The organism is Polynucleobacter sp. 80A-SIGWE (assembly GCF_018882295.1).
Lineage (GTDB): Bacteria > Pseudomonadota > Gammaproteobacteria > Burkholderiales > Burkholderiaceae > Polynucleobacter.
On record NZ_JACVOR010000001.1, the window covers coordinates 798421 to 856091 of the forward strand.

At 46.2% G+C, this 57671-nt stretch carries 54 protein-coding genes (2 of these 54 only partly in view); 41 read left to right on the forward strand and 13 right to left on the reverse strand.

The genetic code is table 11. The features are described from left to right. The 3 genes in view from ICN25_RS04145 to ICN25_RS04155 are tightly spaced (each overlapping or abutting the next) and all read left to right on the forward strand, a layout consistent with a single transcriptional unit that may run on beyond the window. Positions 1-664, forward strand: partial view of a glycosyltransferase family 39 protein gene (locus ICN25_RS04145; protein ID WP_216179249.1) — the final stretch only. 1058 nt of this gene lie to the left of the window's left edge; 664 of the gene's 1722 nt are visible here — the last part of the coding sequence; the start codon falls outside the window, past its left edge; it ends in the stop codon at positions 662-664. Beyond that, positions 661-1908: an exo-alpha-sialidase gene (locus ICN25_RS04150; RefSeq protein WP_216179251.1), complete on the forward strand. Its 1248-nt coding sequence runs from the start codon at positions 661-663 to the stop codon at positions 1906-1908. Before ICN25_RS04145 ends, ICN25_RS04150 begins: the two co-directional genes overlap by 4 nt. Further along, positions 1905-2528, forward strand: coding sequence for a hypothetical protein (locus ICN25_RS04155; protein WP_216179253.1), 624 nt, complete (start codon positions 1905-1907; stop codon positions 2526-2528). The genes ICN25_RS04150 and ICN25_RS04155 overlap by 4 nt, the downstream gene beginning before the upstream one ends. A gap of 86 nt (positions 2529-2614) precedes the next feature. Here the strand turns inward: ICN25_RS04155 and ICN25_RS04160 are convergent, their stop codons facing one another. Genes ICN25_RS04160 through fabI form a run of 6 tightly spaced genes read right to left on the reverse strand, consistent with a single transcriptional unit; the run spans position 2615 to position 8973 of the window. Next, positions 2615-3607: a tripartite tricarboxylate transporter substrate binding protein gene (locus ICN25_RS04160; protein ID WP_216179255.1), complete on the reverse strand. Its 993-nt coding sequence runs from the start codon at positions 3605-3607 to the stop codon at positions 2615-2617. Positions 3608-3666: 59 nt separating this feature from the next. Beyond that, entirely contained in the window at positions 3667-4512 is an 846-nt protein-coding gene (locus tag ICN25_RS04165) for a CoA ester lyase (RefSeq protein ID WP_216179257.1), read from the reverse strand. A gap of 52 nt (positions 4513-4564) precedes the next feature. Further along, a complete protein-coding gene (locus ICN25_RS04170) occupies positions 4565-5935 on the reverse strand; it encodes an MmgE/PrpD family protein (protein WP_216179259.1) in 1371 nt (456 codons plus the stop codon). A 14-nt stretch (positions 5936-5949) separates the two neighbouring features. After that, complete coding sequence (locus ICN25_RS04175) at positions 5950-6834, reverse strand: MaoC family dehydratase N-terminal domain-containing protein (protein ID WP_216179260.1); 885 nt, start codon at positions 6832-6834, stop codon at positions 5950-5952. A gap of 31 nt (positions 6835-6865) precedes the next feature. Continuing rightward, on the reverse strand, positions 6866-8191 hold the full coding sequence (gene chrA, locus ICN25_RS04180) for a chromate efflux transporter (protein ID WP_216179262.1): 1326 nt from the start codon (positions 8189-8191) through the stop codon (positions 6866-6868). Continuing rightward, entirely contained in the window at positions 8188-8973 is a 786-nt protein-coding gene (gene fabI, locus ICN25_RS04185; RefSeq protein WP_215334701.1) for an enoyl-ACP reductase FabI, read from the reverse strand. Before fabI ends, chrA begins: the two co-directional genes overlap by 4 nt. 50 nt (positions 8974-9023) lie before the next feature. On the opposite strand from fabI, the gene ICN25_RS04190 reads away from it, so the two are divergent. The 5 genes from ICN25_RS04190 to ICN25_RS04210 all read left to right on the forward strand — a co-directional run bounded on the left by ICN25_RS04190 (position 9024) and on the right by ICN25_RS04210 (position 15488). Then, a complete protein-coding gene (locus tag ICN25_RS04190; protein WP_216179264.1) occupies positions 9024-10892 on the forward strand; it encodes an extracellular solute-binding protein in 1869 nt (622 codons plus the stop codon). An 11-nt stretch (positions 10893-10903) separates the two neighbouring features. After that, positions 10904-11968, forward strand: a complete 1065-nt coding sequence (locus ICN25_RS04195; protein ID WP_216179590.1) for a microcin C ABC transporter permease YejB — start codon at positions 10904-10906, stop codon at positions 11966-11968. Beyond that, the gene (locus tag ICN25_RS04200) at positions 11965-12990 is read left to right on the forward strand and encodes an ABC transporter permease (RefSeq protein ID WP_216179265.1); all 1026 of its coding nucleotides are present in this window, start codon (positions 11965-11967) and stop codon (positions 12988-12990) included. Before ICN25_RS04195 ends, ICN25_RS04200 begins: the two co-directional genes overlap by 4 nt. Next, the gene (locus tag ICN25_RS04205; protein ID WP_216179266.1) at positions 12987-14666 is read left to right on the forward strand and encodes an ABC transporter ATP-binding protein; all 1680 of its coding nucleotides are present in this window, start codon (positions 12987-12989) and stop codon (positions 14664-14666) included. Before ICN25_RS04200 ends, ICN25_RS04205 begins: the two co-directional genes overlap by 4 nt. A 135-nt stretch (positions 14667-14801) precedes the next feature. Continuing rightward, complete coding sequence (locus tag ICN25_RS04210) at positions 14802-15488, forward strand: C40 family peptidase (protein ID WP_255536669.1); 687 nt, start codon at positions 14802-14804, stop codon at positions 15486-15488. A 1-nt stretch (position 15489) separates the two neighbouring features. Here ICN25_RS04210 and ICN25_RS04215 read toward each other — a convergent pair whose 3' ends face one another. After that, entirely contained in the window at positions 15490-16452 is a 963-nt protein-coding gene (locus ICN25_RS04215; protein WP_370624691.1) for a hypothetical protein, read from the reverse strand. Positions 16453-16504: 52 nt separating this feature from the next. Further along, a complete protein-coding gene (locus ICN25_RS04220; RefSeq protein ID WP_216179267.1) occupies positions 16505-17419 on the reverse strand; it encodes a patatin-like phospholipase family protein in 915 nt (304 codons plus the stop codon). A gap of 202 nt (positions 17420-17621) precedes the next feature. Between ICN25_RS04220 and scpB the strand changes: the two genes are divergently transcribed. From scpB to ICN25_RS04290, 14 genes are all read left to right on the forward strand, one after another. Continuing rightward, entirely contained in the window at positions 17622-18371 is a 750-nt protein-coding gene (gene scpB, locus ICN25_RS04225) for an SMC-Scp complex subunit ScpB (RefSeq protein WP_216179268.1), read from the forward strand. Positions 18372-18377: 6 nt separating this feature from the next. Next, a complete protein-coding gene (rluB, locus tag ICN25_RS04230; protein ID WP_216179269.1) occupies positions 18378-20129 on the forward strand; it encodes a 23S rRNA pseudouridine(2605) synthase RluB in 1752 nt (583 codons plus the stop codon). 173 nt (positions 20130-20302) lie between these two features. Continuing rightward, positions 20303-20794: a ribosome maturation factor RimP gene (gene rimP, locus ICN25_RS04235; RefSeq protein WP_215303141.1), complete on the forward strand. Its 492-nt coding sequence runs from the start codon at positions 20303-20305 to the stop codon at positions 20792-20794. Then, positions 20791-22272: a transcription termination factor NusA gene (nusA, locus tag ICN25_RS04240; RefSeq protein WP_216135813.1), complete on the forward strand. Its 1482-nt coding sequence runs from the start codon at positions 20791-20793 to the stop codon at positions 22270-22272. Before rimP ends, nusA begins: the two co-directional genes overlap by 4 nt. 13 nt (positions 22273-22285) lie before the next feature. Then, a complete protein-coding gene (gene infB / locus ICN25_RS04245) occupies positions 22286-25078 on the forward strand; it encodes a translation initiation factor IF-2 (protein ID WP_216179270.1) in 2793 nt (930 codons plus the stop codon). 14 nt (positions 25079-25092) lie between these two features. Continuing rightward, entirely contained in the window at positions 25093-25461 is a 369-nt protein-coding gene (gene rbfA, locus ICN25_RS04250) for a 30S ribosome-binding factor RbfA (RefSeq protein WP_015420788.1), read from the forward strand. A 6-nt stretch (positions 25462-25467) separates the two neighbouring features. Beyond that, a complete protein-coding gene (gene truB / locus ICN25_RS04255; protein WP_216179271.1) occupies positions 25468-26379 on the forward strand; it encodes a tRNA pseudouridine(55) synthase TruB in 912 nt (303 codons plus the stop codon). Between the two features lie 53 nt (positions 26380-26432). Continuing rightward, positions 26433-28250, forward strand: a complete 1818-nt coding sequence (gene typA, locus ICN25_RS04260; protein WP_215377400.1) for a translational GTPase TypA — start codon at positions 26433-26435, stop codon at positions 28248-28250. A 94-nt stretch (positions 28251-28344) separates the two neighbouring features. Next, positions 28345-30708 (forward strand): Tex family protein, encoded by a 2364-nt coding sequence (locus ICN25_RS04265; RefSeq protein WP_216179273.1) that lies wholly within the window; start codon positions 28345-28347, stop codon positions 30706-30708. 102 nt (positions 30709-30810) lie between these two features. Beyond that, a complete protein-coding gene (locus tag ICN25_RS04270) occupies positions 30811-31140 on the forward strand; it encodes a helix-turn-helix transcriptional regulator (protein ID WP_216179274.1) in 330 nt (109 codons plus the stop codon). After that, positions 31137-31616 (forward strand): arsenate reductase ArsC, encoded by a 480-nt coding sequence (locus tag ICN25_RS04275; protein ID WP_216179276.1) that lies wholly within the window; start codon positions 31137-31139, stop codon positions 31614-31616. Before ICN25_RS04270 ends, ICN25_RS04275 begins: the two co-directional genes overlap by 4 nt. Further along, entirely contained in the window at positions 31613-32656 is a 1044-nt protein-coding gene (gene arsB, locus ICN25_RS04280; RefSeq protein WP_216179278.1) for an ACR3 family arsenite efflux transporter, read from the forward strand. The genes ICN25_RS04275 and arsB overlap by 4 nt, the downstream gene beginning before the upstream one ends. Before the next feature lie 71 nt (positions 32657-32727). Then, the gene (locus tag ICN25_RS04285; protein WP_216179280.1) at positions 32728-33051 is read left to right on the forward strand and encodes a type II toxin-antitoxin system RelE/ParE family toxin; all 324 of its coding nucleotides are present in this window, start codon (positions 32728-32730) and stop codon (positions 33049-33051) included. Between the two features lie 38 nt (positions 33052-33089). Beyond that, the gene (locus tag ICN25_RS04290) at positions 33090-33347 is read left to right on the forward strand and encodes a helix-turn-helix domain-containing protein (RefSeq protein ID WP_370623599.1); all 258 of its coding nucleotides are present in this window, start codon (positions 33090-33092) and stop codon (positions 33345-33347) included. Positions 33348-33375: 28 nt separating this feature from the next. Here ICN25_RS04290 and ICN25_RS04295 read toward each other — a convergent pair whose 3' ends face one another. The 3 genes from ICN25_RS04295 to ICN25_RS04305 all read right to left on the reverse strand — a co-directional run bounded on the left by ICN25_RS04295 (position 33376) and on the right by ICN25_RS04305 (position 34995). After that, entirely contained in the window at positions 33376-33612 is a 237-nt protein-coding gene (locus tag ICN25_RS04295) for a hypothetical protein (RefSeq protein ID WP_216179283.1), read from the reverse strand. Positions 33613-33683: 71 nt separating this feature from the next. Next, entirely contained in the window at positions 33684-34109 is a 426-nt protein-coding gene (locus ICN25_RS04300) for a universal stress protein (protein WP_216179285.1), read from the reverse strand. 112 nt (positions 34110-34221) lie between these two features. After that, entirely contained in the window at positions 34222-34995 is a 774-nt protein-coding gene (locus tag ICN25_RS04305; RefSeq protein WP_216179287.1) for a TSUP family transporter, read from the reverse strand. A 114-nt stretch (positions 34996-35109) separates the two neighbouring features. Between ICN25_RS04305 and ICN25_RS04310 the strand changes: the two genes are divergently transcribed. The 4 genes from ICN25_RS04310 (at position 35110) to ICN25_RS04325 (ending at position 37628) form a co-directional block, all read left to right on the forward strand. Next, positions 35110-36006 (forward strand): pseudouridine synthase, encoded by an 897-nt coding sequence (locus tag ICN25_RS04310; protein ID WP_216179289.1) that lies wholly within the window; start codon positions 35110-35112, stop codon positions 36004-36006. Positions 36007-36105: 99 nt separating this feature from the next. Continuing rightward, positions 36106-36423: a hypothetical protein gene (locus ICN25_RS04315; protein ID WP_216179291.1), complete on the forward strand. Its 318-nt coding sequence runs from the start codon at positions 36106-36108 to the stop codon at positions 36421-36423. After that, positions 36420-37274 carry a GGDEF domain-containing protein gene (locus ICN25_RS04320; RefSeq protein ID WP_216179293.1) on the forward strand — a complete coding sequence of 285 codons (855 nt, stop codon included), beginning with the start codon at positions 36420-36422 and terminating at the stop codon, positions 37272-37274. The genes ICN25_RS04315 and ICN25_RS04320 overlap by 4 nt, the downstream gene beginning before the upstream one ends. Positions 37275-37379: 105 nt before the next feature. Further along, complete coding sequence (locus tag ICN25_RS04325; protein ID WP_216179295.1) at positions 37380-37628, forward strand: hypothetical protein; 249 nt, start codon at positions 37380-37382, stop codon at positions 37626-37628. 47 nt (positions 37629-37675) lie between these two features. Here the strand turns inward: ICN25_RS04325 and ICN25_RS09945 are convergent, their stop codons facing one another. Beyond that, positions 37676-39145 carry a PAS domain-containing protein gene (locus ICN25_RS09945; RefSeq protein WP_255536670.1) on the reverse strand — a complete coding sequence of 490 codons (1470 nt, stop codon included), beginning with the start codon at positions 39143-39145 and terminating at the stop codon, positions 37676-37678. Next, positions 39138-41135 carry an ATP-binding protein gene (locus ICN25_RS04335; RefSeq protein WP_216179297.1) on the reverse strand — a complete coding sequence of 666 codons (1998 nt, stop codon included), beginning with the start codon at positions 41133-41135 and terminating at the stop codon, positions 39138-39140. The genes ICN25_RS09945 and ICN25_RS04335 overlap by 8 nt, the downstream gene beginning before the upstream one ends. 94 nt (positions 41136-41229) lie before the next feature. Here ICN25_RS04335 and ICN25_RS04340 point away from each other — a divergent pair, with 94 nt between their 5' ends. The 15 genes from ICN25_RS04340 to ICN25_RS04410 all read left to right on the forward strand — a co-directional run. Further along, positions 41230-41700, forward strand: coding sequence for a DUF4124 domain-containing protein (locus tag ICN25_RS04340; RefSeq protein ID WP_216179299.1), 471 nt, complete (start codon positions 41230-41232; stop codon positions 41698-41700). 167 nt (positions 41701-41867) lie between these two features. Next, positions 41868-42395: a prepilin-type N-terminal cleavage/methylation domain-containing protein gene (locus ICN25_RS10000; RefSeq protein WP_216179300.1), complete on the forward strand. Its 528-nt coding sequence runs from the start codon at positions 41868-41870 to the stop codon at positions 42393-42395. Between the two features lie 42 nt (positions 42396-42437). Then, positions 42438-42890, forward strand: a complete 453-nt coding sequence (locus ICN25_RS04350; protein WP_216179302.1) for a type II secretion system protein — start codon at positions 42438-42440, stop codon at positions 42888-42890. An 8-nt stretch (positions 42891-42898) separates the two neighbouring features. Beyond that, the gene (locus tag ICN25_RS04355; protein WP_216179304.1) at positions 42899-43675 is read left to right on the forward strand and encodes an A24 family peptidase; all 777 of its coding nucleotides are present in this window, start codon (positions 42899-42901) and stop codon (positions 43673-43675) included. Next, complete coding sequence (locus ICN25_RS04360) at positions 43676-44677, forward strand: type IV pilus twitching motility protein PilT (RefSeq protein ID WP_216179306.1); 1002 nt, start codon at positions 43676-43678, stop codon at positions 44675-44677. It abuts the gene before it with no gap. After that, a complete protein-coding gene (locus tag ICN25_RS04365) occupies positions 44674-45246 on the forward strand; it encodes a Tfp pilus assembly protein FimT/FimU (protein ID WP_216179308.1) in 573 nt (190 codons plus the stop codon). The genes ICN25_RS04360 and ICN25_RS04365 overlap by 4 nt, the downstream gene beginning before the upstream one ends. Then, positions 45246-45734 (forward strand): prepilin-type N-terminal cleavage/methylation domain-containing protein, encoded by a 489-nt coding sequence (locus ICN25_RS04370; RefSeq protein ID WP_216179310.1) that lies wholly within the window; start codon positions 45246-45248, stop codon positions 45732-45734. The genes ICN25_RS04365 and ICN25_RS04370 overlap by 1 nt, the downstream gene beginning before the upstream one ends. Beyond that, positions 45731-46399 (forward strand): PilW family protein, encoded by a 669-nt coding sequence (locus ICN25_RS04375; RefSeq protein WP_216179312.1) that lies wholly within the window; start codon positions 45731-45733, stop codon positions 46397-46399. The genes ICN25_RS04370 and ICN25_RS04375 overlap by 4 nt, the downstream gene beginning before the upstream one ends. Further along, on the forward strand, positions 46380-47009 hold the full coding sequence (locus ICN25_RS04380) for a hypothetical protein (protein ID WP_216179314.1): 630 nt from the start codon (positions 46380-46382) through the stop codon (positions 47007-47009). Before ICN25_RS04375 ends, ICN25_RS04380 begins: the two co-directional genes overlap by 20 nt. A 12-nt stretch (positions 47010-47021) precedes the next feature. Next, on the forward strand, positions 47022-50348 hold the full coding sequence (locus ICN25_RS04385; protein WP_216179316.1) for a pilus assembly protein: 3327 nt from the start codon (positions 47022-47024) through the stop codon (positions 50346-50348). Continuing rightward, positions 50338-52059 carry a pilus assembly protein PilM gene (gene pilM / locus ICN25_RS04390; protein ID WP_216179318.1) on the forward strand — a complete coding sequence of 574 codons (1722 nt, stop codon included), beginning with the start codon at positions 50338-50340 and terminating at the stop codon, positions 52057-52059. The genes ICN25_RS04385 and pilM overlap by 11 nt, the downstream gene beginning before the upstream one ends. A 10-nt stretch (positions 52060-52069) precedes the next feature. After that, positions 52070-53380, forward strand: coding sequence for a hypothetical protein (locus ICN25_RS04395; protein ID WP_216179320.1), 1311 nt, complete (start codon positions 52070-52072; stop codon positions 53378-53380). Next, positions 53380-54894 (forward strand): type IV pilus secretin PilQ, encoded by a 1515-nt coding sequence (gene pilQ / locus ICN25_RS04400; protein ID WP_216179322.1) that lies wholly within the window; start codon positions 53380-53382, stop codon positions 54892-54894. Before ICN25_RS04395 ends, pilQ begins: the two co-directional genes overlap by 1 nt. A gap of 14 nt (positions 54895-54908) precedes the next feature. Next, positions 54909-56687 (forward strand): GspE/PulE family protein, encoded by a 1779-nt coding sequence (locus ICN25_RS04405; protein WP_216179324.1) that lies wholly within the window; start codon positions 54909-54911, stop codon positions 56685-56687. Between the two features lie 7 nt (positions 56688-56694). Further along, positions 56695-57671, forward strand: the 5' portion of a protein-coding gene (locus tag ICN25_RS04410; RefSeq protein ID WP_216179326.1) for a type II secretion system F family protein. It continues 271 nt past the right edge of the window; 977 of the gene's 1248 nt are visible here — the first part of the coding sequence; the start codon lies at positions 56695-56697; its stop codon lies off the right edge, out of view.

Sequence of the window (57671 nt, forward strand, 5' to 3'; positions counted from 1 at the left end):
GCCTTTATGGGGATTCCGAATTGCATTGCTACTACAGTTGATATTGCTTTCTGCCCTTGCTTGGGTAGGCGGAAATTTGCAGCTATCAAATTTCTTAGGTCAGCCTGCCATCTGGAATTACTCACCGTGGCATTGGGCCTTTATGGGGCTTGCGATCGCTCTAGTGTTGCTAGGTATATTCAATCGAGAGCGCAGCAAGACAATTGCTTTGGCAGCCTGCTTTTTTTGCTACTGCGCCCTCACTAGTAGCCTGGCTCCGCTGGAAGGTGCATTGGGCCGATACTCACAATCCACTATCCAAGGAGTTGCTGGGCAAGATGTTTGGGTGCCTTGCGACTACCGCGCCAAGGATGAGGAGTATCGACTCTTATTGCCAGGCGCAACATTGCATGGCTATTTAGCGAAAGATGCCAACCAAATCGATTTATTGAGCAGCACTTATCCATTGGTAGCGCTACAGTCACCGATCGGCGTAGAGCCGGAGCTTTGTGACTCTTGCAAGATCGTGGGTAAGCGCATGGAGATGCGAGCCCGTCATTCTGATGCGGAGATTCAGGCGATACTCAAAGGTCATATTGGAGAGCACCTATTTGTGAATGAATATTTAGTTTCTACACCTGCAACAATTGCGTTGCCAGTGGTGGGTAAGGATGCTTGTCGATGAGCCGTGTAATTGCCCTCTGTTTTTTATTACTTGCCTCGGTACTGGGCTACCTCCACATTGATAGTCGTCCTGTATGGGCACCTTTTGCTAGCGCCTACCCAGTTGATGTTGCAAATCCAGTCGAGGATTCTCCTGAGTTACCTGAAAGCAATAAACCAGTAAAGACTTTGAAAAATGCTGCGCCAGTAAAACAGGCGCAACCCAGCTTGAGGACGGACTGGTTGCCCGATACGGGAGCTCCCTCGGTGCATGCGGCCTCTTTAATTGCACTAAAGGATGGCGGGGTGAGGGCGTTCTGGTTTGCAGGAAGTCGAGAGGGTGCGCCAGATGTGGCTATTTATACAGCCGTCTTTGATCCACAGGTATCTAGGTGGAGTGCTCCAACTGTTGTGATGGATAGAGTCAGCGCAGAAAAAGGTTTGTCCCGCTACATTGCCAAATTGGGTAACCCCGTTCCAGCCAGAATGGCTGATGGCCGCATGCAGTTATTTTTTGTCACTGTTTCTATTGGGGGTTGGGCTGGCAGCTCAATCTCTTCAGTGATTTCAGATGATGAGGGTTTAACTTGGGGTCGACCACAGCGACTCATTAGCTCGCCATTGATTAACCTCAGCACCTTGGTAAAGTCACCGGCCATGCTGTTTACGGATGGGCGACTAGGATTACCGGCATATCACGAGTGGATTGGTCGTTTTGGAGAGTTCCTCAGAATTGATGCGAGTCAGGTGATTGATAAGCGACGTATGAGTTCTGGCAGGGGCGCGATTCAGCCTGTTGTCTTTGGTGATGGACCGCAAGATGCGAGTGCTTTTTTCCGCCAAACTCGCTCAAGCTCTCAGCCAAAGCAAATCCCTGTTAGTGAAACCAAAGATGCTGGACAGTCTTGGGTGGTAACAAAAGATCTTGAGATCTCAAATCCGAACTCCGCTCTCGCTGCGCTAACTTTGGCTAATGGTACGAGATTGATGGTTCTCAATAATATTGAGGCAGGTCGCTATCGTTTGGTGATGGTAATGCGTGAATCCAATTCTGCTCAATGGCAAGTAATACAAGTGCTCGAAGATGATGAGTCTTTAGCTAATGATCAGCGTCGAGAGTTTTCTTACCCATACTTAATTTCTGCCAATGGTGAAGATGCGCATCTTGCCTATACCTGGGATAGAAAAAAGATTAGACATGTTTACTTTCCAGTCGCCTGGTTTAAGCATGCCGTAAGTAGCCTCAAAGAAAAGGAAGTGCAATGATCGCCTCATATTTACAGCCCATTGCCTTATTGGAGATGTCTCTTACTTGCGCGGTAGTGCTCATGGTGTTTTTGCAAAAGCTGAGCTCAAAAGAAATTCCATTTGCAGTGCGCATTTTCTTGGTTTTCTTATTGGTTAACTTATTTTTCTGGCCGCTAGGAATGTCATTGGAATTGCCTCTATCTGCTTATGTACGCGGCGTTACTGGTGATCTTAGTATTGTGACAATGCTCTTGTTGTGGAGCTCCATGCTTCCTACTGCTAAAAAGACGCCGCTTGGATTTAAGGTGCCACTGGCACTCATTGCAATTGCGTTTTATCCCTTGGCGCTTGGCTTTGGCATGATGGATCCTTATGTGTGGGGCTATGGTTCCATTGGCTTCTTGATTGCTGTCGTCGTATTCGCCATTTTTTGCGGTCTCGCTGGTTGGACTAAGGGTGTTTGGATTCTTTCGCTTGCGATCATTGCTTGGGCAGCGCATTGGCATGAATCAGCAAATCTTTGGGACTATCTCTTAGATCCTTTCTTGGCTTTATGGGCTGTGTTTGCCATCCCTAGTGCGATTTATCAGAAGCGTCGTGAGAAGTCGCAATCAGGCTACCTCTTTAGAGCGGGCTGATTATTGCAGCCTAATTTCCCTAGTAAATTTTAGGCAACAAAAAAGCCAGCAGATCGCTGGCTTTTTTGTTTGCTGCTATTCCGGAATTAATCTGGAATATTTGCTTTACGAATGACTGGACCCCAGACGTTGATTTCTTTTTCAAGGTGATCCTTGAGGCCTTTAGAAGAGATCTTCTCTGCTGGCACGATATCAATGTTGGCATCTTCCAAGCGCTTCTTCACATCAGGTGTATTCAATGCTTTCTTCAATGCTGCATTGATTTTGTCCTGAATTGGCTGTGGAACGCCTTTTGGAACATACACACCATGCCAAACTTTCACTTCAAAGCCTTTGAGGCCTTGTTCGTTCAAAGTTGGTACGTTAGGAATTGCTGGCAAACGCTTCATAGTTGTTGTGCCGAATGCTTTTACACGGCCATCCTTGATGTAAGGAATAGTTTGTGTAGTTTGGTCGCACAAGAGGTCAACTTGACCACCCAAGAGGTCGGTCAAAGCAGGGCCGGTACCTTTGTAAGGGATGTTCGTCAATTTCACGCCCATACGACTTTGAAATAACAAGCCGCATAACTGTGACACTGCGCCTGGACCGGCGTTAGCCATTGTTACTTTTGAACCATTAGCTTTGATATAGGCTTCGAGTTCTTTAAAGTTATTGGCAGGCAAATCTTTTTTACCCAGCAATACCATTGGTACATCAGCTACTTGGCCAATGTAATCAAAGCTAGTCATTGGGTCATACGGGAGTTTGTCGTACAGCGCGTTTGCTGTAGCCATACCCATATGGTGAATGTACATTGTGTAGCCATCTGGGGCTGCGCGAGCTACCTTGGTAGAGGCAATCGTGCCACCAGCACCAGGAACGTTCTCAACCACAACAGTTTGACCTAAAGCCTGACCCATAGGTACGGCGATCAAACGCGCGATTGTGTCAGTTGGACCACCAGCAGCAAATGGCACAACTAACTGAATGGATTTGGTGGGCCAGTCCTTTTGGGCGGATGCAATATTGCTACCCAAAAGAGTGCCAGCGCTAATGACTGCGGCAATGCCAGTGAATATGGTTTTTTGTAATTTCATTTAAGTCTCCGTTAATATTTAATGCTTATGAATTTTGCCACCTTTATTTGCTATCGACTCTAGGGTTTACCAGCAACCGCCAGTGTCCTTTGGGCTAACAAGACAACTGGTCGATCAATCATGCGGCCGTCTAATTTCACGGCACCACCTTTGGATGCCTTGTCAGCTTCAATCACGCGCTGTGCCCAGGAGACCTCCGCAGCCGTAGGCATAAAGGAATCCTTAACTAAAGCAACCTGCTTTGGATGAATACACAGCTTGCCTCCGAACCCCATTCTTTTGGCGCGCTCGGCATCATCAGTAATGCGCTCAATATTGTCTGTAGAAGGAGTAACCCCATCAATTGGAGGGGCAATCTGAGCTAAGCGTGAGGCCAACACGATCTGAAAACGCGCAGTTTGCAGTTCAGTTTCTTGTGCGTCACACACCATTCCTAAGTCGGCCTGTAGATCAATATTGCCTAATGCCAAGCGCAATACCTGATCCGAGTTTGCAATCTCATTGAGATGATTAAGACCGATGGCAGTTTCAATCATCGGAATGATTGCTGTGTTTGGTAGGATTTGTGCTGCACCATTCATTTGGTCGAGAGATTCACTTTTCGGAATGAGTAAGCAGGCAGCATCCAACTCTTGAACCAAGATAAGGTCAGCTGCATAAAACTTAGTGCCGGGAGAATTCGAACGAATAATTAGGCGCTTCTTTTGTTCCGCAGTAAATGTAGGCCAAGCAGTGCGTATAGCTGCGCGCGCAGATTCTTTATCTTCCTCGGCTACTGCATCTTCTAAATCGATGATGACGCCATCAGCACCACTATCCAATGCCTTTGCAAAACGTTCTGGGCGCGTGCCTGGAACAAATAAGAAGGTGCTACTAAAGCCGATAGGTGTATCAAGTGGGTTCATGTGTGTGGCTTTATTGAATATGAAGCAAAAAAGAAAATAAATATCTCAGAATTTATGAGATCAATAACCCAATCTTGGACTGCTTACGGATATTCCACAAGCGTTCAATGGCGACACTCATCTCACTTGGCGTTGCGCCACCACTAAATGCAGCAAGACGCATGGCCTTATCTGTAATTTCAGTGCGACTGAGGGTATTACCAGGATCACCCTTGGGTTCATCAACACGGCCTTCTAAAACTTCGCCATTATTTAAATAGACTTTGACTTTGCCAATCCAGCGTTGAGGGTAGGCACCATCTACTTCTGCATCCAGAGTCATGGTGACACGATCCCGGAATGCACAAATTGCTTGATCATGAAAGTGTTGATCAAATTCTTGCAAGCCAGCAAATTGATAATGGGCAATCAGAGCGAGCACCGTTCCCATTGAAAACTTGGATTGGTGAACCGTTGCGGGATCAGTTACTGGACCCAGTACATCAATTGCGCCTTGGTGAACCAGAGTTTCTACTTTGGCAATATCACTAGGTTTGAGTTGATGCGCGAGCATGACTTGTAATAAGGCGTCTGCAGCGGGGTGAGTGTGACGACATGAGGCGTGATATTTAAAGCTGGTCTCCGCAATAGTCCAGCGACTACCCAAACGATCAATCAACTTGCTAGGGTCTGCATCGCTCGACATGCCGGCAGCTAAACCTTGCTTGCCTTCCAAAATATGTTCTGCACCAGTAAAACCAGATTGCGCTAAGTAAGCAGACATCAAGCCAGTAGAGGCGGCATGCGCAGTATGTAGTTGCTTAGAGTCGGCGGCATCACGCAGAAATTCCCAAAGACCGGCCGATTGCGTTCCCGCAGAGCCAAAGGCATGCAACATTTGGGTGGGGTTCAATTTGAGTAAATGACCCACGGCGGCAGCTGCTGCTAGGGTGCCTGCAGTACCTGTCGTGTGAAATATCTTGTAATGCGAGCGACCTAAAAATTCACCAACCCGAATACCAACTTCATAGCCAGCAACAGCAGCAACCAATAGATCTTCACCTGAGGCGCCAATCGTCTGTGCTGTCGCTAGTGCCGCAGGAAACACTACGGTAGCTGGGTGAAATACAGAGCCATTGTGAACATCATCTTGTTCGGCAACGTGTGATGCTGCTGCATTAGCGAGTGCGGCTAAGAAGGGGCTTGAGTTGGTTCGGCTAATCAGAATTTCAGCGGAGCCGGGATTGGCAGCGTTAAAGCCACCCATGTTTTGCGCAAACTGCGTAATCGTTTCAACTGGACGCGATCCTTTGCCAGCGATTGCTGAGCCAAACCAATCAACCAATAAATCTTCGGTGCGCGCAATCACCTCGTCGGGAATATCGCCAATCTTTAATTCAGAAGCAAATGTTGCTAAAGCTTTAGATAAATGTGGAGTAGTCATGGGGTAATTTATTCTTAAGCTAAAACTGCAGTAGCCTGCATGGTGAGCCAGCCTTCGTGATCTTCAGCCCAAATGGAAATTGTTTTTCCAGATGGATCTTTCTCCAGATCAGGTTTGGCGCTAACCTTAAATATATTGATATCAAAAGTAGGGCGTATGGCTCGGAACTCAAAGCTTTTGAGTTTGCAGCCCGGAATGCTTTGACGGACAAGATCTACTAACAGGGTTGCAATTAAGGGGCCATGAACAATTAAGCCTGGATAACCTTCTACCTCAGTAACATATTTGCGATCGTAATGAATGCGATGACCGTTAAATGTCAGGGCTGAGTAGCGAAACAATAAAACATCATCTGGGGTAATTGTTTTAGACCAAGTAGCGCCAGTGGGTGCTGGAGTTGGCGCAACTGGTTTGTCGTCTGGGCCTGGTGCATCGCGATATACGATGTCATGCTCTTCAATTAAAGCCAAACCATTTTGATTGGAGATTTCATGTTTGACTAATACGAAGATGAGGTCGCCAGTGCGACCTGCTTTGTGCGTAACAGATTCAATTTTGGAGACGCGTTCGATTTCATCGCCTACGGAGAGAGGTGCTAGCCATTGAACTCGACTGCCTGCCCACATCCGACGTGGCAGTGGAACGGGCGGTAAAAATCCGCCACGCTTGGGGTGTCCATCAGGACCGATTTCAGATTGAAGGGCGCACGGCAAGAAATAAAGCCAATGCCACAACTCTGGAAGAAAGGTTCCGTCATTCGGAGCGGGATCGGGTCTATCGAGCGTTGCCGAGAGAGCTCGGACAGGTGCCGCAGTGACGATGTCTTGAAGAGTCTCGGTTTTGCCGAGCCATTCTTGGAGATGGGTGATGGTTTGAGGTTCGATTCGCATAAGTTCCATTATGCCAATTCCAGCCTCAAATGCGATGGAGCTAGATCAATAAACTCGCTAGTAAATAACTTAGTAATCCGGCCAGTGCTGAGCCAGTTAGTACGCTAATCACACCTTTTTGAAACTTAAAGAGCGCTAAACCTGCAAGCAGAGTGATTGCTATTGATATCCAAGAAATTGAGCCACCAAGGCCATGCGGAAAAAAGACGTGATACGCAAAGAACAGGCCGAGGTTGGCGATGACGCCGACTACAGCGGCAGAGATTGCGGTGAGGGGCGCAGTGAAGCTGAGCCTGCCATGAGTAGATTCAATGAGTGGGCCGCCGGCTAGTACTAGGAAAAAAGAAGGTAAGAAAGTAAACCAGGTGGCAACACAGGCCCCAAGCACGCCAAACCAAAATGGATTGCTATTACCAATCATATGTTGGATGTGGCCGGCCAGATAACCAACAAAAGCCACCACCATGATGAGTGGTCCTGGAGTGGTTTCTCCAAGTGCCAAGCCATCCATCATTTGACCGGCACTGAGCCAATGAAATTGATCCACCGCACCTTGATAGACGTAAGGTAGTACTGCGTAAGCGCCACCAAAGGTTAGGAAGGCGGCCTTAGTAAAGAACCAGGATATTTGCGGATACAGTGTTTTCCAACCAAACGCTAGTGTTAGAGCAAAAAACGGAATCAACCAAAGCGCTAGAACGGTTGAGCTCTGTAATACCAATTTCTTTTTGGAAAACTTGGCATGCTCTGGAGTTGGGGTGTGATCATCAATTAGAGCTGCAGCGTGCGTTCCACTCGCTTTGTCGTGAGATGCGGTTTGCTGGAAATACTCTGGGTAGCGTTTGCCACCCCAAATACCAATTAAGGCCGCAAAGATAACAATGATTGGGAAAGCCAAGTTAAAGATAAAGATCGCCAGAAAGGATCCGAGCGCAATCCAACGTAGCGCTTGATTGTGAATCGTCCGCTTACCAATACGAACTGCAGCGTGGAGGACGATGGCAGTGACTGCGGGTTTGATGCCAAAGAAAATCGCGGCAATCCAAGGCACTTGGCCAAAGGTGAGATAGACCCAAGATAGGCCAATCAAAATAAAGAGAGAGGGGAGAACAAAGAGGGTGCCTGCTAAGACGCCACCCCAGGTGCGGTGCATGAGCCAGCCAATGTAAGTCACTAACTGTTGGGCTTCAGGACCGGGCAAGAGCATGCAATAGTTCAGCGCATGTAAAAAGCGCCGCTCAGAAATCCAGCGACGCTTTTCAACTAGCTCTTGGTGGAGGACTGCGATTTGTCCTGCAGGTCCACCAAAGCTAATAAAGCCTAGCTTGGCCCAAAACTTCAGGGCCTCGCGCAGTGGAACGCTCAAACTTCTTCCATTCCACCAACAACTTGGCTAAAGCCATTATCTACATAAATAATTTCAGCAGTGATGCCATTTGCCAAATCAGATAACAAGAATGCGGCGGTATTGCCAACATCATCAATAGTCACATTGCGACGCATTGGTGCAGTTTGTTCAACAGCTTCCAAAATCTTGCCGAAGCCTTTAATACCGGCAGCAGCCAAAGTTTTGATTGGGCCAGCAGAGATACCGTTAGCACGAATGCCCTTAGGTCCGACTGAGCCAGCGATATAGCGTACCGAGGCTTCTAGTGAGGCTTTAGCAAGACCCATGGTGTTGTAGTTGGGAACATTGCGTAGGCTGCCGAGGTAGGTCAGGGTAAGCAAAGAAGATTTGTCGCGCAACATTGGCAAAGCTTCTTTTGCCATCGCTGGGAAGCTATACGCAGAGATGTCGTGAGCGATTTTGAAGCCTTCACGAGAAAGACCTTCTAAAAAGTCGCCAGCAATCGCTTCGCGCGGTGCAAAGCCAATTGCGTGAACAAAGCCATCAAACTGAGGCCAAGTTTTTGCCAAATCCTTAAACAGGGCAGAAATCTGCTCATCACTGCCAACATCGCAGTCAAAAATCAAGTCGGTATTGAATTCTTTGGCGAAATCGACAATACGGTCTTTAAAGCGCTCACCAACGTAGGTAAAGGCCAGTTCAGCCCCTTCGCGGTGACATGCCTTGGCGATGCCATAGGCAATAGAGCGGTTAGAAAGAAGTCCGGTAATCAGGATTTTTTTGCCAGCGAGAAAGCCCATGTTGTTTCCTTTACTTCAAATATGATTAGCTATCTACAATTGTTGCATATATGCCCACCCTAAACCCCATTCGCCAAATAGCCCATTTCTTGCTACTAGCCATGCTAGTAGGGCTTGGGGCCAATGTAGCGCAGGCAGCTCAAGGGATTTCCCAGTATGGCAAGCCTAAATATGCCGATGGATTTGCCCATTTTGATTATGTGAATCCCCATGCTCCCAGGGGAGGCACCCTCATTTTACCCAACCCAGGGCAAAGAACGAGCTTTGATAAGTTCAATCCATTTACCCTCAGGGGAATCACTGCCCCAGGTATTGATTTGATGTTTGAGTCACTGGCTGAGGGAAGTGCTGATGAGGTTTCCAGCATTTATGGATTATTAGCCGACGATATTCAGGTTGCTAAAGATCGAAGGTCTGTAACTTTCCACATTCGTAATGAAGCGAAATTTTCGGATGGTAGTCCCGTGCTTGCCGCGGATGTGAAGCATAGCTTTGATACCTTGATGAGTGGTAAGGCGCACCCTCGCTATAAAACAACTTTTGCAGACATCAAGGAAGCGGTTGTATTGTCAGATCGATCTATTCGCTTTGATTTTAAAAATGACAATGCTGAGCTTCCCATCTTGGCAGCAACCTTTCCAGTCTTTTCACGTAATTGGGGTAAGCAGCCAGATGGATCAATTATTCCATTTGAGAAACTGGCATTTGATGCGCCATTAAGTAGTGGCCCTTATTTGATCGAATCTTTTAAGGCTGGAAAATCCATTGTCTATAAAAAGAATCCGAACTATTGGGCGGATCATTTAAGTAAACCACTGAATGTTCGCGTTGGTTTTTATAACTTTGATCGTGTCCTATACAAGCTTTACAGTGATGATGCCGTCAGGCTGGAAGCCTTTAAAGCAGGGGAGTTTGATGCTCTCGTGGAATATCGCGCCAAGATCTGGGCCAAGGGATATGTGGGGTCTAAATTTGATAAAGGCATCCTGCTCAAAAAAGCATTTCTGAATCACAATGGCGCTGGCATGCAAGGCTTTGCGATGAATGTACGTCGGCCGATCTTTAAAGATGTGCGCGTGCGCGAAGCTTTGGGATATGCGCTTGATTTTGAATGGCTCAATCGTCAAATCTTTTTTGATCAGTATGGTCGTATTAATAGTTATTTCACTAATAGTGACTTAAGCGCCAACTTTGATGGTCCTCGTAAGCCAACAGAGGCTGAGTTGAAATTACTCAGACCCTTGAAAGCCAAGTATCCTCAGTGGGTACCAGATGGTGTCTTTGGGCCAATGCCACCTGCACCATCTACCAAACCTCCTGGTAGTCTGCGTCAGAATTTGAAGAAAGCGCGTGAGCTTCTCATGCATGCCGGTTGGCAATATCGTGACGGCGCTTTGCGGAATGAAAAGGGTGAGCCATTTCGCTTTGAGATTGTTGAAGATGGGGGATTCTTCTTAAGAGTTATTTCCGCATATGTACGTAACCTCGAGAAATTGGGTGTACAGGTAGATATTCGAACAAGCGACTTTGCCTTGCATCAAAAGCGTATGAATGAATACGACTTCGACATGACAACAGTGCGCTTTCAGGACTCACAAAATCCGGGTAATGAGCTGTGGGATCGTTTTGGCAGTCAAGCTGCCAAAGAAAAGGGCTCAGATAATGTGATCGGTGTTCAGTCCCCAGTTGTCGATGCCTTAATCGAAGAAATTACCAAAGCCCAAAATCGCGAGCAGCTAACAACTGCCACGAGGGCGCTAGATCGAGTCTTGTGGAATAGTTATTACGTAGTGCCACAGTGGTACAACCCAACACATCGCGTTGCATTCCGACATGAGATGCGCTACCCAGAGCCTCCTTTGTATTACTCAGCTGAACTTTGGATCATGCAAAATTGGTGGAAAGAGGAGGCTAAATAATGCAAGGTCAAATGCGCGCCTATATCTTTAAACGTCTACTGTTGATGATCCCTACCTTATTGGGTGTATTGACCTTGACCTTTGCAGTCGTGCAATTTGTGCCTGGCGGCCCAGTAGAGCAGATGGTCTTGGAATTGAAGGGCAAAGGTGCTGGAGCAACAGGTGGATCGGAATCATCGGGTGCTGGAGCAACCTATCGCGGGCGCCAAGGTGTCGATGCACAACGCTTGGAAGAGGTTAAGGCGCTCTACGGATTTGATAAGCCGCCAGTAGAACGTTATTTCATGATGTTGGGACGTTTTGCTAGATTCGATTTGGGTCAAAGCTATTACCAGCATGAAAGTGTCTGGGGCTTAGTAGTTTCTAAACTGCCCGTATCGATCAGCATTGGTTTGTGGACTTTCTTCATCACGTATTTGGTTTCGATTCCACTAGGTATTGCGAAAGCAGTGCGCGATGGCTCTCGCTTTGATGCAGTGACTAGCAGCATCATCTTGGTCGGTTACGCCATTCCAGGATTTGTATTGGGAGTGCTCCTCCTTGTCCTCTTTGGTGGTGGTAGTTTCTTGCAAATCTTTCCACTACGCGGACTGACTTCAGATGACTGGAGTGAGCTCAGCATGATGGGCAAGGTGATGGATTATTTGTGGCATTTGGTTTTGCCGATCACCGCTTCAGTCTTGGGGAGTTTTGCAGTCATCACCATGTTGACGAAGAATTCTTTTTTAGAAGAGATTCGTAAACAGTATGTATTGACTGCGAGAGCTAAGGGCCTTACCGAGAAACAAGTGCTTTGGAAGCATGTGTTCCGCAATGCGCTCTTGCCTTTGGTAACTGGCTTCCCCGCAGCATTCATCGGCGCATTCTTTACTGGTTCACTGCTGATTGAAACCCTGTTCTCATTGGATGGCTTGGGTTTGCTGTCTTATGAGTCAGTGATGCGGCGTGACTACCCAGTAGTTTTCGGAACACTCTATCTTTTCACGCTGATTGGCTTGTTTACTAAACTGATCTCTGATCTTTGCTATGTCTATATTGATCCACGTATTCAGTTTGGTGCGGGGGGTGGCTCATGAGTCGCTGGCATCGCTTTAAAAATAGCCGCATGGGTTATGCCAGCCTCTGGATTTTTATGATCCTATTTGGTCTATCTATGTGTGCCGAGCTCATTGCGAATGACAAACCCTTGATCGTGCGCTATCAAGGCAAGTTCTATTTCCCGATTGTGAAATCTCAACCTGAAACAGTATTCGGTGGTGACTTTGCGACACCAACGGACTTTTTAGATCCTGACATTCGTCATAACATTACGAGTGATGGCAATTGGGCGATTTACCCCCCAATTCCCTATAGCTATGAGACGCTGAACTACTTTTCAAAAGTACCCAATCCTTCGCCACCATCATTTGATAACTGGCTGGGCACAGATGATCGTGGGCGCGATGTCTTATCACGTTTGATTTATGGATTTCGACTGTCGATTTTGTTTGGCTTGGCGCTCACTATTGTGGGAGTTAGCGTAGGCATCATCACCGGCTCTTTGATGGGTTTCTTTGGCGGAAAGTTTGATCTGGTTTCTCAGCGCTTAATTGAGATTTGGTCGGCAATGCCGGAGTTATATCTACTCATCATCTTTGCATCCATTTTTAACCCAAGCATTTGGCTCCTTATTATTTTGCTGGCTGCTTTTGGGTGGATGGGTTTATCCGACTATGTGCGTGCAGAGTTTTTCCGCAATCGCGCTTTAGAGTACGTTCGCGCTGCTAGGGCATTGGGCTTAACGAATTTGCAAATCATGCGCCGTCATATCTTGCCCAATAGCTTGACTCCAGTGATTACCTTCCTCCCTTTCAGAATGAGTGCGGCGATTTTGTCGCTCACGAGTTTAGATTTTTTGGGTTTGGGTGTACCTCCGGGAACGCCAAGCCTTGGGGAGTTGCTCTCTCAAGGTAAGAGTAATTTAGACGCGTGGTGGATTTCACTATCCACCTTTGTTGTATTGGTTGCTACCTTACTCCTACTGACCTTTATGGGTGAGGCCTTGCGCGATGCATTTGATTCTCGTAAGTCAGGCGCTATGAGTGGAGGTCGCTCATGAGTGAAGTTAATAACTCTAGTAAGCCGGTAGTCCCTTTACTTCGTTATGAAGATTTCTCAATCTCTTTTGGTTCTGGTCGACGTGAGAAATTTGCCGTTAGTCACCTTGATCTCGAGATTGGAGTGGGGGAGCGGGTTGCTTTGGTCGGGGAGTCTGGCTCAGGTAAGACTCTCACTGCCTTAGCGCCATTGCGCCTTGAGCCTGAGGGTGCAAAGACATCTGGTCGAATTCTGTGGAGTGGCAAGAATGCGCACGCCGGCAATTCACCAGTCAATTTGCTAGATTTACCAATACAAGATATTCGTGAGATTCGGGGACGTGAGATTGCGATGGTTTTCCAGGAGCCGATGACTGCGCTCAATCCCTTGTTTACTATTGGCAATCAAATTGTTGAGGCAGTGCAGATATATCAGCCCCTAATCTCCAAGGCTGATTGCACGTCTGCTGCAATTGATCTACTCAAGAAGACGGGCATCCCGGAGCCAGAGAAACGTTTTCATTCTTATCCCCATCAGTTATCAGGTGGACAGCGTCAACGCGCCATGATTGCAATGGCATTGGCGTGTAAACCCAGGTTATTAATTGCGGACGAGCCAACTACTGCTTTAGACGTTAGTCTGCGTTTGCAAATTCTGGATTTACTCAAAGAGCTGCAAGAAGAATCTAAGGATCATGGCGGCATGGCGATTCTGTTAATCACCCATGACCTCAATTTAGTAAAACACTTCGCACAAAGAGTTGCCGTATTAAATCAGGGCAATCTGATGGAAGTTGGGCCAACTAAGCAAGTGTTCGAGCATCCTGATAATCCTTATACAAAAGCCTTGGTAAATAGTGAGCCTGTGCGCGATCTAGCCCCGGTAATGCCTTTGGCGCCGGTGTTATTAAAGACGGATAACCTATCTGTCTCTTATCCGGGTACTGAAACTACATCTTGGTTTAAAAAATCTCCACGTCATCAGGTCTTGCGTAAGGTTGGTTTTGAGCTCAAGCAGGGTCAGACTATTGGCGTTATTGGTGAGTCTGGCTCTGGCAAGACCACTTTAGGTATGGCGGTCTTAGGTTTATTGGGTGACTCTGCTGCAGAAATTACTGGTGATGTAGATGTACTTGGAAATGATTGGCAAAAGTTAAAACCGGCAGAGCGCCGAGCTATGCGATCTAGTTTGCAGGTCATTTTTCAAGATCCGTTTGGCTCACTCTCTCCACGTATGAATGTGATGCAAATTGTTTCGGAAGGTTTGGATGTGCACTTTCCAAACTTATCTGCGGCGGAGCGTGAGTCTCGAGTATTGGATATTTTGCGAGAAGTCGGAATTGATCGTTCTGCACTCACACGTTATCCCCATGAATTTTCTGGTGGGCAAAGGCAGCGTATTGCAATTGCGCGTGCTTTGATTCTGAAGCCGCAGATTTTGGTCTTAGATGAACCTACTTCAGCTTTGGATGTATCGATTCAGAAACAAGTACTTGCCTTACTGACTGAGCTGCAGAAAAAATATAACTTGGCGTACTTGATGATTAGTCATGATTTGGCAGTGATTCGGGCAATGTCCCATGAAGTCATGGTGCTTAAAGCAGGCAGGGTGGTGGAGTTTGGTGATACCGAGACTCTGATCAAGCATCCTCGCCAGATCTATACAAAAGAGCTTTTTGCAGCCGCTGAGCTGACCTAAAGCCCTCTTGAAGTGGCTTCAGCAAGGCGCTAAGTTGGTGCATTCATGCACCGCAATACGAAATATTCCATTCAAAACAATGAGTTAGCCCTTGGGCTAGCACTTGGTGAAATAGGCCTTCTTTGTTAGAATGAAATGATGTCCTTTCAAAAAGACCTCCTGCCACGCTTAGCAAAGCAAATGCCTTTGGCTATGCTAACTGCATTCATGCTTGCCGTGAATCCAGTAATGGCGGTGGACGCTACTTCCGAATCTGCAAAAGACGCCTCTGTTGAGTTGGCCAAAGAGACGCCTAAAGAAAGCATGTTCCAAGCTGGTAAGTCTTACTTTGCTCGCGTATCAGATCGCTTAGCAGATTCAGTTACTGGCAAATCGGATGAATTGATTAACCGCGCGATGGAAGTGATTGGTGTCCGTTATCGCTGGGATGCAGAGTTGCCACAATCTGGTTTGGACGGCAGTAGTTTTGTTGGCTACGTCTTCAAAGACAAATTGGGTTTTTTATTGCCACGCAAATCCACTCAAATGAGTCGTGTTGGCAAAGCTATTACTCGCGAAGAATTGCAGCCTGGTGATTTGGTGTTCTTCAACACCATGCGCTTAACGTTTTCTCATGTCGGCATTTATGTTGGCGACAATAAATTTATTCACTCGCCATCTAAAGGTACTAGCGTACGCGTTGATGATCTTGGAAGTCTCTACTGGGATAAACGTTTCGATGGCGCTCGTCGATTAGATGGCAGCGACAACTTGGGTGATGCAGAGCGTCAAGAGTTGTTAAATGAAGTGAATAAACTCAAGCGCAAATCTCGTAGCCTCTAAATTAGAAGCTTGCCGCTAGACCAATAGAAGTGCCTCGGACGTTCTGTCCAAACTGATACCGAAATACCAAGCGCACCCTACTAAATATCGGGTCTGAGGCGCTGCGATCAATTTCTACTCCTGTGCCCACAGAGGAGAGTGAATCAAATCCAAGAGCGCCGCGGAGCTGACCTAAAAACTCAGTATGTGCAAGCTCAAAGACGGCTCGCAAAGGTCTCTCTAATACTGTTAGTGGAGTAGGGTATCTGGCGCGGGCCCACAGACCTAAGCTTTGAGAATCTGCAGAGCCTTGAACTGCAGCAGAGCTATCGAAGGTATTGAGAGCGATATTGGTATAGCGTAACTCGACATCGTATTCACGTTCAGGTTTGTAGTCCTCATAGTCCAACATTAATGAGCCACCAGCACCATAGGCATTCATGCGTCCTTTGTTTAGGAACTGCAAATCTGCCCCATTGTTATTTTGAATATAGCGACCCGCAATGGAGAGATCGCTCTCGACGTGACCAAGCATGATGTTGGCAATTGGACGAATCCGTAAGTTGTCCGTTAATGGGAAGTCCCAGCCAATACCGCCTGTGCCTGTAATGCCATTCCAATGAACGGGTACTGTAACGCTGGTGTTGCCAATGCCATCAGTAAAGGTTGGGTTATAGCGATTAACAGCAATCGTGCCTTCAAGATAGAGCGGGAAGTTGGCGCTGATACGATCACCTCCCCCAAGAGAAATCATTTGTAGGTTGGTGTTATCTCCACCCTTATCAGTGATGGAGAGTGATCCAGTGGTGACATCTGGCGTGAGCGAGTAACCCGTGATGGTCATGAAGGCATCAGTGCGTTTCTTGAGGTAGTTGTTTGCCCCCGCAGAGAATTGGCCACTCTGCGCATAAATGTGATGCGCTTGCATTGCTATTACCAATGCAATTAGGGTTTTGAGAAGAGTGGGAATAGTTTTGATAAACACCTTGCACCGAATCCTAAATCAATCACTTCCGCTTGGGAAGTTAGCTTTAGAGCTAGCCTCGAAGTTTTTCTTTCAAGGTGGCCATCTGCTCTTGGGCTGCCACTTCGCCAGCGAGGATTGCGGCATTTCTGGATTTGAAGTCACCGCTACTCATTTGCTTGAGATGCGGGGTAATCACAATATCGGCACTTTTGAGTTCGTACTGATTAATGCTTCGTTGCATGATGGATATTGTTTGTTGCATAACGCCAAATGTGCCGCTCGCATCTTGATAGGCCGGCTCTGAGGAGATGTTGACGGCAATCACGAGTGTCGCACCCATTTGCCTTGCATAACTGACGGGAACTGGCGCTACTAGCCCGCCATCAATATATTCTTTGCCGCTAATGACAGCTGGCTGAAATACTCCTGGAACACTGCAGGAAGCGCGAACTGCCAAGCCAGTATTGCCTGAGCGGAATAAAACACCTTTGCCGGATTGCAATTCGGTCGCCACAATTCCCAAGGGAATGCGCATTTGCTCAATCGATTTATTTTGCACTTCACGATTGACCATGTTTTGCAGGGCATCTCCTTTAATGAGGCCACCAAATCTTCCTGCAAAAGGAAGTCCCCAGTCGGCAATGGTTGCTTCATCGAGATTTAAGGCAAGTCGGTTCAAATCATTTCCAGTGGCACCAGATGCAAGTAATGCGGCAATAACGCTACCAGCACTACTGCCCACCACGATATCGGGTCGAATGCCCTGAGCTTCTAATGCCTTGATGACGCCTACGTGGGCAAAACCTCTGGCTGCTCCCGCCCCCAAGGCCAAGCCAATGATAGGCTTGCGACTACCCATCAGGCTGCAACCGCTTAGGTTTGAGCCTCCAATAAGCGCTCCCAAACCAAGACCTAAGCCCAGAAAGCGGCGCCTTGAGTCGGTCTCAGGGGGTAAATCTAGGGTTAGGGCTGTATTTTCGTGCATGTGGCTATTGTATTGAGCCTCCCTTATAATGGCCAAACGGTGAGCGAAAAAGACTTCGTTTCAGCATGGGCAGCTCTCCCAAGTGGATTTTCGGAGATGAATTGCCCGTAGTAGCTAAATAGCGCCACCAAAACACCACCAACCCATTACTGAAATACATTTTTTATAGCGCATCAGGTCATAGCCTGATAGCCAGAATTTTATGGATGATCACAATAAACGCGTAATTGAAACAGCCCTCTTGTGCGCGCAAGAACCACTAACCATTGCTGATCTGACGCGCTTATTTGCCGAAGACATTGCTGCCGGCGAAATTGATGACGCTTTATTAGAGCTCCAAAAAGCCTGGGAGGACAAGGGTATGGAGTTGGTGCACATTGCAACTGGCTGGCGTTTCCAAAGTCGTTTAGCGATGCGCGAGTACCTTGATCGTTTGACTCCAGAAAAGCCGCCAAAGTATTCTCGTGCAGTAATGGAAACCTTAGCAATTATTGCTTACCGTCAACCAGTGACTCGCGGTGAAATCGAAGAGATTCGTGGCGTTGCAGTAAGTAGTAATGTGATGAAGCAGTTAGAGGATCGTGGTTGGGTTGAGGTCATTGGTCATAAAGAGACTATTGGTCGCCCAGGCCTATACGCCACTACCAAACAATTTTTGGACGACTTGAGCCTCACGAATTTACAAAGCTTGCCGATGTTGGAAGATGCTGCGCCGATGGCTGCGGCAGAACAATTAGGCCAAGCGGTAATGGAGTTTGATCCAAGCGCAACCGTTGAAACAGTCATTGAGTTGGATGAAAACGGCCAGCCGATTATTCAACCGACAAGCGAAGAATCCATTAGTGAAGAAGTTGTTGCTGAGATTGCTGATGATGTCATCAGCGAAGAGATAAGTGAAGAAGTAGAAGAAGTTTCTCCAGAGTCTGAAGATAAATCAGACGAACAAAAATAATTATTAATGACAAGTCATAACGAAAACGATTCATCTCCGATTAAACCTAAATCGGATAATTCCCCTAGCTCTGAGTCTGCATCTAGTCCTGCAGAGGGTAATAGGGGTGAAGGGCGTGAAGGCGGCCAGCGTCGTCCACGCCGCCAGGGCGCGGGTGCTAGCAAGCATCCTTTCAATAAGAAACGCCCATTCAATAAAGACCGGCCTCGTCGCGAGGGCGGTGAGTCCGGAGGTCAACGCGAGGGTAGCAATAATGCATCCGCTAAGCTCGCACCAAACCCAGCTGAGAGCGAAGCTTTATTTGCGTCAGTAGTTTCTGGGGAATTCGATGCAGCATTAGATGCGCCTGAAGTCCTAGAGGTTAAAAATCCTGACGGTTTAAATGAGAATGAGATTTCTCATCAGACTGGTGCTGAGCGTCGTGCACAACGTGTGCGTCATGACGAAGATGCAGATGCACCTACTGACGATGAGATGAGTAGTTTGCAATTTGCAAACATCGATGATTTACCGCTCAGCTTGCGTGATGAAGTTTGGTCAGACTTAGATGGTTTAGACGACGACGCTGACGACGAAGATACTGTGAAGTTACACAAGGTATTGGCTGATGTTGGTATGGGTTCACGTCGCGATATGGAAGACTTGATTATTCAAGGGCGCGTATCCGTAAACGGCTTACCGGCTCACATTGGCCAACGTATTGGGCCGACTGATCAGGTGCGCATTAATGGCAAACCAGTTCATCGCAAGATTCAGACTAAGCCACCGCGCGTGATCATGTATCACAAGCCTGCGGGAGAGATCGTGAGTCAATCCGATCCTGAAGGTCGTCCAACTGTATTTGATCGTTTGCCAAAGCCACGTCAAGGACGCTGGATTGCAGTAGGGCGTTTGGACTTTAATACTGAAGGTCTTTTGTTATTCACCACTTCTGGTGAGTTGGCTAATCGCTTGATGCATCCTCGTTACGGTGTTGAGCGTGAGTACGCTGTCCGTATTCTGGGCGATTTGAGTCAAGAAAATATGACTCAATTAAAGAGCGGTATTACTTTAGATGACGGCCAAGCCAAATTCTTGCGTCTTTCTATGGGTGGTGGTGAAGGTGCAAACCGTTGGTACCACGTTGCTTTGACTGAAGGTCGTAATCGTGAGGTGCGCCGCATGTTTGAAGCAGTCGGGCATGTCGTCTCTCGCTTGATTCGTACGCGTTACGGCATTTTCTTATTGCCTCCACGTTTAAGAAGAGGCAAATGGGAGGAAATTGAAGCCGGCGGCATCTACAACCTGATGAAGTTTGCTGGTTTAAAAATGCCTCAGCCACAAGATAAGGGTCGCAATCCGAATGCACAAGGTCGCGATAGCCGTTCTACTGTCGGTGGGGACTTTCAGCCTGATCCAATGCAAACCTCGGTTTCTTACTGGGGTTCACGAGATGCTTTAACCCAGGCTAGTGGCCATGGTGCACTAACCCATCAAAATAGGGGTGGTAAACCTGGTAGCGGTGGTTCGGGTGAAGGTCGAGGTCCTTTCCGGGGTCGTACCCAGGGTGGTCGTCCAGGTGCAGGTGGTCAGGGTGGCGGTCAGGGTGGCCAAGGCCAAAATCGCAACAAAGGCAAGAAAGTCCATCATGGACAGTCTGCTTTTGTAACGGCAAGCCCCCAAAGCCCAGGAAATGGCCCTAAACGGGGAGCACCAAAAGGGCGCAAACCTTTCAATAAAGGGCCTAGAAAGCCAAGAAATCCAAGCGAAAGCTTCTGATTTCTATCGGTTTTCCTCTAAATCGGCTATAATTTTGGTCTTACAGCAGTTCGCTGCTGTTTTGAGTTGTTACCGACTGATGTTGCGATCAACGTAAGTCGGCCTGTTCTGAATTTCGAGAATATGGGCTTTGAAGCCCATTTTTTTTTGCCGTTTTGGATTGAAGGGTGTTCGTGAAAGATCAGCGGATTATTTCTGCAGAGGTAGAAAACCTAGGGTACACGCTAGTCGATATCGAGCGTGAAGCCGGAGGTTTGCTGCGCGTCACGATTGAAAACCCGGATTACGAGCGCTTGATTAATGTCCAGGATTGCGAAAAGGTAAGTCACCAGCTGAGCTACACCCTGCCGGTGGAAAACATTCCTTTTGAGCGTCTAGAGATCTCTTCTCCTGGCCTGGATCGCCCTGTGAAGTCAGCGGCTGATTACGAGCGCTTCTCTGGAATGGAAGTGGATTTGAAGTTGCGTGTTGCCGTTGGCGATCGCAAGAAGTTTCGTGGTGTGTTGCAAGGTTTGCTGAGTGGTGAGTTGGATTCGCCCGATGCGAAATTTGGTTTGTTGTTTGAAGGTGCTGATGGCACTGAATCTCAATTGGAGTTTTCTTTAGCCGAGGTCGATAAGACTCGGTTGGTCCCTGTTATTGATTTCAAAGGAAGAAAGTCATGAGCCGAGAAGTTCTCATGTTGGCAGACGCCTTAGCGCGTGAAAAGAACGTAGATCAAGCCATTGTGTTTGAGGCGCTAGAGATGGCGTTGGCATCAGCCACTAAGAAACGTTATCCGACAGAAGATGTGGATATTCGTGTATCGATTGATCGCGAGTCTGGTGAATACGAAACCTTCCGTCGCTGGTTGGTTGTTCCTGATGAAGCGGGCCTCCAAGAGCCGGATAAAGAAATCCTCCATTTTGAAGCGCTCGAGCAATTTCCTGACATGGAAGTTGGCGAATTCATCGAAGAGCAAATTGAATCTTTAGCCTTTGGCCGTATCGGTGCACAAGCCGCCAAGCAAGTGATCTTGCAGCGTATTCGTGATGCTGAGCGTGAACAGATTTTGAACGACTACCTTGAGCGTGGCGAAAAAGTCATGACCGGTACCGTAAAGCGTGCTGACAAGAATGGTTTGATTATTGAATCAGGCCGTGTCGAAGCATTGTTGCGCCGCGATCAAATGATTCCAAAAGAGAACCTCCGTTCTGGTGACCGTGTTCGCGCTTACATTCTGAAGGTAGATCGTGAAGCCCGTGGCCCACAGATCGAACTCTCACGTACTTGCCCTGATTTCTTGATCAAGTTGTTTGAGAACGAAGTTCCAGAGATGGAGCAAGGCTTATTAGAGATTAAGGGTGCAGCTCGTGACCCTGGTATACGCGCAAAAATTGCCGTGATTACTTATGACAAGCGTATCGATCCAATCGGTACTTGCGTTGGCGTTCGTGGCACACGCGTTACTGCAGTTCGTAACGAAGTAGCTGGCGAAGCGGTAGACATCGTGTTGTGGTCTGAAGATCCAGCGCAGTTTGTGATTGGCGCTTTGGCTCCAGCTCAAGTGTCTTCTATCGTGGTTGACGAAGAGCGTCATGCCATGGATGTGGTTGTTGACGAAGAGAACTTGGCAATCGCAATTGGCCGTAGCGGACAGAACGTCCGTTTAGCTAGCGAGTTGACTGGTTGGCAGATCAACATCATGACTCCTGAAGAATCTGCTGAGAAAACTGAAAAAGAAGCTGCTTCTGTGCGTCAATTGTTCATGGACAAATTGGACGTTGACCAAGAAGTTGCTGACATTTTGATCGAAGAAGGCTTCAACACATTGGAAGAGGTTGCTTATGTACCGCTTTCTGAAATGTTAGAAATTGATTCTTTCGACGAAGACACAGTAAATGAATTGCGTACTCGTGCGCGTGACTCTCTCTTGACCATGGAATTGGCTAAAGAAGAGCGCGTTGGCGAAGTCTCACAAGATTTACGTTCCCTAGAGGGAATGACTACTGAGTTGATTGCCAAGCTTGCTGACAATCAAGTTCACACACGTGACGACTTAGCTGAACTGGCTGTTGATGAGCTAGTTGAGGCGACACAAATTGACGAAGAAACCGCGAAAACGCTCATCATGAAAGCGCGCGAACATTGGTTTACTTCATGAGAGGAAGTAGTGCATGGCAACAACAGTAAAAGTACTCGCTAAAGAATTAAAACGTACCGCGCCAGACCTTCTGGAGCAGTTGAAGGCGGCCGGTATCGAAAAAGGTTCTGAGGACGACAGCATTACCGAAAAGGACAAGACTGTCCTGCTTGAGCATTTGCAAAAAGAGCATGGCAGTGCGGATACAGGTAGTCGTAAAAAGATTACTTTAATCAAGCGCGAAAACTCAGAAATTCGTCAGGCGGATTCTGCTGGACGCACTCGTACCGTTCAGGTTGAGGTTCGCAAAAAGCGCGTGTTAGTTAAAGCGGGAGACAAAGCTCCTGAAGAGACTCCAGCTCCAGTGGCTAAAGAAGTTGCTCCTGCAGCACCTGCTAAACCAATCCTTTCTGCTGAAGAGTTAGAGAAACGCGCAGCTGAAGCGACTCGTCAAGCTGAGTTGTTAGCTCGCCAAGAAGCGGAAATGAAAGCGGCAGAAGATGCTCGCCAAAAAGAAGCTGATGCCGTAGCTGCTGCAAGCGCAGTTGAGCCTGTTGCTGAGAAAGCGGCTAAGTCGGATGATGATGCTTCTGCTGCTAAAGCTGCTGCTGCAAAAGCCGCCGATAAAAAGGCGCAAGCGGATAAAGCTGCCAAAGAGATTGCTGATGCGAGCAAGGCGCAGTTAGCTGATATTACAAAACGTCGTGCCGCTGCTGAAGCTGAAGCTTTAGCGATTCGCGACATGATGAGTGCGCCTGCACGTGTTCTCAAAGCACCAAGTGAAATTGCTGCTGAAGAGGCGAAAAAAGGCACCCTTCATAAGCCTGCTAAGGCTGAAGGTGCTGACGATAAGAAAAAAGCAGTTGCTAAGGTTGGCGGCAAGACGATTAAGTCTGCAGAGACTTCATCTACTTGGCAAGAAGAGGGCGCCAAGAAACCAGGTGGCCTCAAGACTCGCGGCGACAGCTCTGGTGGTGTAGGCGGTTGGCGTTCAGGCGGTGGCCGAAGAAAGCAACGTCAAATTGCAGAAGCCAACGTTGATACCAACTTCCAAGTTCCAACAGAACCAGTTGTACGTGATGTTCATGTTCCTGAAACTATTACTGTTGCTGAGTTAGCTCATGCAATGGCCGTGAAGAGTGCAGAAGTAATTAAGCTCTTGATGGGTATGGGTCAGATGGTAACGATTAACCAGATCTTGGATCAAGATACTGCAATGATCATCGTAGAAGAGATGGGCCATACAGCCCATGCTGCTAAGTTAGATGATCCAGATTTAGATCTCGGTATTGCTGGTCACGACGCAGAATTATTGCCGCGTCCACCAGTTGTTACGGTGATGGGTCACGTTGACCACGGTAAAACATCTTTGCTCGATAAGATTCGTGCGGCTAAGGTTGCTACTGGCGAAGCTGGCGGTATTACTCAGCACATCGGCGCTTATCACGTTGAAACTCCACGCGGCATGATTACCTTCCTTGATACTCCGGGTCACGAAGCCTTTACGGCAATGCGTGCTCGTGGTGCTAAGGCAACGGATATCGTGATCTTGGTTGTTGCGGCTGATGACGGTGTGATGCCACAAACCAAAGAAGCGATTGCTCACGCAGTAGCTGGTGGCGTTCCAATTGTTGTAGCAATTAATAAGATTGATAAACCAGAAGCAAACTTAGAGCGCGTTAAAACTGAGTTGGTTGCTGAGCAAGTCGTTCCAGAAGAGTACGGTGGCGATGTGCCGTTTATTGGCGTTTCCGCTAAAACAGGTGACGGCATTGATGCCTTGCTTGAGAACGTACTCTTGCAGGCAGAAATTTTGGAACTTAAGGCAGCGAAAGATGCTCCTGCGCAAGGTCTCGTTATTGAGGCGCGTTTGGATAAGGGTCGCGGTCCTGTTGCCACTATTTTGGTTCAGTCTGGCACGCTCAAGCGTGGTGATATGTTGTTGGCTGGTTCGACCTACGGTCGCGTTCGTGCGATGTTGGATGAAAACGGCAAGCCATGTAACGAAGCTGGCCCATCTATCCCTGTAGAGATCCAAGGTTTATCGGAAGTTCCTGCAGCAGGTGAAGCAGTGCAAGTAGTTCCTGACGAGCGTAAAGCACGTGAGATCGCACTCTTCCGTCAAGGTAAGTTCCGCGATGTGAAGTTGGCTAAACAGCAAGCATTCAAACTCGAAACCATGATGGAAAACATGGAAGAGGGTGCTATTGAAGCGAAGTTGTTGCCATTGATCATCAAGGCAGACGTACAAGGTTCTCAAGAAGCGTTGTCTCAGTCATTGCAAAAATTATCTACTGCAGAGGTGAAGGTTCAAATCGTTCACGCAGCAGTGGGTGGCATTACTGAGACTGACGTTAACTTAGCAGTTGCTTCTAAGGCGGTCATTATTGGCTTTAACTCTCGTGCGGATGGTGCGGCACGTAAGTTAGCCGAGAACAATGGTGTGGATATTCGTTATCACAACATTATTTATGACGCGGTTGATGAAGTGAAAGCAGCTCTAAGCGGCATGTTGACACCAGATAAGAAAGAAGAAATCACCGGTATGGTGGAGATTCGTCAAGTCTTCTTGGTATCTAAAGTTGGCGCGATTGCTGGTTGCTTGGTGCTTGACGGTGTTGTTAAGCGTACCTCTAGTGTCCGACTCTTGCGTGACAACGTCGTGATCTGGACTGGCGAATTGGATTCTCTCAAGCGCTTTAAAGATGATGCAAAAGAAGTTCGCGCCGGTGTTGAGTGTGGTCTGTCATTAAAAGGCTACAACGACATTAAAGAAGGCGATCAACTTGAAGCCTTTGAAGTTACTGAAGTCGCTAGAACACTTTAAGAGCTATTGAGTTAATGCATAAAACTAGTCCTCATCGTAACCAGCGTCTCGCCGATCAAATTCAGCGAGACCTGGCCGAGCTAATTCCTCGTGAATTGCGTAGCCCAAGCTTAGGTTTGATTACTTTGCAAAGTATTGAACTCACGCCAGATTTGGCGCATGCTAAAGTTTTCTTTACTGTCTTAGGCGCTGAGCCTGAAGTGGCATTGAAGGCTTTGCAGGATAAGGCGGGTTACTTACATTCCTTATTATTTAAACGTTTGCACATTCATACTGTGCCAACCCTGCATTTCCACTACGACAGTTCTGTAGAGCACGGCATTGAAATGTCTCGCTTAATTGATCAAGCAGTGGATAGTGATCGCAAAGACGAGAACGCGTAAATAGCTATGTCTGTACGTATCGACGGCGTTGTCTTGCTTGATAAACCTGCTGGCATGAGCTCGCAAGGTGCAGTCACTGCCGTGAAGCGTGCCTTCAATGCAGAAAAAGCAGGGCACACTGGCACATTAGATCCAATGGCTACTGGCTTACTCCCGATTTGTTTGGGCGAAGCAACGAAGTACTCGCAGGATTTATTGGAGGCCGATAAAACCTATATCGCTCAAGTGAAATTCGGTCAGCGTACGGACACTGGTGATGCTGAAGGTTTAGTCATTGAAGAGCTCCCATTACCTGTATTTGCTGATGAAGCCACTATTAAAGCTGCGTTAGATGCTTTATTGCCAGCCTTCACCGGCCCAATTAGCCAAGTTCCGCCAATGTATTCCGCTCTCAAGCGTGATGGCAAACCTTTATATGAGTATGCTCGTGCTGGTGTTGAATTAGAGCGCGCTCCACGAGATATCACGATTCATGCAATTCGTTGGACGAATGTTAATTGGCCTGAAGCTACTTTGGAAGTGAGCTGCAGTAAAGGCACTTACATTCGTGTACTGGCAGAAGATATTGGTAAGGCATTGGGTTGTGGCGCACATTTAGTTGGCCTGCGCCGTACTGAAGTGGGTCACCTCACTCTCGATCAGTCATTCACTATCGAATCTATTCAGAAAGGCTTGCAAAATAGTTCAAGTTACATCTTGCCAGTCGACGCACTTTTGCAGACATTGCCGCACTTAACTGTGGATGAGCAACAAGCAAAACGTTTGGAGATGGGTCAACGAGTCCCACTCAATTTACCTTCGATAGAGGCGCTAGTGCGTATCTATCGAGCAACCGCTGCTCCACATAACTTTATTGGTACTGGAGATTGGCGCTCTGGGGTGTTGCATCCTAAGCGTTTGATTTCTTCTGCACATTAAATACATTCAACCCCTTTATTTATTAACCTTATTCTTAACTTCAGAAGCTTCACATGACTAAACGCGCACTTCGTAATATCGCCATCATCGCCCACGTTGACCACGGTAAAACTACTTTGGTTGACCAACTCTTGCGCCAATCTGGCACATTCCGTTCAAATGAAAAAATGACCGAACGCGTCATGGACTCAAACGACTTAGAAAAAGAGCGTGGCATTACTATTTTGTCCAAGAACTGTGCGGTGGAGTATGACGGCACACACATCAACATCGTAGACACACCAGGACACGCCGACTTCGGTGGTGAAGTAGAGCGTGTGCTCTCCATGGTTGACGGTGTTTTGCTCTTAGTTGATGCGGTTGAAGGCCCAATGCCACAAACTCGTTTCGTAACTAAGAAAGCTCTGGCTCTCGGTTTGAAGCCTATCGTTGTGATTAACAAGGTTGATCGTCCAGGTGCTCGTACAGACTATGTGATCAATGCAACTTTTGAATTGTTTGACAAATTAGGCGCAACTGAAGAGCAGTTAGATTTCCCAGTTGTGTATGCGTCTGGTCTGAATGGCTATGCTGGCTTGACTGATGATGTTCGCGAAGGCGATATGCGCCCATTGTTTGACACTGTGCTCAAGCATGTTCCAGTACGTGATGACAATCCAGAAGGTCCTTTGCAGTTGCAGATTACTTCTATTGAATACAGTACTTACGTAGGTAAGATCGGTGTAGGCCGCGTAAACCGTGGAACAGTGAAACCATTGATGGATGTGGTTTTCATGGACGGTCCTGATGGCGTTCAACGTAAAGGCCGTATTAACCAAGTATTGAAGTTCCGTGGTTTAGAGCGTGAATTGGTTGATGAAGCTCAAGCTGGAGACATCGTATTGGTAAACGGTATTGAAGATTTGGCGATCGGAACAACGATCTGTGCTCCAGATGTTCCAGAAGCATTGCCAATGCTCAAGATTGATGAACCTACTTTGACCATGAACTTCATGGTGAACACTAGCCCATTAGCTGGTCGTGAAGGTAAGTTTGTTACTAGTCGTCAGATTCGTGAGCGTTTAGACCGCGAATTGAAATCCAATATGGCTTTGCGTGTAAAAGAAACTGACGATGACACCGTGTTTGAAGTGTCTGGTCGCGGCGAATTACACCTCACCATCTTGGTAGAAACAATGCGTCGTGAAGGTTACGAGTTGGCAGTTTCCCGTCCACGTGTTGTTTTCCATGAAGTAGATGGCGTGAAGATGGAGCCGTACGAGAACTTAACGGTTGACGTAGAAGACACGACTCAAGGTGCCGTAATGGAAGACTTGGGTAAGCGTAAAGGTGAATTGCTAGACATGGTGAGTGACGGTAAAGGTCGCACACGTCTTGAGTACCGTATTCCTGCGCGTGGTTTGATCGGCTTCCAAGGCGATTTCATGACTATGACTCGCGGTAACGGTTTGATGAGCCACACATTTGATTCTTATGCACCTGCAAAAGATGGTATCTTGGGTGAGCGTCATAACGGCGTATTGATCAGTCAAGATGATGGCGAAGCAGTTGCTTATGCTTTGTGGAAATTGCAAGACCGTGGCCGTATGTTTGTGAGCCCTGGCGATCCTTTGTATGAAGGTATGGTTATCGGTATTCATAGCCGTGACAATGACTTGGTTGTTAACCCAATTAAGGGTAAGCAATTAACCAACGTTCGCGCATCTGGTACTGACGAAGCAGTGCGCTTGGTAACACCAATCGCAATGAACCTTGAGTACGCTGTTGAATTTATCGATGATGATGAATTGGTCGAAGTAACGCCGAAGAGTATTCGTATTCGTAAGCGCTACCTCAAGGAGCATGAGCGTAAAAAAGCATCACGCGACTAAGCTACTTCAAGCTACACAACAAAAGTCACCTCCGGGTGGCTTTTGTTCTTCATTGAAATCCATATTCCAAAAATAATAGTAAAAATAGATCCTCATGCTGCCATCCATTGAACAACGCCTTGCCCAAGAGTTATCCGCTAAACCCGCTCAAGTAGCTGCTGCTATTGCACTGATGGATGAGGGTGCAACAGTTCCTTTTATTGCTCGTTACCGCAAAGAGGCAACGGGTGGTTTGGATGACACGCAATTGCGTTTACTAGAGGATCGTCTAGGTTATTTACGCGAGCTAGAAGAGCGTCGCAAAGCCATTGTTGCTTCGATTGAAGAGCAGGGCAAGATGACTCCCGAGCTACTCAAAGCCATCATGTTGGCTGAGGATAAGACCCGCCTGGAAGATCTCTATCTCCCTTACAAGCTCAAGCGTCGCACTAAGGCGCAAATTGCCCTAGAGGCCGGTTTAGAGCCTCTAGCAAATGATTTATTGGCTAACCCCATGCTGGATCCCGAAGTGGAGGCTGCTAAATATCTCAAAGAAGCATTCACATCCGATCAAGGTGACAACCCTGGTGTAGCAGACACCAAAGCTGCTCTTGAAGGTGCGCGTCAGATTTTGATGGAGCGCTTTGCAGAAGACGCTGGCTTAGTGCAATCACTAAGAGCCTATTTACAAGAGCATGGCGTTGTGGAATCCAAAGTTATTGCTGGCAAAGAGCAAGAGGGTGAGAAATTCGCAGACTACTTTGACTACTCAGAGCCCGTCTCCGCAATTCCGTCACATCGTGCTCTAGCTTTATTTAGGGGTCGTCGTGAGCAAATGTTGATGGTGAATTTGCGCCTAGACACCGAAGAAGAAAAACCCAAATGGGATGCGCCTCATAATCCATGTGAATCCCGCATTGCTAACCAATTTAAGATTAAAAATGAAGGCCGCCCTGCAGACCAGTGGTTAGCAGAGACTGTGCGCTGGACTTGGCGTATTAAATGCTCCATGCATTTGGAGTCAGAGTTAATGAGTGCTTTGCGTGAGCGTTCTGAGGCAGAGGCAATTAATGTCTTTGCTCGTAACCTCAAAGATTTGCTGTTGGCAGCACCTGCAGGACCAAAGGTCACCATTGGCCTAGATCCTGGTATGAGAACGGGTGTGAAGGTAGCTGTTGTGGATGCTACTGGTAAGGTAGTCGATACGGATGTCATTTACCCGCACCAGCCTAAGAACGACTGGGATGGCTCATTACATACTCTTGCGAAATTAGCTGAGAAACACAAGGCGACTTTAATCTCGATCGGCAACGGAACCGCCTCACGTGAGACAGATAAGTTGGCGCAAGATTTAATTAAAGCTAAACCTGAACTCAAGCTCACCAAGATTGTTGTATCAGAAGCGGGTGCATCGGTTTATTCAGCCTCTGAGTACGCTTCCAAAGAATTACCCGGCATGGATGTGTCTTTGCGCGGGGCAGTATCGATTGCGAGAAGATTGCAAGATCCGTTGGCTGAATTGGTGAAGATTGATCCGAAGTCGATTGGTGTTGGTCAGTATCAGCATGATGTAATGCAGACTCAATTGGCTAAGTCACTAGTTGCGGTTGTAGAGGATTGCGTAAACGCGGTTGGTGTGGATGTGAACACAGCTTCTGCGCCTTTGCTGGCAAGGGTCTCAGGCCTCAGTAGCACCGTTGCAGAAGGCATCGTGACGTACCGAGATAGCAATGGCGCCTTTCAGACACGGGCAGATTTACGCAGCGTGCCACGCTTAGGGGAGAAGACTTTTGAGCAGGCGGCTGGTTTCTTGCGCATCATGAACGGGACAGACCCTCTAGATGCATCAGCAGTGCATCCAGAATCCTATCCCTTGGTGGAGAAGATCCTGAAAGATATTAAGAAGGGCGTCAAAGAAGTAATTGGTGATGCAACTATTCTGAAAGGTCTTAGCCCAGAAAAGTATGCCGATGAGAAGTTTGGTGTTCCAACTGTCACTGACATCATCAAGGAATTAGAAAAGCCAGGTCGAGACCCGCGTCCTGAGTTCACTACGGCAACCTTTAAAGACGGCGTAGAAAAAATCAGCGACCTTAAGGCCAACATGATTCTGGAAGGTGTTGTTACTAACGTTGCAGCCTTTGGCGCATTTGTAGACATTGGTGTTCACCAGGATGGACTCGTCCATATCTCCGCGCTAGCCAATACCTTTGTTAAAGACCCACACAGCGTAGTTAAAGCAGGGCAGGTCGTTAAAGTGAAAGTGCTAGAGGTAGATGAAAAGCGTAAGCGTATTGCATTGACTATGCGACTCTCTGATGAAGCGCCTAAATCTACTCCAGGCGCAAAGCCAGAGCCAAGGGTAAATCGTCCAGGCACTCCAAGATCCCCAGAAGCTAGAAAGCCTCAGGAAGATAGGCGATCGGCACCCCCAATCAATAATGCGATGGCGGCTGCTTTTGGAAAGCTAAAGAAGTAATAAGACAAATAAAAGAAAGATAATAGAAAAGGGGGCGAAAGCCCCCTTATCTTTATTGGCATCCGTCATAAATCTGTAATATATTTCTATATAATTGGAAATATGAAAAATACAGATGCGGTTGCAGCATTCTTGGCCTTGGGGCAGGAGTCCCGATTAAATATCTTTCGCCTCATTGTCCAAATGGGTGATATTGGTTTAACGCCTACCCAAATCATTGAAAAGCTGGGTATTCCTAATGCAACCTTGAGCTTTCATTTAAAAGAATTACTGCAGGCCAATTTGCTCCTGGTTGAGCGTCAAAGTCGCAACCTCATCTATCGCCCAAATGCGGCTCTAGTCCAAGACCTCAGCACCTTCCTTCTTGATAGCTGTTGTGGCGGTAAATCCTGCACCCCTGAAAAAATCACACGCAAGACTAAGTCAACATGAAAACCTATAACATTCTCTTTTTATGTACTCACAATTCCGCTAGATCTATTTTGGGTGAAGCCTTGGCCTCAACTCATCCTAGCGGTAAGTTTGTAGGATATTCAGCTGGATCAACACCAGGCACTTGCGTCAATCCGATCGCTGCAGATATAGCAGTGGAGCTTGGAATGGATCGCACTCTACTGAAGTCAAAAAGTTGGGATGTATTTGGCGAGCCCAATGCGCCAAAGATGGATTTCATCATCACGGTTTGTGACAATGCGGCTGGTGAGGTTTGCCCATTCTGGCCCGGTCAACCAGCCACTGCGCATTGGGGTTTTCCGGACCCTTCACAAGTGCAGGGTAGCGATCTTGAGAAGAGGGCTGCCTTCATAGAGGTTATGAACGGCCTCAAGAAAAGATTGGATATCTTAGCTGCGATGCCGCTCGACAAATTGGATTCTATGAGTCTTAAAGAGGTGCATACAAAAGCATGAATACCTTAACTAAAAAACTCTCCTTTCTTGATCGCTACCTCACGGTATGGATCTTTGCTGCAATGGCCTTTGGCATTGGACTGGGCCACTTCATGCCTGGTATTGAAGGATTTGTTAATTCCTTCCAGATGGGAACAACAAATATCCCAATCGCTATTGGCCTGATCTTAATGATGTACCCGCCGTTTGCCAAAGTGCGTTACGAGGATTTGCCAGATGTTTTTAAGGACAAGCGCATATTCCTGATCTCATTGCTTATGAATTGGATTATTGCTCCAACATTAATGTTCTTTTTGGCGATTACCTTTGTCCCAGATCAGCCTGAATATATGGCAGGCTTGATTTTGATTGGTATAGCGCCTTGTATTGCGATGGTGATCGTTTGGAATGATTTGGCAAAAGGCTCTACTGAATATGCGGCTGGCTTAGTAGCTTTTAACGCAATCTTTCAGGTTCTATTCTTTAGCGTTTATGCGTATTTCTTTCTCACTGTGTTGCCGCCTTACTTTGGCTTAGCTGCATCTAATGTCAGCGTAAGCATGGGGCAGATTGCAGAGAGCGTCTTTATCTACCTTGGTGTACCTTGCATTGCAGGCATCTTGACTCGTGTAGTGATGTTGAAGTTCATCTCCAAAGATCGGTATCACGAGCAGTTCGTGCCGCGTATCGGTAAGCTCACTTTGATTGCATTACTATTTACTATCGTAGTCATGTTTAGTCTTAAGGGTAATTTGATCCTCACTTTACCTATGGATGTAGTCACTATTGCCGTTCCTCTTCTTGTCTTCTTCCTTATCATGTTCTTACTGACATTCTTTGTGGCTGGCAGAATGGGGATTGACTATAAGCGTTGCTGCACACTCTCATTTACAGCCTCTAGCAATAACTTTGAGCTGGCCATTGCTGTTGCTATTGCAGTATTTGGCATCAACTCTGGAGCTGCCTTTGCGGCAGTCATAGGCCCTCTAGTAGAAGTACCCATCATGATTGGCTTGGTAACTGTGGCTTTGTGGTTTAAGGATCGCTTCTTTGCGGTCTAAATAGCCCTGGGGCTGGATGGCCCTTGCATAACATGGTTGTTTGATGATAACATATTTGTTAGCATCAATGAATGAACTATTCCATTCGCTATTACAGTTCCGATGTATTGGAGCAGATATTTAATTTACCCATTTCTTTGCAGGCACGGTACATTGCTTTAACTCAGCGCATGATTGAATATGGGCCGCATTTGGGATTGCCGCATACCGATTCATTTGGCGGTGGGTTGTTTGAGTTAAGGCTAAAAGGTGCCGAGGGAATCGCTAGAGTTTTCTTTTGCACATTGGTGGATCGAGAGATCGTAATGTTGCATAGCTTTATTAAGAAGTCGCAGAAAACTCCTGACCGGGAGTTAAAGCTAGCGAAGTTGAGAATGAAGGAGTTGAAGTTATGAAGACAAAGCCGTTAAGTCATAAGCAGGCCGTTGCCAAGATGTTAAAAAACTCTGCAGTTAAGACTGAGGTTGAGAGATTAAATAAAGAAGAGTTTGCTATTCTTGATGAAATTCTTCAGGCCCGTAAAGCTGCAGGCCTATCCCAGGCTGAAGTGGCCCGTAGAATGGGTACACAAGCTCCCGCTATAGCTAGGTTGGAAAGCTCTTTGGCAACCGGAAAGCATTCCCCAAGCTTAAACACGCTTCGAAAATATGCTGCGGCCTTAGGTAAGAAAGTTGAATTACATCTGGTTTAAGGAATAAACCATTTGGAGCTCTTATTAGTTATGCCCTATAAGGTCTAACCAGCGCCTCTAAGCCAAAGGCATCACTCGTATGCCTGAGCTCATCAATCGATGTTCTCAGCTTCTTGAGCTCCCCGCAAGATAACTTGCGTAATTTTTTGCGATCCATGCCGTATGTGTCCACTAGATAACGAGCTCTAGACAGACATATCTGAAGGCGAATAAGCCAGTACACGGCAAAAATTGCTGGCGCGAACAAGAGAAACAAAATGCTCATTTAGTAACCCATAAAAAAGGCCGTCGCATGGACGGCCTATTGAAGTTAATTCGTCGAATTAACCTTGGTGCTTATTTGATCAACAAAACAGGCTGCTTAGCTGCATTGGCTACTTTTTGAGCAACTGAGCCCATGAGAGCATCAACAATACCGCTTCTACCTTTAGAGCCCATGACGATGAGGTCAAATTTTTCTTTATTGGCTAGGGCGATGATTTCATTAGCAACGTTACCGCGCTTAATCACCATGCTGTGTTTCACGCCAGCAACATCGAGTGCCTTCTGTGCTGGCTTGAGCTCTTTTTCGCTCACTTCGCGAAGGTAGTCATCAACCACGCTTTTGGCAACAAATTGCTTCACATGACCAAGGCCAATATCGTCATGAATGCTGACCAATGTCACGGTGCATTTGCTACGTAAATCTCTGGCTAACTTACCAACATACTTGGCTGCATTGAGCGAAGATTTAGAGCCGTCAACTGGTAATAGAATTTTCATAACACCCTCATTTCTTTAATAAATAAACAAAACTCGATAAGTTCAATTTACTCTTTAAATGCTTATAAATCTACGAATAACCCACTAATTTATTTATCTATTGATTAAGTGGTTATTTAAGAAAGGCGTCGTAGAAGGTTTTAATGATGAGGATGGTCACCAAAATAAAGAAGCCCTTGCGTATGAAGGCATTTCCATGTTTGATTGCAATCTTGGTCCCAATTTGACCGCCTACAAGATTGGCGCTAGCCATGAGTAAACCGAGTTTCCAGTCAAAATAGCCAAGATAGAAAAACACGCATAGTGCACCGAGATTGGAGGCAATATTCAAATACTTTGCAGGGGCTGCAGACCGTAAAAAATCAAACCCCAATACACGGGTATAGAAAAGCTTATAAAAGGCACCCGCTCCTGGCCCTAGGAAACCATCATAAAAACCAATGATGCCAGCACCAGTAGAGGCGATGGCTTTTTGCTTACGGTGATCATGCTTAGGTGCATGAACCAGGCCAGCGCTAGATTTGATATTAAAGATTAATAGCGCTATCAATAAAAATGGCAGGGCAGCTCTAAGCCACTCTGTTGGCAAGCGGGTTACGAGGTACGCACCAGCCACAGAAGCAAAGAAGGCAAACGCTGAAGAAATAATCACAAGACCCCATGGACTCTTGTTGGCGCGGCTGTACTGAATGGCCGAGCCAATCGTTCCAATGATTGAGCCAAATTTGTTGACTGAGAGTAGGGTAGCTGGTGGAAAGCCTGGCAGAACTGCAAAAAGAGCTGGGACTTGAATCATGCCACCACCACCAATAATGGAGTCAACCAGACCCGCAAATAAGGCGCAGGCAAGCAATAGGCTGAGGTCGAAAACGGAGAGTTCAAGCATAGTGTCTATTGTTCTTCTAGTTCTTTTAAGTGGTGCCAGCCTATTTTAGAGGGGTTTTATTGGGATGTATTCAGAATGGTGCTCCAGCTGGATTGACTGGATAATCTAGTGCATATGAAAGTCAATTCTGAAGGAGTTTCCTCATCAAGGGTGTATTTGCCTGCTGGGCAGAACTACGCTTGTTTGCTCGACTTCTTTATTGCCAATTTTCCGCATATTGATCAAGGTGAGTGGGAGGCCCGTTTTGCAGAGGGCTTGGTAATGACTGTGGATGGAGTTCCAATCCAGGCTAATGATGCCTATCTTCCGAATACCCACTTGTTATATTTCAGACGCTTGGCACGTGAGCCAGAAATTCCTTTTGAGGAAGTCATCCTATTTCAGGATGAGCATATTTTGGTTGCTGATAAACCCCATTTTTTACCAGTAACACCAAGTGGACTTTATCTTCATCAAACCTTACTCAATCGCCTAAAGAAAAAAACGGGTATTCAAGATCTCAGCCCCATTCATCGAATTGATCGTGATACTGCAGGCTTAGTTATTTTTTCAGTAAATCCAAAAGAGCGTGCGCAATACCAGAATCTGTTTAGAGATCGCGTAGTCAAAAAAATCTATGAAGCTATTGCGCCGTACTCAGAAGGGCTCGTCAATAAATTACCTATGACTTATCAAAGCAGGTTAGAAGAGTCCGAACACTTTCTTCAAATGCAAGAGATAGATGGCGAGGCTAATGCTGATACCTTGATCGAGTTGTTAGAAATATCAAAGCCCTGGGCTAGGTACCGCCTTACTCCTGGCAGCGGAAAGAAGCACCAATTGCGTTGCCATCTCAATAGCCTGGGAATACCTATTCGGCATGACCAGATCTATCCCATCCTGACCCCTTATCAGGAATATGAATTGGACTTCTCTAAGCCCTTACAGTTGTTGGCTGGGGAAGTTGCTTTCCTGGACCCCATCACAGGTGAAATGCGCCATTTCATAACTAAAAAAACCTTAAGCAACTGATTTTTATAGGGAAATATAAAAAAAGATAGGGTCAATATACGCCCTAAAAATGTGCATAGAAATTAGAAGTATATTAGCTCTTAGGCTAATATCCTGTGCATGATGTCTAAACCCCGTTACCGCTGGCTGTTAAATCGTCTGAGGCGCCAGCCTGGTGGTTTAGAGGAGTGCAGCCCAGACCTGATTGTTGAGTATTCCAGAGCCACTGGGGCCAAGATGCTTTATCGCCTGAATGACTATCCACGCTGCCCACAATTAATCCGTGATTTTGGTAAGTTGGTACAGCACAAATTAGTAGTACGTAAAAGATCATTTCTATATGACCTTAATGGATCGATGGTGGGTCCGCGCAGCACCTATGTTTATCGTTTGACTCCTGCTGCTGAAAATTTCACTACTTGGGTTGATCGAGAATGAGGCAAGCGATTGGAAGTGTTGATAGTCCGTTTGGAATCAAGCCAAAAATAGCGGTAATGCTGGGGTTTGGTTTGCTGATTTTGATTTTAATGATCGACATCCTATCGCCTGATGATTACCGATTTGTTTTGCTCTATTTATTTCCCGCGGCAATCATTGCATTAAATGCAAAGTCACTAAAGACGGTGATCGCAGCTCTGATCATTGCAGTCTTATTTGAGAATTACTTTCTTTTTAGAGATGAATATTTCCCGCTCTACTTTACGAAGATAGAGATATTGAATATCTCAATTCGTTTTCTGGCAACGCTATTAATACTGTGGTTGGCCAGGTCACTAAGGCGTAGTCAATTGCGCGTGAATCTTTTGGCAAATACCGATTCATTAACCGGTTTGTGGAATAGGCGCTGGGCTCGAATCTTTATAGAGCAGGCGATTGCAGCTTTAGAGACGGCGAAGCAGCCTTTTTCTGTAGCCCTAATTGATGTCAATGACTTTAAGAAGATTAATGATCTTCGGGGGCATGTGGTTGGCGATCAAGTTCTTGTGATAATTGCACAATTGATGATGTCTTTTTCTTCTGATAAGGCGGTATTTTTTCGATTGGGTGGTGATGAATTCTTAATTGTTGCGCCAAAATTAAATGAGCCAGAGATGAAACAGCTCTGCGGAGATATTGTGGCAACAGTAAATCAGGCCATGAAGGATGCGGGATACCCGGTCAGCTTAAGCATTGGGGTGGCAAGCTACAGCGAGGATACAAAGTCGGTTTCTGAAATATTGCACGACGTGGACCTGGAGATGTATCGCAATAAAACAGAGCTCAAAAAATACGATCAGCCCAATCAGTAATTCAATGCTCTTAAGCATCCCGCTAAAAGAAATTCCACCCATATCCCCTAGATTTCTATAAAGTGGGCTTAATGCTGTAAAGAACCACTTAATAGGAAAGTACAAATGAGTAAAGAAATTCTAGGGGCGGATGGCCTTCCAGGGCATGACTATTTCTTAGATGCCGTTAATCACATTGATGAGGCTGTAGCAAACAATACGATTGCAGCCAGTGCGGCTAAGGGTTTGGTCTTTAGCTTGGTGGAAACTTTGGGCGCTATGGTGGGTGACCCTGATTTGCCGAGTCACCTCAAGTCTGGCTACATGGGTGCATTGGATCTTGCGGTGGAATTAGAGGCTAAGCTTGCAAAGTAGGCTTTAAGAAGAAAACTACACACCCCTTACTCTGGGGAATTCCAAGGCTAGTCTTTGCTTAATTCATCCATGAATTTGCTGCAGAAGATGTAGAGCTCAAGGCGACCGCGTACGCCGAGTTTTTCATAGATCGATGCTAGGTGATTCCGGAGGGTGTGCTCGCTAATATGCAGCCTATCCGCGATTTCCTTAAGGGTGACTTCACTATTGCCTGCAACTGCTTTAACAACGCTAAATTCCTTGTCAGTCAAGGCGTCTAAAGTTGTTTTTTGACTGCTAATATCGCGTTGCATACACAGCCAGTGTGTAATTTCATCATCCTTATCCTGAATGGGGGACATATTGAGGTCGACCCAAAATTCAGACTTGTTGGTGTCGTAGTTCACCATCTCAACTCGTACTGGTTTCTTATTGATTAAGCCTTTATTGATCTTCTCTAGAGCGGCATTCTGGGTATTAGGTCCGTACAAAATATCCATGGTTTTGCCAATGGCAAATTCTTTGGTGTAGCCAGTCTTGCGTTCGAAGATATCGTTGACGTAAACAATGCGTGGGCCGCCTGCTGTTTTCGGTCTGGCATCGGTAATGATGGCCACATCATCTGCCTGTGAAATGCAGGCATCCAATAGACGCAGTTGGTTTTGTAGTTCGTAAGTTTGGGTAATGTCTTGGATGGTGCCAATCATTTTACTTGGCGCATTGTTGGCATCAAACTCCCAATATCCAGCTGCAATGCTCCAAACATATTGATGGGGTCCGCCCTTTTGAAACTGGCAGATTAGCTCAAATGGTTTCTTAGTTTTGCTGGCTCCTGAAACGCATTGATTGAAATGCACTGCAGAGTCTTGTGAGAAGAGTTTGCAGAAATCAGCATAGCTATGACTGTAGTCAGCTGGGATTTGGAATAGGGCATCCAAACTCTCAGAGCGTTTTACTTCTTGGTCCGTATGGCTTAATGTGTAATGGCCAACGCGGGCAATTTCCTGTGCGGTCTGCAAGAGATTCTGATTTTCAATCAGAAGCTGCTCTGCCTCTTGGCGATTTACCAGTGTTTCCACCATTTGCTGTACTTCAATATTGTCAAACGGCTTTTTGAGAATCAGGAAGCGATCACGACGTGAGAGTTGTGCTCGAATCTCATCCCAAGAATAGTCGGAGTAGGCTGTGCATAAAACGATCTGAAGCTGTGAATCTGCCAGCCAAAGATTCTTAATGGTTTCAAGTCCACCCCAACCGTTTGGCATCCTCATGTCTACAAAAGTGATGATGTATGGCCAGCCCTCGGCAATCGCGGACTTTACTTTTTCAACGCCATCTTGGCCTCGGAGGGCAAAGTCAATTTGATAGTCGCCGATATCCATCTTTTCGCGTTCATCGCCAAAAATGGAGCTTGCCAAATCAATTAACTCCTTTGCAGGCGCATTGCTTGGGCAAAGCACTTTGCAGAAGTCTTCGTAAATTGCCGGGTTATCGTCAATTACAAGAATTCTTTTAAGCTTGGATCTGGATTTAGACATTAGTACCCGAAGACTGTTTTGGTAGTGTAAGTATAAAAGTTGCCCCCTTGTCCTTGCCCGAACTAAATGCTTGCAGGGTTCCGTTCATCTCATTGGCTGCGATGGCGCTAGCATGGAGGCCTAAGCCATGGCCAAAGGGCTTGGTGGTAAAGCCGTAGCCAAATAGCTTATTAAGGACTTCAGGTTCAATGCCAGTACCGTTATCCGATACTTCAATTTGAATTCCCTCATTCTTATTATTAAAGCTGGTGATTTTGAGGGTTTTAGGATTATTTGAACCAGCAATCAATGACTCTTCTGCGTTCATGATCAGATTCAGTAGGATTTGAGTGATCTTGCTGCGATCACCGGTCCATTCCAGTCCTGGCTCATTGTCCATTGACACCAGAATTTGAGCATTCTTGAAATTAGTAACGTAAAAGCTCAAGCAATTATTAATTAAGTCGGAAACATTGATGATTTCATCAATGCCTAGTTTTCCGCTCAGTGATTGTTGGCGACTCACGATCTCGCGAATATGAGCAACGCTTTCTTGCAGTTGTTTGGTTTCTGAAAGTAGGGTGGCATTCTCCATCTTCCATTGTTCAGAAAGCATGCCAATTAGCTTAGGTAATTGTTTGCCTTTTTCATCACCATTGAGGAAGGAGGATAAATCTTCTTCATTGGCCTTCAACATATCCGCAATCTTGGGCAGGGAATGGAGCGGCGTACTTTTGATTTCAGAATTAATGGTGGTGACAGCGACGTTAATGCTGTTAAGTGCATTACCAACGTTATGAATCACGCTATTTGCTACTTCAGCCATGCCTGCGCGATGTGAAACATCAGCGATATAAGTGTTTAGTCGCGCCAATTCTTCTTGAGCTAGCTTTCTGTCTGATACTTCACGGGAGAGCTCTACGGTGCGCTCCTTCACCCTGACCTCTAGACGCTCATGAGCTCTTGTCAATTCTTTTTGCGCTGCAATTCGCTCGGTCAGCTCAGCATTAATTTTGTGATTTGCTTTTAATAGTAGGTGAATGCTTAGCGCCAAGATAATGAGGCTAGCTGCAGCCGATATCCAAATCCATCGCTCGTTTTCGTACCAGCTTTGAAGGTAGACATCTTCATTCACTTCTGCTGTAACAATAAAAGGATAGTTTTTAACTATACGTGTAGCCACCATCCGGCCGATATCGGATTGATTATTGAGTGGGTTAGCTTCACTACTCTGAAAGACTCCGTTACTCAGCTTGAGATCCTTCACCATTTTCATGGTTTCACTATCCGCACGTTTTTGCCCAACCGCATTCTCAACAAAAGGCCAGCGAGTCATCACTGTAAAGTCATCTCTATAGAGGCTAATAGATGAGCCTTTGCCTAAATTTTCTCCAACACTTGCATAAAATTTGGAAAAGACCTCTGAGGAGATGCCAACTACTATTAAGCCAAGGAACTCACCATTCCGGTTGTAGAGCTTGCGAGTGAGGTAGAAGATCCAGTCTTTATTCGTTCTATTCTGAATGGGAACGCTATAGAAAGTACCTTCGCCGGTGGCTAGCTGGGCATTTAGAAAGTAATCGCGATCGGCAATATTGATCTTCGGTGTTGGATAGGATCTCGAGTAGTTAAGAATCTCACCTTTGTTATCTATATAGGCAGCTACATTAATCAGTGGGTTGGAGTTCGTCTTTTGCACTAAATAGACAAACTGACTCTCTTTGCTGGCAAATTCCCGAAAATGGCGCTCGTCTTCCACCTTGGCCGCCTTCACCTCTTGGGTGATGCTATCTAGAGCAGTATTAGCGGAGTAGAGGGTTTGGCTGACCTGCGCTGATAGGGTGAGCGTCAGATTGTCGAGTTGTTTGGTCCACTCCTGGGTGCTGTTTTCTCGGATTGAGAAAGCAGAGATGATGGCTGTGGCGATGATGATGGCCGCTAAGATTGCGCCCACCCCCAGAATCAAGGGATTCTCTCCGCCTTTCAGTAAGTAGACTAGTCGTTTATTCATTTTCTAAAGGGAGTGTAGAGGTTTTTATAGTTCAAGGCGCTATTTTGGCTTATAGTTTCCTCATTATTAAAGTTTGCATTTAAAGGGGTTTGTTTTGCATCTGAAAAATGGTTTGATTGTTGCTTTTGCCATCCCTTTGGCTCTCTTGGCTTTGCCGACCAATGCTGATGTTTATCGCTGCGCTACTGATAACGGCTCAGTGACCTTATCGAATGTAGAAAAAGGACAAAACTGTAAAAAGATGGCGCTGCCACCACCAGAGGCCAAGCGCTCAACTCCAGCAAAATCCGACTCTGCACCAAAGGCTGCTCCAGCTGCCGATATCAAGCCTGCTGATAAGCCTAAAAGCACCTATGACACCGCGGCCTCAGAGCGCAAGAGAATTATTCAGGAGGAGATGGATTTAGAGAAGGTGCGCTTAAATGCAGTGCAATCCCGTATTAAGGATTTGGCAGCCGCCCCTAATAAAACTCCCGACCAAGTGAAGGATTTGGTGGCTTTGCAGCAAAAGGAAAACTTGCACTCAAGTAATTTGCAGATTTTGCAAAAAGAATTAAATAAATAAGGCTATTAGCTCAAAGGCTTACAGATATTCACCTAGTAGATTGCTACTAATCTTGCATCTTTAGTACCTAAGTACTATTCATTAAGAACCCCCCTCGTTCAAAACTACGTTCATGTTGTTGAAAGTAGTTGAATTTTTTCTATTGAACGTTTTTCTCAGGGGGTTATATGCATTCAAAATCTAAACAATCAGGCTTTACCTTGATTGAATTGCTGGTGGTGATCGCCATCATCGGTATTCTCACGGCCATTGGTATTCCAATGTACTCGGGCTATCAAACATCTGCAAAAGTATCCGCAACTAAGCAAAACTTCGATTCAATGAAGACCTTCTTTGCTGGTGAGATCACTAAATGTAGCGCAGGTCTCGCACCAATTCTGAATGATCAAAAAGCGGCTCCAGCTGTAGTTAACTGCCCGGCTGACTTAGCAACATTGGCAACACCGCAAGCCTACTTCATTGCTTACTCTAACAAGACTATGAAGAACCCGTACAACAATACGGACACAGCTCCAGCTCAAACTGGTGCAGCTTCAGCTAGCGTAGCAAATGCTGGTCGTTTGTTCGTAAACGCTTCTGATGCTAACTGTACTCAAGGCTTGTCAGTTCAGACGGTGATTCAGGATTTGTCGAATACGACCACAACGACGTACATCGCCTATCCATCCGCTTCTGAGTGCATCTCAGTTCAATAAGACTTGGAGCTAGGCAAATGATTCTGTTTGCTTGGCAAGCCTATGAAAAATATTCAGAGCCAAATTGGTGTGACCTTAATGGAGCTAGTGGTAACGCTCGCCATTTTGGGAGTACTCGCTGCCGTAGGCACACCAGTTTTGCTTGGGAATATTCGGGCAGCAAAAAATGCTGAGGCTCAAAATACATTAAAAGCGATTTATTTGATGCAAAAGAATTACTTTGTAGAAAATTATTGCTACTACGTAAATTCTGGTGCAGGAGATAACACTAGCTTGATCAATCAGAACTTACTTGGTTCTTCTACGCCAAATTCTGGTCCGATTACCGTAGGTGGGAATAACGACTTTTATTTCTATATTGTCCCTGGGGCGGTTGGATCATCTGGAAGTTGTACTGGCACTAATGCAAACGATTACATTGCATATGCTCAATCACGTAGTGATACAAACCTGGTTTATTCATTGAACCAGCAGAATGTGAAGACGGGTTTCTAGGGGATTCAATGGGAAATTTTCCAGAAATCTTCGCTGCATCCGTGCTGGGGCTAATTTTCGGTAGCTTTTTGAATGTGGTGATTCATCGCCTACCAAAAGCAATCCTGAAAGATGCTGACGCATCCTTAAATTGCTTGCTATGGCCAGGCTCTACAGCCCCTTGCTGTGGTGAAAAATTGTATTGGTATGAAAACATCCCTGTTATTTCATGGCTAGTCCTTGGTGGGAATTGTGGCCACTGCAAAAAGCCGATTACACCTAGATACATTTTGGTTGAATTATTAACAGGTGTCGCATTTGCCTGGTCTATTTGGGTTTATGGCTTAGGTATTACCGGTAGCGTGTATGCGCTGTTCTTTGCCATGGCAATCACGCTTTTCTTTATTGATCTCGAAACCTTTTTACTGCCAGATCGTTTGACCTTGGCCATGTTATGGCTTGGTTTATCCGCAGCAGCAATGGGGTATTTGCCCATCTCTCCTGTTGATGCAATTTTGGGTGCATGTCTTGGCTACCTTTTGCCTTGGGCGATTAATGCGGTCTATTACGCTGTCCGTAAGCACGATGGATTTGGGGGCGGTGACTTCAAATTATTGGCGGCTTTTGGAGCTTGGCTTGGCTGGGCAGAAATCGTACCTATTCTTTGTGGCGCCAGCATTATCGGTTTGATAGTGATTGGGCTAGTGTCTATTGTGAAGCGCGAAAGATTGCTGATGAGCCAAGCACTTCCATTTGGACCTTTTTTAATCTTGTCGGGGCTGAGCTTCGTGATAGGCGGTGCATAAATGGAAATTATTGATAAGGCCTTGCATTACGTTGCTAATTACAAGCTTTCTGACTTGCATTTACATGTTAATGAGCCGGTTGCAATTCGAGTGGATGGAGAGATTCAGACATTTGCAGACGATATCGTTACTCAAGTTGACTTCGATGCCTTTATTAAGAACTGGTTAACTCAAGAACAGCGTATTAAGTTTATGGAGTGCTTCGACGCGGATCTTGCTGTTGAGTCTGGGGGCTATCGCTTTCGTGTAAATCTATTCAAAACATCTCAGGGCTTGGCTGCTGTGATGCGTAAGATTGAGAGCGAGATTCCAAGTTTTGATTCTTTGAGCCTACCTGCTGTAGCGCGCGATGTGATCGAGCAAGAAAATGGCTTGATTCTGGTGACGGGCCCAACTGGGTCTGGTAAGTCAACCACTCTGGCTGCGATGATTGATCGAATCAATCGCCATCGCCATGGGCACATCATTACGATCGAGGATCCCATTGAGTTCGTCCATCGCAATCAAAAGAGTGTGATCTCTCAGCGTGAGGTTGCCCGCGATACCTTATCTTTTTCATCTGCACTCCGAGCATCATTGCGTGAAGATCCGGATGTGATCTTGGTAGGGGAGTTGCGAGATTTAGAGACCATTCAGTTGGCCCTTACCGCCGCAGAGACTGGCCACTTGGTCTTTGGAACTTTGCATACCAGCGGTGCGCCAAACACAATCAACCGGATTATTGACGTCTTTCCTTCGCAGCAGCAGGATCAGGTGAGGGCACAACTGTCCCAGTCATTGCGTTTGGTAATGACTCAGCGCCTCTTAAGGCGCAAGGGTGGAGTAGGTCGAGTAGGCGCCTTTGAGGTAATGACATGCAACCCTGCCGTTCGCAATTTGATTCGTGAGAACAAAGTCTTTCAGATACCGAGTGTTATGCAGATGGCGCGTGGCGAGGGGATGATCACGATGGATGCTTCATTGCAGCAGTTAGCCCAAACAGGACAAATCGATCTGATATGAACCAACACGGCGTTACCTTCTTAGAAGTGATTGTGGTCATCGCTATTTTGATGATTGCCACTTCTTTGGTTTCGCCTAGCATAGGTGATTGGAGGCAAAAGCGTGCTTTGGAATCTGATTTTCATGCGATCTTGAGTCAGATTGATTATTTAAAAACTAGGGCAAGAACAATCAATGGCACGGCTACCTTGAATTGCCAGAGCAGTACCGGCTCTGGCACCAGCATGACTTATCAAGTCTCTAGTGCTGCGCAAAATAGCGTTTTAAGTATTGGCAATAATTTTTCTAATAATTTGGTTGAGAATCCTAGCTCTAAGGATCCTGCCTTCAATATCCTCAGCGGCAAATCGAGGGTGATATCCGCAATTTGTGGTGGATTACGTGGAATATTTATCTCTACTGGCCAGACTGGTATGGAAGGTAGTGGCTCGGCAATTGATATTGAGGTTGATCCAATTGCTAATAAGAATAAATATGGCGCCTATCGTGTTTTATTGAATCAGAGCACGGGCTTTATTCAGAAATTTAAGCTCAACGTTTCAACTGGTGCTTGGGTGGAGCTCGATTAATGATGACCCAGTCACTTTACCCCTCCCATTCTGCACAAGGGATGCTTGGCTTTACTCTGATAGAAGCTTTGGTGGCGATGGCCATCTTTACTATTGGGTTCAGCGGCCTATATTTCTTTTATCACTTATCTCAACATGCAATTGCTGATTCAGAGAAGCGCATGTACATCAATTTGATGGGCGATCGAATTATTCAGAAGATTGCCTCTGAGGGTCAAAGATCGGTTACGGATCCCTTAAACCCCTTTAATAATCCTTCTCAATATAGCGGAAGTTTAACTACCTGTAATTACCCCGCTACAGATAATCGTCAGTCCTGGTGCTTGGATCTTGCGAGCAATATTGGCCCTTTTAATCCAGCGTCACCAAAGGAGGTTCGCCAAGTCAATGTACAGAACGATGGTACGGGGCTGATTGTTGATGTCACACTGATTACATCTAGCGGAAGCGTTGGGGCCTACTTCACTCGCAAGTTGAGGCAGCTATGACACATTCTAGTCACGGCTATACCTTGGTAGAGATGCTTGTTGCTATGGCAGTGACATCTATAGTGTTGGCTGGTACTTATGCGGCCTACACATTTTTTGCTCAGCAACAACAATCATTGTTAGCCCAGACTGAGGTTGATCGTGGTGCGCTGAGGGCGATTGATTTAATGCAGTCCGATATTCGTATGGCTGGCTTTAAGGACTACTTTAATGCCAATGCTATGCCTGCAAGCCAAGCCATTGTCCTTGCTAGTAGCACTCCTGGGGATGTCCGTTTTGTATACGATGATTACGATAGCTCCGGTAATTTATATCGTGCTTTGGTGCGTTACTACTTAACTACATTCACTTCAACTACTGGACTTACGCGGAATCGTTTGTTGCGTGAATGGCGCAAATGCAATAACCCTAGTCAGATTTGTGACCTAAGCAACTCAACCCCCTTAACGGGCTCAACTAGTGGTGAGCCAGTCTTGGACTGGGTCAGTAATTTCTCTGTAAAGGGAATGAATCCAAGGGTATCGGGAAGTTTTGCCAATCAATTTCAAACGATTCAGGTGAATTTAGTGGTTGATTCTCCAAAAAAGATTGAGGGAACAGTCCGCAAAGTGAGCAAAAGCTTTACCTTTTTAGCGAGGGCTAAAAATGTCTCCATGGTCCCCTGATTCTCAAATGATTGCCACACATGCGCTGACCAATGTGTCTGGCCAGTCTGGGCTTGCGCTCGTTGTCAGCCTCGTTCTGCTATTGGTGCTTACTGCCATGGGGATGGGCTTGGCCTACGTTGCCTCAGTGCAGTCGGATTTGGTTGCCGCTGTGGCGAATAAACCATTGTCAATTGATGCCAGTGAAACCTGTTTTGATAATGCCGTGGAGTGGTTGTCCAAACCGGCCGGTCAAAGCTGGGTAAATGGTCTTGGTGCGCCGATTGATTTGGCCGTAAGCGGTGGCCCACTTGCTGGAAAAACAGTGCTAGGGGATACCGTTCCAGTAGGACAGTCTGATTCTCGCTCAGTTCAGTTTAAGACTCGCGCTGGACGTGCCGCTTATTCATCTTGCATTGTGGAAAAAATTTCATCTAGCACTAACGGTAGTTCTGGAAATGAAATTGGATCTTCCAATGGATATGGTGCTAGCAATTTTGTCTACACCATTCGCATGACTGCGGTTGGAAATTACAACGTTGCTTTCAATGGCACTGCAATTAACCCTAATTTTTGGCAATCGAATTCAAGCAAATCAGTGCTTGAAGCCGTTGTTCAATACACGCCATAAAGGGGGAACAGAATGACTCTAATTTCCCCGGTGTTGAGGATGTGTCGAAATGTTCGCTACATTTCATCATGCCTGCCCATATTCGCAATGGGAATTGCTCATATTGCTTATGCAGCAAGCTCTTTCCCAAGTTTCGGAATTATTCATAACTCCCTCGTACCGGCAAATCAAACCATTATGTTGGGGGTTAATCCTGCTGGCAATTTGAACACTATTAACGGCGCAGGAACTGCGGCAAATAATTCTGCAAATCAACTCTATCTGTCTGATGGCAGAACTAGGATTAACGGCGTCAATGCAGGTTCAGTGGGAATTTCTTACTATTGGCAGGGGGCGCAAAAGAAAGATTCGAATGGCAATCTGATTGCAAACAAATTCTATCCAAAGGGTTGGTATGACTCTACTAGTCAGGGAAGTAAGTGGGAGTCGTGGTCTGCTGGAGCTATTGATAATCGGAACCAACAGGCTTGGGCCTCTATTAGTCAGCAAATTGGTGAAGGTAATGCTACAGCCTTAACCAGCATGACCGTTAAAAGCTTTACTGTTGACTCCACTAGCGTTAAGTCAACAGTTTGGATTGCTGATACCTCAGGCATACCGATGCTGGAGGTCACTCATCTCTACGGACCTACATCTGGAGCCACCAATCAAAGCTTGTTTCAGGGTTTGGTCACCATTACTAATATTTCTGGCGGCACCCTGAGAGATGTTCGTTATAGACGAAGTATGGATTGGGACTCTATCGAAAATATGACCGATGCCTCAGTTGATGCTGTGGGTGTTGCTTCTTCTTATAACGGTACAAACTACCCAAAGATTTGGAGTTATTGCGATAACGGAGGTGAGGACAATAAAGATGCCAATCCTTTTACCGCATGTAAGCCAGTCAATGCTGCCTCATTAAATCGTGACTCTACTGGATTGCATGGGCAGATCGGATCATCCTTTGACTTTCAGTTTGGCGACCTGCAGTGCAATGAATCCGCTACTTTTTATATTTACTATGGCGCTGCAGGCTCGCGCGCAACTCTAACTGCAGCAATGACTAGTGTGGGTGTTACGACCTACTCAATGGGGTACGATCCAGATTACCCAACCTTGGCGTATGCATTTGGCTTTAAGGGCGTAAGTGGCACCGCCGTACCGCCAGCCCTACCGACTAAAGTAGCCTCTCTTCCAGCAGGCAGCAGTACTGATCCTAACGTTTATCAGACTTACGCGCCGCCAGTGCTAGGTGACGGAACTATTTATCAGGCTTTGTTTAAGTATCAAAAAGATAAACAGTGGATTGGTGAAATTAAGCGCTACAACTTAGATGCTACAGGCGCGCTAACAAATGATCCGCCTGTGCTTGCCACTGAAAAGTTAAAGACTCGTGCGGCAATCAACGCATCCTATGGGCTTGGTGGCCGCTCTATTTGGACGGTAGGTTTTGATCCTGCATGTATGTCTGGGGGTTTGAGTAATGACTCAAGTAATAATAACTTCACTTTAACGAATGCAAACGCACTAGAAAGTCTTTTATTTAATTGTCCGAAAAGTCCAAATCCTACCGCCACCAGTGATTTGATTAGCTTCTCTAGGGGCTTAAATTCCTACTGGGAAGAAAATGCCCCAGTAACAGCTGTTCGTTCCTCGGTATTGGGTGATACCTACCATTCCGAGATGGTGCTGGTTGGTGCACCCAATGCGCCTTGGAGTTCCGACGTCAATATGTTTAGTAAGTCTGAGGCTTACTATCGATATACCAAAGGCTATAGCGGCTTTATTGCCAACAATGCAACGCGCCGCCCTCAGATCTATGTGGGTGCGAATGATGGCATGGTGCACGCATTTGACGCCGACTTAAACGAACGTTGGGCATTTATTCCTCCATCTGTGTTGCCGATGTTGCGGAATATGACGGGGGAAAAGGGTATTGCTACTGGCGGCGGAACCAGTAATAGCACTTTTAGTGTGGATGGCCCTATTACCGTTAAGGATGTGTACTTCAATGCCGAGGGCAAATGGAAGACTGTCTTGATGGGTGGCTTAGGCTGGGGTGGTAATAGCTACTATGCACTTGATATTACTGATCCAGATTTACCAAAACATTTATTTACTGTAAGTAACGACGTTTCTAATAAATTAATTAATTATTGGGATGCCAGCGGTAAAAAATCAACCTTTGCCTATAACGCTGCCTGCACCCAATTTGATTACTCAAAGCTAGGTGGTGCATGGTCTAGACCAGTCATCATGTTATTGCCCTATGCCGAGGGTTCAGATAAACAGCGTTGGGCAGCGGTATTTGGAGGGGGTTTTGCTGGTGGCGCATCCGTTACCGGAACTGGATCTTCTAGTTCATTCGGCGCGTATGTATATGCCATCGAGATGGAGCCAGATTCTGGTGTAACAACGGCAAGTTGCGGTGCCACTGGAAATGCAGTTGTAGCCTCTACTGGTGGTCATGTCATCGTTAATGCGCCATTAGTAAGTGATGGTAGCTCCAATATCCCTAATGGAGTAACTGCCCATTTAACTGTGGTGACCGGAGATGGCACATCACTGGCTAACTACTATGGCGGGATTGCTTACTTCACAGACTTGCAGGGTGAATTGTGGAAATTCAACTTAAGTAAAAGTAGTCTGAGTGATAGTAATGCCAGTTTATTCACTCTATACAAATCATTCAGAAGTGAGGCGACTTTAGCCAATGATCGGATGGGCTACAACCAATTGGCCACAACGATCGTGAATGGCAAAGATAGCAATGGAAACAATATCAGTCGCCTATTCAATTATTTTGGTACAGGTGATCTCACTCGTATTCAGCGCAGAGTCTCCACAATTAATAACCGTATATACGGTGTGTCTGACTCAAACTTTCCTTTGAGTTCTCTAGCTGCTACCGATCAGACTGCCGCAGCCTTTGCAAATGTTGATGCGCAAATGTGTAGCGCTAATAGCTCCTGGTATGCCAATGTCTGGGCTAAAACCAATGTGAGTTCTGCCGCTGACTATCAAAAAATTATTGGTAGAGCTGCAATTCATAACAAGTATGTGTATTTCTCAGCCTATCAACCTGAGGCTCTTTCATGTCCCCTGTACGGAACCAGCCGCTTAATTGAGCTAACCGACGTTTGCCAGGCGGGAAGTGGTGGGGCAGTTATTGGAACTGGTCTGGCCACTGCACCAATAGTAGATGCCAAAGGGAACATTTATGTGGGTATGAGCAACCTACAGCCCGGAACGACTTTGTCTTCTGGTCGCGACAACATTGCCAAGTTAGTGGGAAGCAATGCTTCCTCCAATAGCAAGGTGCAATACAAATCCTGGAGAGAAAAGCGTGTCTATTAATAATCCCTTTCAGCCAATCTTGAAGGCGTTTATTGACGCCCTCAGTCGATATTCCATTAAGCAGGAGGATGTCGTAGGGATTGATATCACCCCCAACTACATTCGTGTGGCGCAGCTCACTGAAAATGCAGATGGATGGCTTTTAGAGAAGCTAGGCTATAAACATGTAGCGGAGAACGCTTCTTTAAAAGATATTCATGATTCCCAAGATGAATATGTTCAAAAACTCAGGGAGCTAATTACTAGTGCAAATTTAGAGACAGCTAACGCAGCGATCTCCATTCCTATTACTAGTGCCATTGTGCGAACCGTCACGATGCCATTGATGAGCGAGGAAGAGATTGAAAGCGCAATTCAATATGACTCGCTGTGGAGCAATATTCTTCAGCTCGAAGAAAAGCTAGATGAGTACTCCATCTTCTGGCAGGTCATTCGTCGTAATACTGCTGAAAATACGATGGAGCTGCTCTTTGTCGCATCCAAGTTATCTGAAATTAATCAGTACGTACAAATTGCTACCAAAGCTGGTTTGAATCCAGTGGTGGTTGACGTACGTTGCTTTGCAATCCGAAATGCCCTTAAAGCTCATAAATCCAGATCTCAGGGTACTACCGCACTGATTGAATTTGGCCCACACGAGAACTACGTCCTGATCGTTACAGATGACACGCCGTTTATCTATGACATCTATATCTCGGAAGCTGATAGAGCATTGATTGAAGCGGGAGAGTTGGATGGTGATCAGGGCGATCGACTTTACGACCGTTTTGCCGGGCAGATTCTGCAGGCATTTAGGGCGTATGAAGTCAAGCTAGGAAAAAATCTGATTGATCAAGTATTGCTTGTATCCCCCGTGCAAAAGAGGGCGGAGTTACTTGGTCAGATGCGTAAAGCATTGGATGGTTATCAGATTGATTTGTTTGATCCGCTATCAGATCTTCAGATTCCAAGTAATTTAGATGATGTTATCGAATCAGAGGCCAATCCATCTGTATTTACCTCTGCTATTGGCCTAGCTGTTCGAAAAGTAGATATCTTTGGTTATTACAAATATGTAACAGGCGTAAACAACGTCAACTTGTTGCCAAACCGAGATGTGGTTAAGCAAATTGAGCGTAAAAAGATCTTGTCTAAAGTTGGAATCTTTGCAGGGGCCTTGTTAGTGGTCCTGTTTGTAATCGGCACATTGCTGTATCAGTACTTTTTTAATAATGCCCTAAGCAGTCAATATCAAACTGCCGTGCAAATTGAGAAGCAAGTGCAAATGAAAGAAGCTTCACTGGCTTCACTCAAGGCGCAGAAATCTAAATACTCTCAAATGTTAGAGGCCAGCAAGGAGTTCAAGACTAATCAGGTGTCGAACTATCAGCTCTTAAGTGCCATTAATCAGACAGTGCCTGGTGGTTTGTGGTTTACCACCATTGCTTTTGACAGCCCCAATACCTTAGTTATCAAGGGTGAAGCCTCTAATGATCAGGTTATTGGCAGCTTTATTGAGCGGCTCCAAAGGGTGCCTATGATTGAAAGGGCCTCCTTACAAAATATGACTTTGAATTCTGCTCCCGTACAACGCAAAGGTGGCGGCGCAAAGCAATTTGAAGTTCGCTGCATTGTGACTAATACGATGGCTCCAGTAGTTCCATCTCAATCCATGAAGCCTGTGGTCGCCCCAAACAATCCAAGACCTGCTGCGTCTGAGTCATATATCTAAGGTCGCCAATATGTTAAATCTCAATGAATTGAAGAACGTCGATCTTGGTACCTTATTTAGATCGCTCCTATCCAATAAGACAAGCCTTATTAAAGGGCCTTATGCCAAGGTCATTCTTTGGGGGTTGCTGGGATCCATTCTGTTCTTTGCTTATGTGTATTTCATCTTTTGGCCAAATTTAGAGCAGCGTCAGGAGATGCAGCGCAAGGTCGACGCCATTCCGGAGATGGAGTCTAGGTTACGCTATTTGGACGTTGCCAATCAAAAGGCGGAAGATGATCTCCGTCAGTCCGAAAGAGGTTATGCAGAATTAAATCAACTCTTCAGCGTGGAGTCTGAGTTAGAGGAGTTGTATCAGCGCCTCAGTATGATGGCCTCGTCTCAAGGATTGGTGATCAGCTCTCTGACGAAAGAGGGTGAAGAGGCAATTTATGCTGGAGCTAAGCCAACGCCAGGCGCTCAGGCTAATGGATCAGTGGCTCCAGCGCCAGCACCTCCAACTGCTCCAGGAGTTGCCAATGGCACAACTCAAGGACAACCCTTGTTTTACCGCATCAAACTCAAGATCGAGCTTACTGGTCAGTATGGTCGTTACATGCGTTATCGCAAGCTTCTATCTGAGTTTGATAAGAGCATCAATATTGATAAAGAGCTCATCACCTTAGTTGCTGGGGATAACCGTGGCACGGTGGTAGTGAAGTCTCAGCTCTCTACTTATCGTTTGCCGAATAAGCTGCTGGCTAAACCAGTTCAACCTAGTGCTGGTGCTGAAGCATTGCCGCCTCCAACAATGCAGCCTGTACAGTTTTTGCAAGATACTCGCATGGGCTTTATGAAGGTAGCTGCAGGCGCCGATCCTCTATCTGGATCTAGCTCTCCTTCAATTATGGGACCACAAACTCGTGTGATTGCTGGATCCGCTCAAGGAACCACCGAAGAAGTGATTATCAATAATGGCCCAGGTGCAGATGCGCGTAAGGGCGGCACTCAAGAGAGAGATCCATTTGCTCGATCTTCCAGCGGAATGATTGAGGGTGGTCGTGACTCTCGCGTTTCTCCACTGGTGATGGCTGGTCCGCAGTCATACGTGATTACTGGAGTCATTGTCTCTAATTCAGTTAAGGCGGCGATGGTACGCACCGACTTCAGAGAAAACTACGTTGTCAAAGTAGGGGATCGCTTAGGCAATCAGGGTGGCGTAGTTGTTGATATTGATATGGAAGGCATTCTTTTGAAGCAGCCCAATGGAAAGATTCGAATCTATCTGCAATCTCAATCGGGGCAGCCAATGGCAAGCCCTAACGGCGGAATGGCGAGGTAATGATGTTAAAAAAATGGATATTCTTAATTCCGGTATTTATCGCCTTAAGTGGTTGTGAATCCTTGCCCCCTCAATCTGATGCGCAAATGCGCAAACAAATGGGGCTTGATCCCGCTCAAATTATGGCGGACCTTGCACCTAAAACGGATCAAACCTTAGCATTAGGGCCAAAGATTGAGCGTAAGCCTACTGAACAGCTTGATCAAATTCGTCGGAATTTTATTAATGAATCCCAGCGGACTGAAGATGGGCAGTGGAAGTCCTTTAACGTCAATTTGAACTTTGTTGATGTGGATATTCGCGAATTGGCGCAGGCAATGACCCAGATTTCTGGTGTCAATATATTGGTGGGTGACGAGGTTGATGGGACGGTTACTGTCAAGATCAATAATGTTCCTTGGGATAAGGCTCTCGATAATATTTTAAGGATCAAAGGCCTTTCTAAGAGCGTAGACCCTGGCTCCAACATCATCCGCATTCAAAAACCAGAAACTGTATTAGCTCGAGATGAGTTTGAAAGAAAACGTCTAGAAGAGGTTAGCCGTCAGATTGCAGCTAAGCGTATTGTAAGTACTCAAGTGACGGAAATTTTCCGCCTGTACTACACCAAGCCAGGCATTGTGAAGAAGCAGTTAGAGGCGATCTTTGGTGGAAATACTGGTGCCGCTGGTGGTGCAACTGCACGTCCACCCGGTGGAATTATTGAAATCACTACTGATGAGCGGATTAACTCCATCATTGTGAAGGGCACCCAAAGTGAGATGGAGCTAGCTGCAAAGCTTATTTCTAAACTCGATATCCGCACGCAAGAGGTTTTGATTGAGGCATTTATTGTTGAGGCTGATGACGATTGGCAGTTTGAACTCGGCAGTCGATTTGGGTACAAAAATACTTCCGGAAACGGAACCTCAACCAATCCGACCAGTACGGTTGCTGGTACTGCAGCCGATGGCAATATTTTCAATCGGGCAGTGGCAGGTGCTCCGTTTGGTCTGGGCTATTTATTTCAAACAACAGCTTCTCAGCTAAAGGTTGAGCTATCTGCAATGGAGAAATTGAGCCTCGTCAAAATCATTTCTAATCCGCACGTCTTCACGATGGATAACGAAGAAGCTGTAGTCATTGATGGAGTTCAAATTCCATATCCAGTGCCTGGTATAGGTACCAATCAGATTACTTATGAGTTTAAGGATGCAGCTTTAAAGCTGACCGCTACTCCAAGTATTGTGGGTGACGGCAATTTGTTCCTAAACATGATTGTGAATAAGGACTCCCCGAACTACTCAACAAATCCACCGTCTATTAATAAGCGCGAAGTTCGTAGCAAGCTGTTGATTCAAGATGGCACGATTGCTGTGATTGGTGGTATCTACGATCAAACCAAAGAAAACACAGTTGAGAGAGTACCTTTGCTTGGAAGCATTCCTTTGATTGGAAGCTTATTTAGCTACACAAAGAAGGCTGATAAAAAGACTCAGCTACTGGTATTTATTGCTCCAAAGATCCTTAATTAATCAAGATGGCCACCATGGATAACTCACAAGAAGTAGCGCGTTTTTGCTTGGATCGGGGTCTGGTAGATCTTGTTCGATTTAAGCAGGCCGAGACGCAGAGCAAGGTAAGCGGTAAGCCTTTGTACGATGTCTTGGTATGTTCGCATCTGATCGATGATCGTATGGCAAAAGAGGCTATTTCCTCCTATCTGGATTTGCCGATTACCAATTTGGCAGATATTCATCATCAAATCGAGCGGCATTTGGATGCTATTCCTGCAAGTTTTGCCATGGAAAATCGAATCATTCCATTTGCTGCAGATGATAAAGAAATTAAGGTGGCCATTGCGGAGCCGAGCGCTTTACGCAGTATTAGTAGCGTTCGCTTGATTACCGGAAAAAGTATTTCAGCCTACATCGTTTCTCCCACTGAAATGGAGGGCTTAATTAAGGCTGTGCAAGACAGCTCCCCTAAGTCATCTAAGGGTGGCAACGTCAGCATCAATGTCACTAAGGCATCCAATACGGTAGTCGATAAAAATAAATTGAATGCCAATAAGCTCAACAGCTTGATGGGCAAGCAATCGGTACTTGCTAAGCCCGCTCCAGATACCCATGAGCAGGCTGATGATAGTCAGGGCAATCACGTTATCTCCTTTGTAAATGACATGATTACCGATGCGATTAAACAGGGGGCGAGCGATATTCATATCGAGATGTACAAAGAGTCAGCAACGGCACGTTATCGCGTAGATGGTGTTCTGGAAGAGTGCAAGAGCCTTAAGGAGTTCTTATTTGCGCACTATCCCGCAGTAACTACGCGACTCAAAATCATGGCCTCCTTGGATATTTCAGAGCGGCGTTTGCCGCAGGATGGCGCGATTACCATGTCCTTGCCCGAGGGTAGGGATGTCGATTTGCGGGTTTCTATTCTGCCAACTGTCTTTGGTGAGCGCGTGGTTATGCGTATCTTGGATCGAGATGGCATCTCATTTGATTTAGATAAGCTCGGTTTTCCAGAAAAAGAATATGCAGATGTGGTTTCTGCTTTCGAGTCTTCCCAGGGAATGGTTTTAGTTACAGGCCCAACGGGATCTGGTAAGTCAACGACTTTATATGGGGCGCTAAAGCGTCTAAATAAGCCGGGTGTGAATATTTTGACCGCTGAAGATCCGGTCGAGTTCACTATCGACGGTGTCGGGCAAGTGCAAATTCGAGATGATATTGGCCTAACTTTTGCCTCTGCCTTGCGCTCATTCCTTCGTCAGGATCCAGAGATCATTTTGGTGGGTGAGATTCGCGATAAAGAAACTGCAGACATCTCCATCAAGGCTGCCTTAACAGGGCACTTGGTGCTGTCAACCCTTCACGCTAATGACTCTATCAGCACTGTTGTGCGTTTAATCAATATGGGTATCCCGGGTTACTTGATTGGCGCTGCATTAACTCTGGTGATCGCCCAAAGATTGGCTCGAAAAATATGTCCAGCCTGTAAGCAGCCGCATGAAGGAAATCACGAAGCCATACTTCTAAATCTAGGTTTCAGTCCCGAGGCAGCTAAAGCGGCGAAGCCATATCACGGCGCAGGTTGCGATAAATGCAATCACACTGGATACAAAGGTCGCCAAGGAATATATGAAGTATTGAAGGTGAGCGAGGCAATGCGAGCTGCAATTGTTTCTGAAGATAGAAGGAGCTTAAGAAAGATTGCTGAGGATGATGGATTTCGACCGATGCAAGCGATTGGCAGGCAGATGGTGATGGATGGGCTTCTCACGATTGAGGAATACCAAAATAACTTAGTCTTCAACTAGGATTGCGATGCCAGATTTCGATTGGAAGGGAATACAAAATAAGCAGTATGTCTCGGGAACGGTAAATGCCTTGACCCGCGACGAGGCTGCGCACAAGCTCAAGCTGGATGGAATCATCATTACCCAGTTAATTAAGAAGTTGCGAGAGGCTGAGAAAGAAGTTAAAGAGAGGCGAAGTTGGAAAGAGCTCTTTGATTTTAAAAAGAAGGTCAAGTTAACTCAGATTATGATCGCAACCAAAAAAATGGCGACCATGCTGAGATCGGGTTTATCTATCCTGCCTTCTTTGGAGATGGTGCGAGATCAGACAGAAAACCCAACGCTAAAAGAGGCTATGGCAAAGGTATCTCAAGATGTTGAGTCTGGATCGAGCCTTTCCCAATCTTTTGCAAAGCATCCCGATATCTTCAATTCCATCTATATCAATATGGTTAAGGCAGGGGAGTCGAGTGGTCGACTGGATATCTTCCTAGATAAGTTGGTGGGCAGTATTAGGAAGACTATTAAGATTCGTAAAAGTATTCAGTCTGCCATGCTGTACCCAACTATTTTGCTAGTTGTAGCTACGGTAGTAGTGGGCATCATGATGATCTTTGTCGTGCCTGTATTTGCACAGATGTTTGGCAGTATTGGCTCCCAGCTCCCAGCACCAACCTTATTCATCATGAGTATTAGTAACTTCCTAAGGGACCCTTATGGGGGTGGCCTTATGGTGGTAATCATCGTTGTTGGCATCTATCTATTTCGTAGGGCAGTTAAGCAGAGCGTTGCGTTTCGCAAGAAATGGCATAACTATCTATTAAAGATGCCGCTAATCGGTGAAATGATCTTGAATTCGAATTTGGCGCAGATCTCGATGGTGTATGGAAATCTCTCCGGTGCAGGCGTCCCTGTAATCGAGGCTTTGGATATTACAGCCGAGTCATCCAAGAATGAGGTGATTAAGGATGCCATTCAATCCGCCAAGCGGGGGGTATTTTCAGG

Bases quoted from the DNA above. Each gene is read 5' to 3' on its own strand.
- ICN25_RS04150 (WP_216179251.1), top strand. From the start codon at position 661: ATGAGCCGTGTAATTGCCCTCTGTTTTTTATTACTTGCCTCGGTACTG.
- ICN25_RS04155 (WP_216179253.1), top strand. From the start codon at position 1,905: ATGATCGCCTCATATTTACAGCCCATTGCCTTATTGGAGATGTCTCTT.
- ICN25_RS04160 (WP_216179255.1), bottom strand. From the start codon at position 3,607: ATGAAATTACAAAAAACCATATTCACTGGCATTGCCGCAGTCATTAGC.
- ICN25_RS04165 (WP_216179257.1), bottom strand. From the start codon at position 4,512: ATGAACCCACTTGATACACCTATCGGCTTTAGTAGCACCTTCTTATTT.
- ICN25_RS04170 (WP_216179259.1), bottom strand. From the start codon at position 5,935: ATGACTACTCCACATTTATCTAAAGCTTTAGCAACATTTGCTTCTGAA.
- ICN25_RS04175 (WP_216179260.1), bottom strand. From the start codon at position 6,834: ATGGAACTTATGCGAATCGAACCTCAAACCATCACCCATCTCCAAGAA.
- fabI (WP_215334701.1), bottom strand. From the start codon at position 8,973: ATGGGCTTTCTCGCTGGCAAAAAAATCCTGATTACCGGACTTCTTTCT.
- ICN25_RS04190 (WP_216179264.1), top strand. From the start codon at position 9,024: ATGCCCACCCTAAACCCCATTCGCCAAATAGCCCATTTCTTGCTACTA.
- ICN25_RS04195 (WP_216179590.1), top strand. From the start codon at position 10,904: ATGCGCGCCTATATCTTTAAACGTCTACTGTTGATGATCCCTACCTTA.
- ICN25_RS04200 (WP_216179265.1), top strand. From the start codon at position 11,965: ATGAGTCGCTGGCATCGCTTTAAAAATAGCCGCATGGGTTATGCCAGC.
- ICN25_RS04205 (WP_216179266.1), top strand. From the start codon at position 12,987: ATGAGTGAAGTTAATAACTCTAGTAAGCCGGTAGTCCCTTTACTTCGT.
- ICN25_RS04210 (WP_255536669.1), top strand. From the start codon at position 14,802: ATGATGTCCTTTCAAAAAGACCTCCTGCCACGCTTAGCAAAGCAAATG.
- ICN25_RS04220 (WP_216179267.1), bottom strand. From the start codon at position 17,419: ATGCACGAAAATACAGCCCTAACCCTAGATTTACCCCCTGAGACCGAC.
- scpB (WP_216179268.1), top strand. From the start codon at position 17,622: ATGGATGATCACAATAAACGCGTAATTGAAACAGCCCTCTTGTGCGCG.
- rluB (WP_216179269.1), top strand. From the start codon at position 18,378: ATGACAAGTCATAACGAAAACGATTCATCTCCGATTAAACCTAAATCG.
- nusA (WP_216135813.1), top strand. From the start codon at position 20,791: ATGAGCCGAGAAGTTCTCATGTTGGCAGACGCCTTAGCGCGTGAAAAG.
- infB (WP_216179270.1), top strand. From the start codon at position 22,286: ATGGCAACAACAGTAAAAGTACTCGCTAAAGAATTAAAACGTACCGCG.
- rbfA (WP_015420788.1), top strand. From the start codon at position 25,093: ATGCATAAAACTAGTCCTCATCGTAACCAGCGTCTCGCCGATCAAATT.
- truB (WP_216179271.1), top strand. From the start codon at position 25,468: ATGTCTGTACGTATCGACGGCGTTGTCTTGCTTGATAAACCTGCTGGC.
- typA (WP_215377400.1), top strand. From the start codon at position 26,433: ATGACTAAACGCGCACTTCGTAATATCGCCATCATCGCCCACGTTGAC.
- ICN25_RS04265 (WP_216179273.1), top strand. From the start codon at position 28,345: ATGCTGCCATCCATTGAACAACGCCTTGCCCAAGAGTTATCCGCTAAA.
- ICN25_RS04270 (WP_216179274.1), top strand. From the start codon at position 30,811: ATGAAAAATACAGATGCGGTTGCAGCATTCTTGGCCTTGGGGCAGGAG.
- ICN25_RS04275 (WP_216179276.1), top strand. From the start codon at position 31,137: ATGAAAACCTATAACATTCTCTTTTTATGTACTCACAATTCCGCTAGA.
- arsB (WP_216179278.1), top strand. From the start codon at position 31,613: ATGAATACCTTAACTAAAAAACTCTCCTTTCTTGATCGCTACCTCACG.
- ICN25_RS04285 (WP_216179280.1), top strand. From the start codon at position 32,728: ATGAACTATTCCATTCGCTATTACAGTTCCGATGTATTGGAGCAGATA.
- ICN25_RS04290 (WP_370623599.1), top strand. From the start codon at position 33,090: ATGTTAAAAAACTCTGCAGTTAAGACTGAGGTTGAGAGATTAAATAAA.
- ICN25_RS04295 (WP_216179283.1), bottom strand. From the start codon at position 33,612: ATGAGCATTTTGTTTCTCTTGTTCGCGCCAGCAATTTTTGCCGTGTAC.
- ICN25_RS04300 (WP_216179285.1), bottom strand. From the start codon at position 34,109: ATGAAAATTCTATTACCAGTTGACGGCTCTAAATCTTCGCTCAATGCA.
- ICN25_RS04305 (WP_216179287.1), bottom strand. From the start codon at position 34,995: ATGCTTGAACTCTCCGTTTTCGACCTCAGCCTATTGCTTGCCTGCGCC.
- ICN25_RS04310 (WP_216179289.1), top strand. From the start codon at position 35,110: ATGAAAGTCAATTCTGAAGGAGTTTCCTCATCAAGGGTGTATTTGCCT.
- ICN25_RS04315 (WP_216179291.1), top strand. From the start codon at position 36,106: ATGATGTCTAAACCCCGTTACCGCTGGCTGTTAAATCGTCTGAGGCGC.
- ICN25_RS04320 (WP_216179293.1), top strand. From the start codon at position 36,420: ATGAGGCAAGCGATTGGAAGTGTTGATAGTCCGTTTGGAATCAAGCCA.
- ICN25_RS04325 (WP_216179295.1), top strand. From the start codon at position 37,380: ATGAGTAAAGAAATTCTAGGGGCGGATGGCCTTCCAGGGCATGACTAT.
- ICN25_RS09945 (WP_255536670.1), bottom strand. From the start codon at position 39,145: ATGTCTAAATCCAGATCCAAGCTTAAAAGAATTCTTGTAATTGACGAT.
- ICN25_RS04335 (WP_216179297.1), bottom strand. From the start codon at position 41,135: ATGAATAAACGACTAGTCTACTTACTGAAAGGCGGAGAGAATCCCTTG.
- ICN25_RS10000 (WP_216179300.1), top strand. From the start codon at position 41,868: ATGCATTCAAAATCTAAACAATCAGGCTTTACCTTGATTGAATTGCTG.
- ICN25_RS04350 (WP_216179302.1), top strand. From the start codon at position 42,438: ATGAAAAATATTCAGAGCCAAATTGGTGTGACCTTAATGGAGCTAGTG.
- ICN25_RS04355 (WP_216179304.1), top strand. From the start codon at position 42,899: ATGGGAAATTTTCCAGAAATCTTCGCTGCATCCGTGCTGGGGCTAATT.
- ICN25_RS04360 (WP_216179306.1), top strand. From the start codon at position 43,676: ATGGAAATTATTGATAAGGCCTTGCATTACGTTGCTAATTACAAGCTT.
- ICN25_RS04365 (WP_216179308.1), top strand. From the start codon at position 44,674: ATGAACCAACACGGCGTTACCTTCTTAGAAGTGATTGTGGTCATCGCT.
- ICN25_RS04370 (WP_216179310.1), top strand. From the start codon at position 45,246: ATGATGACCCAGTCACTTTACCCCTCCCATTCTGCACAAGGGATGCTT.
- ICN25_RS04375 (WP_216179312.1), top strand. From the start codon at position 45,731: ATGACACATTCTAGTCACGGCTATACCTTGGTAGAGATGCTTGTTGCT.
- ICN25_RS04380 (WP_216179314.1), top strand. From the start codon at position 46,380: ATGTCTCCATGGTCCCCTGATTCTCAAATGATTGCCACACATGCGCTG.
- ICN25_RS04385 (WP_216179316.1), top strand. From the start codon at position 47,022: ATGACTCTAATTTCCCCGGTGTTGAGGATGTGTCGAAATGTTCGCTAC.
- ICN25_RS04395 (WP_216179320.1), top strand. From the start codon at position 52,070: ATGTTAAATCTCAATGAATTGAAGAACGTCGATCTTGGTACCTTATTT.
- pilQ (WP_216179322.1), top strand. From the start codon at position 53,380: ATGATGTTAAAAAAATGGATATTCTTAATTCCGGTATTTATCGCCTTA.
- ICN25_RS04405 (WP_216179324.1), top strand. From the start codon at position 54,909: ATGGATAACTCACAAGAAGTAGCGCGTTTTTGCTTGGATCGGGGTCTG.